Origin of the sequence: Lentzea nigeriaca (assembly GCF_016907955.1) — a bacterium.
GTDB lineage: Bacteria > Actinomycetota > Actinomycetes > Mycobacteriales > Pseudonocardiaceae > Lentzea > Lentzea nigeriaca.
This window is the reverse complement of sequence record NZ_JAFBCX010000003.1, coordinates 681,526-739,196: the sequence shown is the minus strand read 5'-3', so window position 1 is coordinate 739,196 and position 57,671 is coordinate 681,526. Positions and strand designations below refer to the sequence as shown.

Below are 57,671 nucleotides of genomic sequence, written 5' to 3'. Positions count from 1 at the left end.
TGACGGCCTTGGCACCGCTGACGACGGGCCGTGCGCCCGCGGCGGCCTGCCACAGCACGCGATAACCGTTGGTGCCGGAGTCCTCCGCGGTGAACCGCAGCGGCTGCGAGAGCCGGTACACCCCGCCGGCGAGCTCGACGACGATGTCGCCGGACATCGTGCCGGTGCGGGAACGCACAGCGGCCTGTGCGGCCGCCAGCGAACACGGTTCGGTGGTGGTGCAGGAGGTTCCGGTTCCGGTGGGGGAGGCGTACAGGGTCGTGGTGGCGGCGGACGCCGGGGGAGCCGTGGCGATCGCGGCGGTCACCACCACCGCGGCGGCCGCGAGTGCCACTCGCCGCCGCACAGCAGGGAATGAGGACGTGGACAAGGGACCTCCTGAGGGGTGCTGGATCGGCCTCCCGTGGCGGCGGAGGGGGCAGCTCGTGTCCTTTGTGGACTCGCAGGAAAGATGGGGTGGCGGGGATCAACCGACGGCGATCGCGCTCGCACCCGGCAGTGCGGACCACTGCGAACCTAACTCGTATGACGTGTGACGTCAATGTTACATATAGTGTGAGGCCAGATCAGCAGGCCGCGGCGCAACGGAGTCGAAGATGACAGCGACAGGTCGGCAGCCGGAACCGAGCCAGGGCTGGACCCGGAGACCGGCCAGCCTCGCGTCGGCGGTGACCGCTGAGCTGGTGCAGCGCATCGTCCGCGGCACCTATCCCGCCGGCGACACGCTGCCTGCGGAACCGGTGCTCTGCCAGACCTTCTCGGTGAGCAGGACGGTGATCCGCGAGGCGGTGAAAGTCCTGCAGGAGAAGGGTTTGGTCCGGGTACGCCAGGGTTCCGGCACGATGGTCAGCCCGCGGGTGCAGTGGAACATGCTCGACGAGCTGGTGCTCGCCGCCACGATCGCGGAGGACGAGAGCCTCTCGATCCTCGACGACCTGGTCGTGACGCGGCGGCTGCTGGAGTCCGACATGGCTCAGGTGGCGGCACGCACCGCCGACCGGGAGGTCGTCGAGCGGCTGCGCGCGTTGGTCGACCTGATGGACGAGCTCGTCGACGACGTCGCCACCTACGAGGAGCACGACCGGATCTTCCACGACACGATCATGCAGGCGTCGGGCAACCGCATCGCCCGCGGTGTCGTGCGCTCCCTGGAGGCGCAGGCCATCACCACGGCCGGCTATCTCGGCAGGAGCAGCCGTGACCTGTGCAAGGCCTCCAACGCGGGGCACCGGCGCATCTGTGAACGCATCGCCGCCCAGGACGCGGCCGGTGCGGCGGACGCCATGTTCACCCACATCACCGAGGCGTGGCTCGTGCGGCGCGGTGAGGCCGGTGATCCTGGTCGTCTGAAGCGGTGAGCGCGCGCCGGACGTTCCCTCCGCCCAGGACCGTCCGGCCTCGCAGGCATCTCGTGGAACCCCGGCCGGAACACGCGGCCGGAACTGCACGGCAACAGGAGGCGGATCGGCAGTGGGACGCACACGAGTGACACTGGCCGACGTCGCGGCGGCGAGCGGAGTCTCGGTCACGACGGCATCACTCGTCCTGACCGGACGAGCGCGGGAGCTGCGCATCTCGGCGGACGCCGAGCGTCGGGTGCGATCGACGGCCCAGGAGCTGGGCTACCGGCGCAACACCCTGACAGCGGGACCGCGCGCCGGCCGGTCGCAGACGATCGGGTTCGTGTCGGACACGGTGGCGTCGTCCGGCTGGGCGGGCGACATGGTGAAAGGCGCCGTGGACGCCGCGTACCGGCACGGGTTCATGCTGTTCGTCGGCGAGTCCGGCGGAGACCCGGTGGTCGAACGAACGCTGGTCGACGCGATGGGCGACCGGCGAGCGGACGGCGTGGTCCTCGCGTCCATGCACACCAGAACCGTCGCCGTGCCGGACGGCCTGTACGACGGACCGGCCGTGCTGCTCAACGCCACACCGGCATCCCGCACGACCGCACCCTCGGTGCTGCCCGACGAGGTGCAGGCAGGCCGCTCGGCCGCCCGCGTCCTGGTGGAGGCGGGTCACGACCGCGGCATCCACCTGATCGGCGCGGGACCGGGTATGTGCGACACCCCGCCGCACAGCATCGCGGCCGAGGAACGACTCCTCGGCCTGCGCGAGGTCTTCTCCTCGGCGGGAGCCGAGGTGGCCGGCGCGCAGTGGTGTCCTAAGTGGACACCCGAGCACGGCTTCGCCGCCACGGCCCAACTGCTGCGCACGCACCGGCCCAAGGCGTTGGTGTGCCTGAACGACCGGCTCGCGTTCGGGGCGTACCAGGCGCTCACGGAAGCCGGGCTCTCGGTGCCGGAAGACGTGTCGGTGATCGGTTTTGAGGACCATCCCATCGCCTCGTGCATGCGACCGCGGCTGACCACCGTGGCGCTGCCGCACTACGAGCTGGGTGCGTGGGCGGTCAAGGTGCTGGTGGAGATGGTTCTGCGGCGTGGGCGTGGTGCGCGCGGGCCGATGGTTCATCGGGTGCCGATGCCGGTGCGTGAAGGTGGTTCGGTGGCGGCGCCGCGAGGTTGAACGCGCCTGGGGACGGCTGTTCGGCGTGCGGGAGCCGGTGGTTCATCGCGTGCCGACACCGGTGTGCGAAGCCGGTTCGGTGGCGTCGCCGCGCGGCTGAACGTCCTGACGGCGGTACGTGACGGCGGACCGGTGCCGCGCCGTGCGGGCGAACCCGATGTTCACGCTAACAGCGCAAGACTTACGAGCCGCAGCGACGTGCCGTGGCCGGAAGAGCCTCTCCCTGGTGTCGAATGGGAATTCGACATCGTCGATCGCTCGCCAGCTAAAGTGAACGCTCACATTTTAGCTTTGACCGTGTGTGACGGCGTCATTACATTGCTGGACGTCGACCCTGTCGCTGACCTCCCGTCAACGAAGACGCAGGGAGGCCCTGGTCCTGCAACCTCAGGTCTCCCGGGAAGGCTCACCATGTCGAGCCCGCTGAAGGCTTTGTGTGCAGCGCTGATCGCCATCCTGCTGACGGCGCCGCCCGCCGGAGCTGACGAGTCCACTGTGGACGCCAACGCCGATCCGGTGCGGGTGATGCCGCTCGGCGACTCGATCACCCAGGGCGGCTCGATCGGCGGCTACCGCCTCGACCTCGGGACGAAGCTCCGGGCCGCCGGGCGCAACGTCGACTTCGTGGGTTCGTTGTCGGACGGACCTTCCTCCATGCCCGACCGCAACCACGAGGGCCATCCCGGCTGGACGATCGCGCAGATCGACGCGAACGTCGTGAACTGGCTGCGCACCTACAACCCGCGCACGATCCTGCTGCACATCGGCACCAACGACATGTACGGCAGCGATCCGGCCGGTGCGCCGAGGCGGCTCTCCGCCCTGGTCGACAAGATCACGAGCCAGGCGCCGTCGGCCGAGGTGTTCGTCTCGACCATCATCCCGATCCGGTTCGCCGACTCGACCGTGCGCAACTACAACGCCGCGATCGTGCCGCTCCTGCGGGCCAAGGCCGCTGCGGGCAAGCGGGTGCACGTCGTGGACATGTACCCGGCGGTACCGATCTCCGACCTTCCCGACGGCATCCACCCGAACGCCGCCGGCTACAGCAAGATGGCCTCGGTCTGGTACGCCGCGTTGTCGTCGGTGCCCGGCAGCATCGGCGACCCGCAGCAGCCAGGCGATCCGCAGCAGCCAGGCGACACGTGCACGGCGACGCCGCGGGTGGCGAGCACGTGGAACGGCGGCTTCCAGGCGGAGGTCACCGTCGCCAACCCCACGGCGTCGGCGATCTCCGGCTGGACGGTCCGGTTCACCCTGCCCGGCGGCCACACCGTCACGCAGATCTGGGGTGGCACCGCCAGCGGTTCGGTCACGGTCACCAACGTCAACTACAACGGCGCGATCGCCCCCAACGGTTCCGTCACCTTCGGCTTCATCGCTTCCGGCGCAGGTGAGGCGGCCATCGGCGCCGCCACGTGCTCCAGCTCGTGACCGATCCCTCCGACGACGAAGGGTGATCATGTTCTTCGCACGACTGTTCAACTCCCGGAGAGCCCGGCTCACGGCCATGGCCGCGGTACCGCTCGTCGCGTTGTCCGCCATGACCGCCGCGACGCTGCCTCCCGCGGCGGCCGCGCCGGGGTGTTCCGTCACCTACTCCTCACCGTCGCAATGGGACGGTGGCTTCACCGCCAACGTCAGCATCACCAACCTCGGTGACGCGATCGACGGCTGGACGCTCACCTGGAGCTTCGGTGCCGGACAGCAGGTGAAGCAGGCCTGGAACGCCGAGGCGACCCAGTCCGGCGCCGACGTGACCGCGCGCAACGTCTCCTACAACGCGACCATCCCCACCGGCGGCAAGGTCGAGTTCGGGTTCAACGGCTCCGCCACGGGAACGGACAACCCGAACCCCACGGCGTTCACGCTGAACGGCACACTGTGCACCGGCGACGTCGGCCCCACCACGACCACCACCACCACCACCACGACAACGACGACGACCACGGGCAACCCGCCCGCAGGCAACCTGCCGTCGAGCTTCCGGTGGTCCTCCAGCAACGTGCTGATCAGCCCCAAGCCGGACTCCGCGCACCCGAACGTGTACTCGGTCAAGGACCCGAGCGTCGTGTACTACAACGGCAAGTACCACGTGTTCGCGTCGGTGTACACGACCGGCTACAACATCATGTACACGAGCTTCACCGACTGGTCGCAGGCCGCCTCGGCACCGCACCACTACCTCGACCGCACGGCGGTCGGCAGCGGTTACAAGGCCGCGCCGCACGTGTTCTACTTCGCGCCGCAACGCTTGTGGTACCTCGTCTACCAGACGGGATCGAACGCGTCCTACTCGACGACGACCGACATCTCGAACCCGTCGTCGTGGTCGGCGCCGAAGAACTTCTACGCCAACGGAATGCCGCAGATCATCCGTGACAACATCGGCAACGGCTACTGGGTCGACTTCTGGATGGTGTGCGACAACGCCAAGTGCTACCTGTTCTCGTCCGACGACAACGGCCACCTCTACCGGTCCGAGACGACCCTGGGCCAGTTCCCCAACGGGTTCACCAACACCGTGATCGCGATGCAGGACTCGAACCGCAACCGGTTGTTCGAGGCCTCCAACGTCTACAAGGTCGCGGGCAAGAACCAGTGGCTCCTGGTGCACGAGGCGATCGGGTCGGACGGCAGGCGCTGGTTCCGCACGTGGACCGCTCCGGCGATCACCGGACCGTGGACCCCGCTGGCGGCCGAGGAGTCGAACCCGTTCGCCCGCTCGAACAACGTGACGTTCCCGAGTGGATCGTGGACGCGCGACTTCAGCCACGGCGAGATGATCCGCGCCGGCGTCGACCAGACCATGGAGATCAACCCCTGCCAGCTCCGCTTCCTCTACCAGGGCATGAACCCCAACTCCGGTGGTGACTACAACAAGCTGCCCTGGCGGCTCGGCCTGCTGACCCAGACCAACTCGACCTGCTGACCCACCCCACAGGACCGACGCCGCCGGGAACCCGGATCCCCGGCGGCGTCACCCTGCCAGAAAGGAATCGGCGATGTTCACCAGGCCGAAGAAACTTCCGCACGTCGCCGCCGCCGTGCTGGCCGTGATCGCGACCATCACCGCGGGCCCCACCACGGCCACCGCCGCTCCCGGCAGTCCCGCGCTGACCCCGCCGATGGGCTGGAACAGCTGGAACAGCTTCGGTTGCGGCATCACCGAAGCCCAGGTGCGCCAGGCCGCCGACGCGATGGCGTCCTCCGGCATGCGTGATGCCGGCTACCAGTACGTGGTCGTCGACGACTGCTGGTTCGACCCGCAGCGCGACTCCTCCGGCAACCTGCGCTCGCACCCGACGAAGTTCCCGAGCGGCATGAAGGCGCTGGGCGACTACATCCACTCGCGCGGCCTGAAGTTCGGCATCTACCAGGTGCCGAACGAGAAGACGTGCGCGCAGGGCACCGGCGCCTTCCCCGGCGCGACCGGGAGCAAGGGCCACGAGGTGCAGGACGCGCGCGCGTTCGCGTCCTGGGGCGTCGACTACCTCAAGTACGACTGGTGTTCCGGCGCGGGCACCAGGGACGAGCAGGTCGCGCGGTTCACGATCATGCGGGACGCCCTGCGCGCCACCGGCCGCCCGATCGTCTACAGCATCAACCCCAACAGCTTCCACGCCATCACCGGCGACAAGTACAACTGGGGCGAGGTCGCCGACCTGTGGCGCACGACCGAGGACCTGCTGGACATCTGGCAGAACAACAACGTCAACAGCTATCCGATGGGCGTGGGCAACGTCGTCGACGTCACCGCCCCGCTCGCCGTCCAGTCCGGCCCGGGTCACTGGAACGACCCGGACATGCTCGTGGTCGGACGACCGGGACTCTCCCTCACCGAGGCCCGCTCGCACTTCGCGCTGTGGTCGTTGATGGCGGCACCGCTCATGGCCGGCAACGACATCCGCACGATGTCGTCCGACGTGAGCGCGATCCTGCGCAACCCGCGCCTGATCGCGGTGAACCAGGACAGGCTCGGCGCCGGTGGACGTCGGGTACGCGATGACGGCGCCACCGAGGTGTTCGCCAAACCGCTCGCGGACGGCTCGGTCGCCGTCGGCCTGTTCAACCGGGGCAGCGGCACCACGACCGTTTCCACCACGGCAGCCGAGATCGGCCTGTCCGGCACGAGTTTCACGCTGACCGACCTGTGGACCGGTGGCACCTCCACCACCTCGGGCGCGATCTCGGCTTCCGTTCCCGCCCACGGCGTGGCCGCCTACCGGGTGAGCGGCGGCAGCCCGCTCGCCGCCACCACCGCACGGCTGCGTGGCACGGCGTCCAACCGGTGCCTCGACATCGAGAACGCCTCCACGGCCTCCGGCGCCAACACGGTGATCTGGGACTGCCACACCGCGGCGAGCCAGCAGTGGACCACGTGGCCGAACGGCGAGATCCGCGTCTTCGGCGACAAGTGCCTCGACGCCTACAACCAGGGCACCGCCACCGGCACCCGCGTGATCAGCTGGCAGTGCAACGGCCAGGCGAACCAGCGCTGGACCGTCGGCTCCGACGGCTCGATCCGCAACGCCAACGCCGGGCTGTGCCTGGACGTGGAACGGTCGGGCACCGCCAACGGCTCGCGGATCGTGCTGTGGACCTGCAACGGCCAGACCAACCAGAAGTGGGCACGGTCATGAGGCGCGCACCGATCGCGGCGGCGCTGTCCGCCCTCACGCTCGTGGCGGGAGGACTCGCCGCGAGCACGGGCGCGCAGGCCGCTCCCGGCTGTTCGGTCACCTACACCAAGACCTCCGAGTGGCAGGGCGGTTTCGGCGCGTCCGTGTCCATCACGAACACCGGTGACGCGATCACCGGCTGGACGCTCGAGTGGACGTACGCCTCCGGCCAGCAGGTCGGCCAGCACTGGAACTCGGTGATCACCCAGAGCGGCAACGAGGTCAGCGCGCGCAACGCCTCCTACAACGGCTCCGTGCCGTCCGGCGGGAAGGTCGAGTTCGGGTTCAACGCCACGTACACCTCGACGAACCCCGACCCCGTGTCGTTCCGCCTGAACGGCACCACGTGCAACGACCCCGGTACCCCCACGAGCACGACGACGACCACGACGACCACGACAACTGCGACGCCGCAACCCTCGTCGTTCAAGAACCCAGTGATGTGGCAGGACTTCGCGGACGGCGACATCATCCGCGTGGACGACACGTACTACTACTCGGCGTCGACCATGCACTACTCGCCGGGCGCGCCGGTCCTTCGTTCCTATGACCTGGTGAACTGGGAGTACGCCGGGCATTCCGTACCGCGGCTGGAGTTCGGCGCCAAGTACGACCTCAACGGCGGCCGGGGTTACGTCCGCGGCATCTGGGCGTCGTTCCTGAACTACCGCAAGAGCAACAAGACGTACTACTGGGGCGGCTGCGTCGACTTCGCCCAGACCCACATCTACAGCGCCACGGCGGTGGACGGGCAGTGGTCGAAGCTGTCCACCATCAACAAGTGCTACTACGACGCGGGAATGCTGGTCGACGACAACGACACGATGTACGTCGCGTACGGCAACACCCAGATCAGCGTCGCGCAGCTCTCGCCGGACGGGAAGTCCGAAGTGCGCTCCCAGCAGGTGTTCCAGACCCCGTCGAACATCGGCACCCTCGAGGGCGCGCGGTTCTACAAGCGCAACGGCAGCTACTACATCTGGCTGACCAGGCCCGCGAACGGTCAGTACGTGCTCAAGTCGTCCAGCCCGTTCGGTCCCTACACGATCCAGCAGGTGCTGCTGAACATGCCGTCACCGGTGCAGGGTGCGGGAGTGCCGCACCAGGGCGGTCTCGTGCAGACGCAGAACGGCGACTGGTACTACATGGCGTTCATCGACGCCTATCCCGGCGGCCGCATGCCGGTGCTCGCACCGATCACCTGGACCTCCGACGGCTGGCCGCGCATCACCACCGTCAACGGCGGCTGGGGCGCGAGCTACCCGATGCCGAACCTGCCGGCCCCACCACGTCAGGTCAAACCGATGACCGGTGTGGACACCTTCGAGGGCACGACACTCGGCCCGCAGTGGGAGTGGAACCACAACCCGGACACCACGAAGTACAGCGTCAACAACGGTTTGCGGCTCTCCACCGCGACCGTGACCAACGACCTGTACAACGCCCGCAACACACTGACGCACCGCATCCAGGGCCCGTCGTCCACGGCCACCGTCGCGCTCGACGTGGCGTCGATGCGCGACGGCGACCGCAGCGGTCTCGCGATGCTGCGGGACTCCTCGGCGTGGATCGGGATCAAACGCGACAACGGCCGCAACCGCGTCGTGATGGTCAACGGTCTGACCATGGACGGCAACTGGAACACCACCGGCACCGGCACGGAGATCGCGAGCACGAACCTCACCGGCAACCGGATCTGGTTGCGCGCCAACGCCGACATCCGGCCCGGCAGCGGGCGGCAGGCGCGGTTCTCCTACAGCACGGACGGTGTCAGCTTCACACCGCTCGGCACGGCGTTCACGCTCAAGAACGAATGGCAGTTCTTCATGGGCTACCGCTTCGGCATCTTCAACCACGCCACGCAGGCGCTCGGCGGCGCGGTCACGGTGTCGCGGTTCGAGCTCTCCACTCCCTGAGCGGTTACCCGAAGTCGTGTTCGCGGGGCGGGGCGGGATGATGGGTTCCTTCCTCCACCTGGCGTGCGGGGCCCCGGCAAGTCCTCCGAGTGCGGCCGATATGCCGATGAGAGCGCGCCCACGCGTCAAGTGTCGTGGATGAACGGAACCTTCATCGCCCTGTGGTGGATGAGGTTCCGTTCATCCACCACAGGGCTGCACACAGGCGGTTCATGGTTGGGTGCAGGTAGACGCCGGTTGATCTTGAGTTGGTGGTACTTGCACACGCCATGAGCCCAGCGCGGTGTCACGGACACGACTTCTGGTCAGGTGCTCAGGTGAGCTTCTCGAAGAAGAACTCGTGCTTGAGGAACGAGGTGCCGTACTCGGCTCCCGCCTGGGGCGGGAGCAGCTGCGAGGCCTGGATGAGACGCCAGCCGTCGCGCAGCGCGGCGACGCCGTCGGGGTAGGGAGGTTCGTCGGAGTCGCCGGTGGTGGGCTGGGAGGTCCCCGTGCCGTCGTAGCGGGACCAGCCCACCACGGGGGAGTCGAGTGCGGACGTGGACAGGTAGAGGACGAGGACCTGTTGCCGGAGAGTCACGAGTGGCTCCTGTCTGCGGGACGGTTGGTGACACGCGTGACCCAGTGCTCGACGTCGAACGACGGATCACCGGTCAGCGCGCGCCACAGCAGCACGCGGTTGTAGATCTCCAGCCGGGCGGTGGCCTGCTCGTACCACGGGAAGTACCGCCCCAGCTCGGCGGCGACCTCCGGGTCGGCCATGTCGGAGGTGTCCCACAGGCGCACTTGCGGGGTCGTCGGGTTGAAGCGGATCTTGAACATGTACCGGCGGAGGTCGCTGTCGTTGCGGCGCCCGCCGTGCCAGATCCCGTGGTGCAGCAGCAGAACCGTGCCGGCCGGGCAGACCAGCCTGGTCTGGCCGCGCAGGTTCTGGTAGCGGCCGGTGTCGCTCTCGTTGGTGCGGCGCAGGTGGCTGCCCGGCACGACGAGCGTGCCGCCCATGTCGGGGCTGACCCGCTGCGGGTAGTACATGAGCTGGACGTCGAACGCGTCGGGCCGCACGTCGATGATCGCGTCCCCGTGCAACGGCTGGGCGTGGCCCTCGTGAGGTTCGCGCACGTGCACCGCGTGGTGGTCCACGTGCGGGTCGGGGCCCACCAGAGCCAGCAGGGCCTCGGCGACGGCGGGGAGTTCGAGAAGGCGCCGCGGGAACGAGCCTTCCGGGTAGGCGTCGGCGACCGGGATGCCGTACGGCACGTCCGGTATGCCTTTCGGGAGCAGTTCCAGCGCCTCCTGGTTCATCTCTTCCGGCACGACGGCGTCCATCCGCATATAGCCGTGCGAGACGAAACGCGCCAGCTGCACGGACGTGATGGTGGTTCGCATGGGACGAACGTAGGTGGGTCCGCCGTGCTTGGCGTGGGCTGAAATCACCCACTGCTGGTAGTTTTTCACCGTGCAGGAGGTCGTGGTTCCGTTGAGCGAACCGCCTTTCGTGGCGGACATCGGTGTGGCGGTGCACGGGGTCACGACGCTGGAGGACGTCTTCCTGCTGCCCGACCTCTGGCAGTTGCACCTCTACGGCTACGAAGGCGCGGTCGAGGTGGGTGGCGTGGTCCACCGCATCGCTCCCGGCCGCGCGAGCCTCATCCCGCCGGGAACCGTCGTGCGCTACCGGTACCGCGGCAGGTCCGAGCATCTCTACGCCCATCTGCGCCTCGACGGCACCGCGGAACGCCGTGTCGCACAGGTGATGCAGGACGCCGGTCCGAACAGGCCGCTGATCACCAGGCTGATGCGGGGCGCCCTCGCCGCCGCGCCGGCGAGGGCCGCGGCTCACCTGTGGACCGTGCTGTGGCAGCTGACGGACGCGGGTCCGGCAGGCCAGGAGATCAACGCCGACCCGGTCGCGGTGGCCGCCGCGCACATCGAGGCGAACCTGGCGACGTCGTTGCCGGTCGCGGAGGTGGCGAAGGCGGCAGGGGTGTCGCACAACCACCTGACGCGGTTGTTCCGCGTCCGCACCGGAACCACGGTGGTGGCCTACATCCGGCGCCGCCGGATGGAACGAGCCCGGCACCTGCTCACGGCCTCGACGCTGTCGGTGAGCGCCGTGGCGGCGGCTGTCGGGATTCCGGACCTGCAGGCGTTCAACAAGGTGTGCCGGCGCGAACTGGGGGAGTCACCTCGTGCCGTGCGGCGGTCGTTCACGGCACCGTGACGCCGTTCTCCTGCAGCGCCCGGCGAAACGCGTCGGCGAGCTCGGCGACGGTCATCGTCCACAGTGGTCTCCTCCCGAGCTGCCGGACGCCGCTGCCGCACAGGCCGGGGCGCGTCGGACCTGTGCGGCAGCGGTCAGGCTGAACCAGGAGTGAGCCTGCTCAGCCGGTCTTGCAGGTCTTGCCGTTCACCGTGAAGGCGGTCGGATCGGACCCGGTGCCGGAGGCGTTGAATCCGATGTAGACGGACTTGCCCGGTTCGACCTGGCCGTTCCACGACAGGTTCGTCGCGGTCACGTCGCGGCCGGTCTGACTCCAGTTCGCCGACCACCCGGTGGTGATCTTCTGCGTGCCGGGGAAGGAGAACGCGAGCTTCCACCCGTTCCACGCCGTGGTGCCGGTGTTGGTGAGCGACACGTGCGCGGACAGGCCGGTCGACCACTTGTTGGCGTCGTAGCGGACCTCGCAGTCCGGCTTCGTCACCGGCGTCCCGGACTTCTCGGCCGCCCAGCCAGACACCCAGGCGAGCGCTGAGTTCCAGTTGACCGCCACCTCGTTCACCGAGTAGGCGCCGATGTCGTCCACCCAGCACTTCTGCTGCGGGCAGCCGGCCAGCAACCGCTGGACCACCGGGTCCTGCAGCGCGCTGTTCGGGCCGCCGGACAACGATCCGGGCGGCGCGATCGGCAGCGTCGCGTCGTTCTGGTGTGCCCAGAACCGGTGGTGGACGTTGTGCACGGCCTGGTCGCCGTAGCCCGCCACGTACGAGGTGCTGAGCGGGTTGCGGCCGAGGAGGTAGTGCAGCGCCTCGAACACGCCGTCGCGGTACTTGGCGGCACCGGTGAAGTCGTGTGCCAGCGCGAGCACCTGGGCGTTGTTCAGGACAGCGGAGTTCGAGCCCCAGACGTAGCCGTCGGTGCTGTTGTCGTACGGCGTCGCGTAGCCCATCCCGGCCATGGCGGTCAGGTGCTGGTCCGCCACGGAGGCGAACGCGGACTTGATCGCCGCCACATCCGCTGCGGGCAAACCGTTCGGGACCAGGGCGAGCGTGATGTCACCCAGCGGAGCCGTTCCGCCCCAGAAGAAACCGGCCCTGGTCAGGCTGGCCGCCTTGTAGTGCGGTGAGGAGGTCACGTCGGCGCGGTACGCGGCGTCGCCGGTGGTCGCGTACAGCTCCGCGGCGGCCCAGTAGAACTCGTCGCTCACGGTCTTGTCGTCGTACGCGCCGCCGCCGACGTTGTCGTTGGGGTCGGCGAGCTTGGCGGGATTGGCCTTGGCCGCCGTGTAGGCCTTGCGCGCCGCCGCGAGCAGCTTCGCGGAGTACGTCGCGTCGATCCCGCGCCAGAGCCTCGCGGCCTGCGCGGCCACCGCGGCCAGGTTCAGCGTCGCCGCGGTGCTGGTGGCGGACAGCCTGCGCGCCTGGTCGTCCAGCTCCGGCCGGGTCGGCAGCGCCGTCCAGGCCGCGTCGTGGATCTTGTGGTGCGCCATGCCGTCCGGTGCCTGCATCTTCAGCAGGAAGTCGACCTCCCAGCGCGCCTCGTCGAGCAGGTCCGGCACGCCGTTGGCCTTCTCCGGGATGGCCATCGAGCCGTCGCGGAACGCCGACGCGTCACCGATCCTGGCGGCCCGCTCGTAGGAGTTGAGCAGCTGCCACGCCGCGATGCCGCCGTTGACCACGTACTTGCCGTGGTCGCCCGCGTCGTACCAGCCACCGCGCACGTCGAGCGTGTAGCCACAGGCGAGATCGGCGCGGCACGGCACGTTGTTGTCGCCCTGGTTGGGCGCGACGTTGACGTGGCCCGCCGGACGCGCGTACTCCGTGCCGACGTACTGCGCGTCGATCGGGGTGCCGCTGCGCTGGTGGTAGAAGAACGCGAGCGAGTCGTAGCGCAGCTTCTTGATCCCGTCGGCGGAGATGTCGAACGGGAAGCTGCTGTCGGCACCGACGGACAGCGTGTACCCGGTGCCCGGTGTGTCGAACGACGAGAAGTCGATCAGGTGCACCGAGTCGCCGGACGTCGCGTCCGCACCCTTCGGCGTCGTCTGGCCCGTGGCCACGGCCGCACCGGCGGAGTTCTTCAGCGTCCACGTCTGCGGTGCGGTGGCGGTGGAGACGAGCGTGGCGCGCTTGGGCAGGCCCGGCACGTAGCCGACCAGGTCGACCTGAACCTTCTTGGTGGGGTTGGGGGTCACGCCGCCGGGTGGCTTCACGCCGCCGACCAGCGAGACGTTGTCGACGCAGATCGTGTTGGCGAACGACTGGCCGCCCAGCTGGAAGGCGAGCTGGCCGTTGCCGGCGTCCGGGAAGTCCAATGTGGACGTGAAGGTGAAGGTGAAACGCTGCTTCGCGGGAGTGAGCGCGAACTCCTGCCGGGCGATTCCCCGGTACGGGCTCACGCTCTCGCCCGCCGCGGCGGCCACGGTCTGCGCGGTGGTGGCGTGCGCGTCGAACGACAGGGTGTAGGACTGCCCGCTCTCGAACGGGACGCCGTTCTGGCCCACCAGAGCGTCCCAGGGGTTGGTGGTGCCGCCGGTGACCGCGGCGCACAGTTCGCCACCGGTCACCCGGTTGGTCACGCCGGCGCTGCTCCACCAGGGATCGGCGGAGCCGTTCTCGAAGGTGCCATTGAGCACTCGCTGGTACTCCGCGGCCAAGGCCGTGCCCACGGCGGGGAACGTGCTCGCGGCCAGTGCTGTCACCAGGGCGGCAGCGAGCAGGCGTGGGGGTTGCGTTCTCATGGTCGTGAGGTTCTCCGTCCTCGTCGACGGGATTTCTGGGAGCGCTCCCACATGACCGTAGGGTGCGCTGAACGGCGCCGACAAGCGCCGTTCAGCCGCTACCCGGCAACGGCACCCGGTCCAGACCGCTGGTCCGGGCGCGGCAGTACCGGCTACGTCACCCGAACGAGCTCCACAGTCGCCAGGTCTGGTTGAGCTCGTTGCCTTGATCGGCGGACTTGCAGGTCCACTGGATGATCGGCGCTCGGGCGGCGGTGGAGATCCCGTTGACGTCAACGCACTTGCCGCTGTGCCGTGCGACCAACTGGTAGTCGTGCGGATCGTTGCCGCTGTAGGTGACCTTGCGCAGCGTGAACTGCTGGCTGGTCGAATTGGCAGAGCAGGTGTTCTGCGTGACGGCGGCACCGTCGGCGGTCGAGGCGCCGCTGACGTCGAGGCACTTGCCGGACTGCTGGTTCACCACGGTGTAGGCGCCGGACACCGGCGTGAAGTTCCACAGCTGCTGGTCGCCGCCCTCGCAGGGGAACTGCTGCTGCGGGTTGCCGTCGGCGTCGCTCAGGTTCGTGTTGTCCAGGCACTGCTGGGAGTGCTGGGCGGCGGCGACGGTCTGGAAGCCATTCGCCGTCGGCGGCAGAAGCGTGATGGTGTACGTGTCGTTGATGTTGTTGTGCGGCACGTTGACGGTCGTTGCGTTGCCGTTCAACGTCACCACGGAGTTCTGCACGGTGACAGGCCCTTGCACCGCACCGCCGTTGTTGTACGGGATGCGCTGGACGAGAACGCGTACCTGGTTGTTCTGCACGATGCCGCTCGTGGTGTCCAGGCGCTGCAACGAGACCGCGACGTTGCCGGCCGTGCCGCCGCCACCGACGAGGACCTTCGCCACGCCGTTCGCCTTCGTGGCGAACGGGTCGTACGCCTGGCTTGGTGTCGAGGCGACGATCTGGCCGGTTTGCGAGGCGTAGAAGCGGTAGACCCACCACTCGCCCTTGGGCTGGTGCTGACCGGCCGAGTCGCGGACGAGCAGGTTGCCGAGATCGTTGTGCAGGTTCCCGGCGCTGGCCCAGTTGGCGCGCAGGCCGTCGGCACCGGCCCGTTCCAGTCGAGCGACGTACCACGCGCCGTCACCGGGATTCTGCTCGTCGCCCGCGCCGTACTCGTTGATCTGGTAGGGCCGCGGGTGCGGGATGCCGCGCGAGTCGAGCGTCTGGTTCGCGACGGCCACGTTGGACACGGGATCGCCGGGCAGCGAGTGCCAGCTGATGATGTCCGGCACGACGTTGTTGGCGCGCACGAAGTCCAGGTACTGGGGCCACCAGCCGCCGGTCGACGGAGTGCACGCGCAGCTCGGGCCGACGATCGGCTGACCGGGGAAGGCCGCGCGGACGCGCTGGTAGGTGCGCCGCCACAGCTCGAAGTACTGCGACTGCGAGCGGTTCCAGAACGCCGTGATGTTGGGCTCGTTCCACAGGTCCCACTGCACCGGCGCGCCCGTCGCCCGCACGTCGTTGATCAGACGGGTGAGGAAGGCGTCGTAGTCGGTCCAGTCGCCGTTGTCGCCGGGGAAACGCGAGATCGGATACCCGTCGGCACCCCACAGGTCGTGCACCAGCAACACGAACTCGCCGCCGAGCGACCGCGTGCGCAGCAGTTGCGCGCGCGTCGAGTTCCAGCGGCGGTCGTACTTCCCGGACACCCAGCCACCGGGACTGTCGAGCTGGGCGCCGCCCGCGCGCATGTACCGGAACTTGACGTCGCGGTAGAAGTGGTCGGCGGGACCCGAGGCGTTCTCCGTCATGCCGTAGATCCAGCCGGAGGCGCGGTAGGTGGGTGTGCCGTTCGTGACGGAGAAGTTGACGCTGACGGACTCGTCCACGGCGTTGGCCGGTGCCGCCGCCGTGAACGCGAGTGCCGATGCCAGGACGGCCAGAACAGCCGTGCTGGTTCGTCGCTGAACCATGAGGACTCCGAAACAGGTCAGGGGAGACGGAGACTCGAACCGGTTCGATCGAGAACTGAACGTACGCGCAGTACTGTCGACACGGCAAGAGCCGCATCGAGTCGAATCGGTTCGACCCACTCAGGTCGGCACCGTCAGAGCCAGACGATCTGCCACTGCTGGTTCGCCGCACCGTTGGCGGGCCACTGGATCACCTTCGCGCCGTCGGCCTGCGAGCCGCCGTCGACGTCCGCGTACCACCCGGTGCGAACGTTGACGAGGTGCATGTGACCGCCGCCCGCGTCGACGACCTTCCACCACTGGTTGTCGCCGCCGGTGTCGGTCCGCTGTTCGAGCTGGGCGCCCTGGGCGGATCCGCTCGTGCTGGTGAGGGCGCGGCCGCTGTGCCGGGCGACGAGCCGGAAGGAGCCGTCCGCGTTGGAAGCGAGCTGCCACTGCTGGTTCGTGCTGCCCGACCACGTCCACTGGATGACCTTGGCGCCATCAGCGGTGCCCGCGCCGGTGATGTCGAGAACCTTGCCGCTGCGCCGGTTCACCAACCGGAACCAGCCGCTCTGCAAGGACACCGTGACGTCCGTGCGCTGGCCGGCGACGAGCGTGAGCTGCCTGGCGTGCGGGCCGACCGCTGACGGGGCGATCGGCGCCGTGGTGGTCACGGATGTCATGCCGCGCCTGCTGATGAGGGTGACGGTCTGATCGATGGCGGAGGTGATCGACACGCTGGCCGTGCGCGCGGACAGGTCCCAGCTGAGACTGTGCACGCGGATGCGGCCGCGGGCGCGCATGCCGGTGATCGTGCCCTTGGTGAGCTGTCCTGGCAGGGCGGGCAGGAGTTCCAGCACACCGGGCCGGGAGTAGAGCAGGGCCTCGCCGAGCACACCGGGGATCGCGTTGGCCGCGTCCGCGTTGTAGATGTCCAGGTTCGGGTTGTGCGACGTCATCAGCGACCTGAAGACCATGTTGTTGCCGATGATCTTGCGCAGGTTGTCGTAGACCTTGCCGCCGTCCTTGAGCCGCGCGCCCGCCAGCGCGCGGTGCAGGCTGCCGTGGGCGGAGACGTTCTGGTCGCCGCGGACCTCCAGCGCCCGCAACCCGGTGCGGACGAGGTCGGGGGTCTCCTCGGGGTTGATCTCGTGCAACGGCCAGGCGCCGTAGAGCTGCTGGACGTGCCGGTGGTTGTACTGGTCGTTCAGCCCCGGCCACGACCACTCGGCGAGCGCGCCGTCGCTGTTGGTCCGATAGGCGGGCATCTTGGCCAGCAACGCTTTCCAGCGCTGAACGCCTGCCTGCTCGACGCCGAGGGTGGTGGCGGCGAAGATCGCGGCCTGCAGGGCGTGCTTGCCCGCCATGATCTCGCCGGTGGCGTTGACGGTGAACGCCACTCCGGTGTTGCTCGGCGCGTTCTCCATCGAGAAGGACGGCACGAACACGACCTTGCCGTTGGCGTCCGTGCGGGTCAGGAAGTCCTCGTAGAACAGGGCGAGCTCCATGAGCGCGGGTCCGAGCTCGTCGCGCAGGAACGCCTGGTCGCCGGTCACCTCGTAGTACTCGAGCAGCGGGTAGAGCAGCCAGTCGGCGCCACCGGTCCAGGTGTGGCCGGGGAAGTCGCTGTTGTTGAAGTGCAGCATGTGGCCGTACTCGCCGTCGGTGCGGGACGGGGCGAGGAAACCTCGTGCGCCGTAAAGGTTTCGCGCGTTGGTGCGCCAATGGTTCAACTGACCGAGGATCAGGCTGAAATAGCCCCGCATCGCCTCGGGCAGGTCGAGAATGTTGCCGCCTGCGACCTGGAGGTTGACGTTGGCGTCGGTGGTGAAGTCGTCCGCCCAGGCACCCGACCACGTGCCCGTCCAGATCCCGGTCAGGCGCGGCGGGAGAACACCGCTGGAGCTGATGAAGAGGTAGCGGCCCGAGTCGTAGAGCCGTTCGAGCAGCGCGAGGTCGATGACGCTCTTGTTGTTGTTCTGCCGTGCGATCAGCTCGCTGGTGGACAGTTTGCGGTCGGCGTCGGACACGTTCAGGTCCAGCCGCGAGCGGTCGTACATCTCGGTGTGGATCGCGGTGTGCCTGGCGAGCAGTGCCGCGTAGTCCGCGCTGATCGACGCCAACGCCGCGTGCAGCGGTCTGGCGTCCCAGGCGGCCGACTCGTAGCGGTCGAGTTTGGTGAGCAGCACCAGCTTGCTCGCTCCGGTCACGACGATCGTGGCGCCGTTCGCGGTGACCGTGCCACCGGTGGGCACGACCCTGGTGACGCCCTCGTAGCCGAACGCGCCCTGCCCGGCCGGGTAGGTGCCGCGCAGGTTCAGGTAGCCGGACCCGTTCGAGACCGTGGCCAGCGTGGCGTAGCCGACGCTCGACGGCGCTCCGTCCAGCGCGGTGCTGACGCTCAGCGTCACGTCGACCGTGCGGCCGGACGCGGGCAGCAGTTCGTGGACGATCACCTTGTCGGCACGGGAAACGAACGCCCTCCGCGTCCAGGTGCCGTTGTTGTCCGTCCAGCTGGAGGTGACCTCGCCGCTGCGGAAGTCGGTGACCCGGCTGTAGTTCACGAAGGTGGTGCTCGCCGTCGCGATCCGCAGCTCGTACGCCGGGTGGTAGGTCTGCGTCCAGCGCAACGACCAGCCTGCGGCGAAGTCCCTGTTCGCACCGGCGTAGTCACCGGCGAGTGCCTTGTCCCGCACGGCGTTCAGGCGTCCCGCGAGCACCGGCGGCGTAACCGAACGTGTGCCGTTCGGCAACACGAGCCGGTGGTAGTTGAAGATCACCTTCTCGCTCGCGGGAGCGCCGTGCAGCACCGCGCCGTACTCGCCGTTGCCGGTGAGGAAACCGTCCATCCAGGACGATGCCGGGCTCGTGTCGTGGATGCCGCGGTCGGGCAGTGCCGCTGCTTTCGCCGTGTTGCCGGACAACGCCGCTCCGGCCGTGAGCGCGGTGGCGGCCAGAAAACGCCTGCGGTTGAGGTGCGTCACGCGAACTCCTACTCCTGGGCCTTGCCTCCGGTGACGCGGGACAAGGCCAGCGCGATGAGGATGATCGTGCCGTTGAGCGCGCCGATCCACTGGGCGGGAACGCCCGCGAGCGTCAGCACGTTCTGGATCAGGAACAGCAGCAGGATGCCGGTGAAGGCACCGAACATCGTTCCCTTTCCGCCGTTGAGACTGATGCCACCGATGACCGCGGCGGCGAACACGGTGAAGATGTAACCGTTGCCCTGCGCCGAGGCGACCGAGGCGAGCCGCCCGGACAGCAGCAGACCGCTGAGCGCCGCGAGCAGGCTCGCCGTCACGATCACGATCCACAGCACCCGATCGGTGCGGATGCCCGCGGCCTTCGCCGCGTCGACGTTCCCGCCGATCGCGTAGAGGGACCGGCCGAAACTCGTGAACCCGAGCACCACGATGCCCGCGGCGAACAGGATCAGGCACAGCCAGACCGACGCCGGCATGCCGAGCCACTGCGTCGTGCCGAGGTAGAGCATGGACGCGGGCAGCCGGAAGAACGTCTGGCCGCCCGAGATGCCGGTGAGGATGCCGCGCAACACGATCAGCATGCCGAGCGTGACGATGAACCCGTTGAGCCCGAACCGGATGATGAACAACGCGTTGATCACGCCGATGACCACGCCGACCGCCAGTGTGATCGGCACCGACCAGCCACCGGGCAGCAGGCCGAGCCCGTGCCCGGCGCCGACCGGCACGGTGAGCCAGGCGGCGACACCGGGCGCGAGGCCGACCGTGGACTCCAGTGACAGGTCCATCTTCTTGACGATCAGCACCAGGGTCTGCGCCAGGACCAGGATCGCGATCTCGGACATGGTCTGCAGGACGTTGACGAGGTTGTCGCCGCGCAGGAAGACCGGGCTGACCAGCTGGCCGACGATCGCGATCACGATGATCGCGGGGATCAGGGCGAGGTCGCGCAGCCGGGCGATGGCGATCTTCCGGCTGGTGGGGGCCGGGGAGGCAGTGGTGACTGCGGTCTGGGTGTCAGTCATCGAGCTCGACTCCTTCCATCGCGGCCACCAGCCGGTGGTCGTGCCACCCGCGCGGCATCTCGGCTACCACGCGTCCCCCGAACACCACGAGGACCCGGTCGCACAGACGCAGGTCGTCGAGCTCGTCGGACGCGATGACGACCCCGGCACCGGACTCGGCGACCTCCTCCACCTTGCCGAGGAGGAACTCCTTCGACCGCACGTCGACGCCGGCGGTCGGGTTGATCAGCACCAGCAGCTTCGGGTTGTTCGCCAGTGCGCGGGCCATCACGACCTTCTGCTGGTTGCCGCCGGAGAGTCCGGACACCGGCAGCTCCGGTCCCGGTGTCTTGATCGCGAGCTTGCCGATCATGTCGCGGGCGAAGCCGTCCCGGCGGCGTCCGTCGATGAAACCGGCTGGGCCCAGGCGGTCCGGGATCGTCAGGGTTCCGTTGTCCGCAATCGACATCTGCGCGACGTAACCCTGGTGATGGCGGTCCTGCGGGACGAAGCCGACACCCGCCCGCAGTGCCGCGGGCACGCTGCCGGGCCGCGGGCGGGTGCCCGCGATCTCCAGCGAGCCTTCGGTCGGGGCGCGCAGGCCCGCGATCGTCTCGGCGATCTCGACCCGGCCGCTGCTCGCCGCACCGGCCAGGCCGACGATCTCGCCCGCGCGGACGTGGAACGACACGTCCTCGTACGTGCCTGGCAACGTCGCGTCCGTCATCTCCAGCACCGGGGCGGCGTGCTCGGCCGGAGTACGGCGGCCGGCGCCGGTTTCCGTTGCCGCCTCACCCGTCATCGCCGCCACCAGGTCGGCGCGGGGGAGCGAGTCGACCGTGGTGGTCAGCACGTGCCGGGCGTCGCGGAACACGGTGACGACGTCGCAGATCTCGTAGACCTCCTGCAGGTGGTGGCTGATGAACAGGAACGTGACGCCCTGCCGCTGGAGTTCGGCGATGCGGCCGAAGAGCCTCGCGATGGCGGCGGCGTCGAGCTGGGCGGTCGGTTCGTCGAGGATGATGAAGCGGGCGCCGAACGAGAGCGCTCTCGCGATCTCCACGAACTGACGCTGCTCGACGTCCAGCTCGCCGGCGGGCAGCCGCACGTCCACGTCGACCGACCAGGTGTCGAGCAGCTCGCGTGCCTTGGTGCGCACCGTCTTCCAGCTGATCAGGCCGCTGCGGCCGTGGTCGTGCCGGTTGAGGAACAGGTTCTCGGCGACCGTCAGCTCCGGCAGGATGGTGGACTTCTGGTAGACGCACGCCACACGCTGCCGCCACGCGTCGCGGTCGGTGAGCCGGGGAGCGGGCTCACCGCCGAACGTGATGGTGCCCTCGTCCGGCGCCTGGAGTCCGGTGAGGACGGACACCAGGGTGGACTTGCCCGCTCCGTTCCGTCCGACCAGCGCATGGGTCTGGCCCTGCTCGATGGTGATGGCGGCGTCGCGCAGGGCCACCGTCGACCCGTACCGCTTCGTCACTCCCGTCGCCTCGACGACGGGCGGCGCTGCGACCATGTCGCCTCCTGCTCACTGGAGTTTGTTGCCCCACAAGGACTTGTCGTCGTGCTTGAGGCTCGGCACGCCGTCGAACGTGCCGCCGTCCGCGGTCACCAGGGGAGCGGAGAGCTGGTCCTCCAGCAGCCCGTCGCGGACCTGGACGATCGTGCTGTCGTGGTCGGTCTTGCCCGGCTTGAACGACTCGCCGTTGATCGCGGCCTTCAGGTACTGCAGGGCGTACTTGGCGTAGAGGTCGGCCGGCTGCGAGACGGTGGCGTCGACGTGACCGTCCGCGATGTTCTTGAGCTCCTCGGGGATCCCGTCGTTGGAGACGATGAAGACGTGCTTGGGGTCCGAGGGGCCGACCAGCAGGTCCTTCTGCTTGAGCACCTGCAGCGTTCCGGAGAGGGCGAAGCTCGACTGCATGTAGACGCCCTTGATGTCGGGGTTGGCGGTGAGGTCGGTCTGCAGCTTCTGCGCCGCGACCGCACCGTCCCAGTTCGTGGCCTCGCCGAGAACCGTGATGCCGGGGTAGTTGGCCTTCATGCAGTCGTTGAACGCCTCGGTCCGGTCCCTGCCGTTGATCGACGCGAGGTCTCCCTGCAGCATCACGACCTTGCCCTTGCCTGCGAGCTTCGCGCCGAGGAACCGGCACGCCTTCTCGCCGTAGGCCCGGTTGTCCGCGCGGACGACCATGAACACGTCACCGCTGTCCGGCCGGGTGTCGACCGTGACGACCGGGATCTTCTTGGCGGCCAGCTGTTCCAGCGCGGGTGCGATGGCCGCGGTGTCCTGGGGTGCCATCGCGACACCCTTGACGCCCTGGCTGATGAACGTCTGGACGTTGGCAGCGAGCTTGGCGACGTCGTTCTGCGAGTTGGTGGTTTTGAGCTCCAGCCCCAGCTCCTTGGCGGACTCCGGGGTGTACTTGATGTAGGAGTTCCAGAAGTCGGTGTCGGACCGCGGGTAGTCGACACCGACCACCGGCCCGCCGCCGCCGGAACCCGAAGTGCCGCAAGCGCTGAGGACGACGGCGAGAACGATGCCCAGACAGGTGCGAGAACTGGTGTTCACAGCGGATCTCCTAACGGGTGGCGGGATCGGGTGTGAGGTTCCAGACGGGCCCGTCGGGGAAGCGGTGGGCGGCGACGGACGTGGGGTGCAGCTCGGCGCTGATGCCGGGAGCCGTCGGTGCGAGGTAGTGGCCGTCGTGGACGTGCACCGGATCGGTGAAGTGCTCGTGCAGGTGGTCGACGTACTCGATGAAGCGGTTCTCGGTGGTGCCGCTGACGGCGACGTAGTCGAACATCGCGAGGTGCTGGACCATCTCGCACAGCCCGACCCCGCCCGCGTGCGGGCAGACCGGGACGCCGAACTTGGCTGCCAGCAACAGGATGGCGACGTTCTCGGTGACGCCCGCGGTGCGGCACGCGTCGAGCTGCAGGACGTCGATCGCCTCCAGCTGCAGCAGTTGCTTGAACATCACCTGGTTGTGGGTGTGTTCGCCGGTGGCGACCTTCACCGGCGCCACGGCCCTGCGGATCGCGGCGTGGCCGAGGAGGTCGTCGGGTGACGTCGGCTCCTCGATCCAGTACGGGTCGTACGGCGCGAGTTTCGCCATCCAGTCGATGGCCTGCCGCACACCCCACGCCTGGTTGGCGTCGACGGCGATCCTGATGCCGGGCCCGACCGTCTCGCGGGCCAGCCGCAGGCGACGCATGTCGTCGAGGGCGTCCGCGCCGACCTTCAGCTTGATCAGCGTGAACCCGTCGTCGACGGCCTGCCGCGACAGCCGCACGAGCTTCTCGTCGTCGTAACCGAGCCAGCCGGGAGTGGTCGTGTACGCGGGATAACCGTTGTGCAGCAGGTGGTTGGCGCGCGCGGCGCGACCGGGCTCCGCGCGGCGGAGGATGGCGAGCGCCTCGTCACGGGTGAGGGCGTCGCTCAGGTAGCGGAAGTCGACGAGGTCGACCAGCTGCTCCGGCGTCATCTCGGACAGCAGCTGCCAGACCGGTTTTCCTTCCCTGCGCCCGTAGAGGTCCCAGATCGCGTTGACGATCGCGGCCGCCGCCATGTGGACGGCACCCTTCTCCGGGCCGAGCCACCGCAGCTGGCTGTCACCGGTGAGCCGGCGCGAGAAGGCACCGAGGTCGTCCAGGACGTCGTTCACGGCCAGACCGGTTACCAGCGGAGCCAGCGCGCGCACGGCGGCGACCTGGACGTCGTTGCCCCGCCCCACGGTGAACGCGAGTCCGTGGCCTTCCGCGCCATCGCTCGTGCGGATGGTCACGTACGCGGCCGAGTAGTCCGGCTCGGGATTCAACGCGTCGGAGCCGTCCAGCTCGCGGGAGGTCGGAAACCGCACGTCCACCGCGTCCACCGCAGTGATCAGCTCGGTCCGTGGCATCGCAGACTCCCTCGTCGCGTGTCAGCTGCGTGTCCGTCGTGCAATGATCAGTGAGCGGACATGGGATGGATTTATAGGCCACGAACGGTGGAGTGTCCAGGGTTGAAGTGGGCGGGGCACCTGAAAAGTCCAGCTAGAACTGGGAAATGCGTCACGTGACGAAGCAGGGCGACATCCCATGTCTTGGGGGTAGAGGTGGGATGTATTGCTATCCTCCTGCGGTGTCACTGACCGACAAGGCGATCGACCGCATCAGGGACCTGATCGGGTCGGGTGAGCTGCCGCCGGGATCCAAGCTCCCGCCGGAGCAGCAGCTGGCCGCCGAACTGGGCCTGTCCCGCAACCTCATGCGCGAGGCGGTCAAGGCTTTGGTCGTGGCCCGTGTCCTGGAGATCCGGCGCGGCGACGGCACGTACGTGACGAGCCTCGAACCGGAGGTGCTGCTCGGCGGCATCTCCTCCGCGGTGGAGCTGCTGCGCGGCGACACGCTGCTCGAGCTCACGGAGGTCCGCAGGCTGTTCGAGCCGATCGCGACCGGACTCGCCGCCACCCGCATCTCCGCACGCGAGCTGCAGGAGGTCGAACGGCACCTCGACGCGATGCGCGCGGCCCGCGACGACGTCGAGCTGCTCAATGCCCACGACGCCGCCTTCCACCGCGCGGTCGTCGCGGCCACCGGCAACGCCACGCTCACCACGTTGCTGGAGGGCATCTCCAGCCGCACGGTCCGGGGCAGGGTGTGGCGCGGGCTGGTCGACGACAACGCCGCGAGCCGCACCCTCGCCGAGCACGAGGCGATCTACCAGGCGCTGGTGGACAGGGACGCCGCGCTGGCGCAGGCCGCGGCCCTCGTGCACGTCAACACCACGGAACGGTGGTTGCGCGAGCACGTGGGCCGCGACGAAACCCGCTGACGGCGCAGGGTGCTCGTCGTCAGGAAGTCAGGTTCCACTGCTGGTTGGCGCCGCCCCAGCAGTCCCACAGCTGCAGCTTCGTCCCGTTGCCGGTGCCCTGGCCACTCGCCTCCAGGCACCGCCCGGCCTGCACGCCGGTGATAGTGCCGTTGGCGTTGACGTTCCACTGCTGGTTCGTGCCGCCGTTGCAGTCCCAGATCACGACCGCCGTGCCGTTCGCCGTCCCGGCGCCGAACGCGTCGAGGCACTTGTTCCCGTACACCACCAGCTGCTTGCCCGAGGTGTAGGTCCAGCGCTGGTTCGTGGCACCGGAGCAGTCCCACAGCTGGACCTGCACACCGCTCGTCTTGGACGCGCCGTTGATGTCGGCACAGCGGCCCGACTGCCAGCCCACGAGCTTCACGTTCTGGGTCGGCTGGACACCGGCGGCCGCCATCACGTTCTGCGCGCCGCCCGGCCAGGACCCGTTGCTGACGAAGACGGTGCCCGTGACGGTGTTGCCCCGCGTGCCGTTCGTGATGTCGGCGCCGTTGTGGTCGGACCAGTTGTCGGTCAGCGTGAGGTCGCCGGTGTGGTTGTTGGCGTTGGCGTTCGCGTGGGCCCAGTTCCAGCCGCCCTGGTAGACGTTGTTCGTCACCGAGACGTAGCGCGAGCCTTCGTCGAAGTACATGTCGAAGCCGCGGTTCATGGTCCTGAAGTAGTTCTGCTTGAGCACCGTGCCGGGGCTCGCGGACAACATGTAGAACCCGCCGCCGTCGGACATGGTCGTCATCGTGTCGTGGAGGTAGTTGCCGATGACCAGGTTGTTCTTCGCGGTCGTCGCCGTGGTGTAGAGCGGCTGGTAGTTGTAGGTGCCGCGGTTCTGGTACTCCTGGCTGCCACCGGGATCGTTGATGCCCCAGCCGTAACCCAGGTTGAGGCCCGAGTACGGCAGGTTGTAGATCTCGTTGTGCGAGATCGTCGCGTTCGTGGCGTAGGTGACCAGGATTCCGACGTGGCTGCGGTACTCGAGAGCGACGTCGTGGACCTTGTTGTTGCTGAGGACGATGTTCTGGACCGTCATCCGGCTGTCGCTCGGGTGGTGCGCGTCGGCCCGCATGCCGCCGACGACGATGCCGCCGGCCGAGATCTGTTCGAAGGTGCTGCCGGTGACCGTGATGTTGTTCGCGCCGAGCCCGACACCGGTGGTGTGGCCGTTGGCGTCGTTGCCGATGCCGATGCCCACCTGGCCGAGGTTCGTGAACTTGCTGCCGCTGAAGGTGATGGCGTTGGCGGCCGAGACCTGGACCGCCGCGGGCATCTGGCTGAAGCCGGGGCGGGTCGACTCGAACTGGCTGCAGCCGGAGCCGCAGCTGCTGAACGCGTTGGACGGCCTGGTGTTCCACGTGCCCTTGATGTAGCCGCCGGTTTGCTGGTCCGCGTAGCCCTCGCTCGTGCTCGGCAGCAGCCAGCTCGTGTACGAGAACTGCAGCCCGGTGAAGGAGATGTTGTGGGCCGGCGCGTCATACGTGCCGCCGACGTTCACCAGCGACTGCAACCGTGGGAGCTCCACGTCGGCGTTCGCGATGTTCTGCCCAGCCAACGGCTTGTAGTAGAGCGTGCCGGTGGCGGTGTCGAGGTACCACTCGCCCTCGGAGTCGAGGAACTCCCTGGCGTTCTCCAGCCAGAAACCCGCCTGGTTGAACGGGTTCTGGACGGTGTCCCAGCCCCAGGTGTTGTTGTCCCAGGCCGGCTGCTGCATCGTGATCGCGTTGCCGGAGATCGACTGCACCGGCGTGTAGCGGTCGGTGAACGAGTTGGCCGACTCGAGCTCGACCCTGCTCTTGTTGCCGAGGTTGTTCAGGTACGACAGCGCGCTGCTGGTGAAGGTCATGCCCGTGGACGTGAGCGTGAAGTCGGACCGGTTGATCGCGGTGCGGGCCCTCGTCGCGATCTTGCCGTCGACGTGGAGCTGCCGGGCGTCGAAACCGGTGCCGACACTGGCCTTCCAGATGTTCTTCGCGCTGTCCGCCTGGGTCCAGCCGGTGACCTTCTGTCCTCCCGAGATCACGGAGCCCGGTGCGCCCTGCCAGGTCACGGTGAAGCCGTTGGTGCCGGAGTCGGCGGCCGTGAAGGTCAACGGCGAGGTCAACGTGTAAGTGCCGCCCGCGAGCTGAACGACGATGTCACCGGTCATCGACGGCGCGATCGCGCGCACCGACGTCTGGGCCTGGGTGATCGAGCACGGCTGGGCCGACGAGCAGGCGGTGCCGGAGCCGGTTGCTGAGGCGTACACGGTCGACATGACGGCGGCCGAGGCCGGTGCGTGGACCACCGAGACGCCTGCAGCCGCAAGCAGAACGGCTGTCGCGGCACCGGTGAACCGGTTTGCTGTACGTGGGGAGAACGGAGAGGGACCACCTGGCACGTTGTGCTCCTAAGGGGTGGGCTTCGCGGATTCCGATCGGGGCGGTGCTGCCGAGTGGGCCGCGCGGCGGACACAGGTGCGCCGAAGTACCGGCCGAGAGGCTCGGCCGGGATGCGGATCGGGGTGTGCCTTCGGACATGAGATCCAATGTCTGGGCAGAACATAAGACGTATCACGTATGACGTCAACTGTGACGTGGCGGTAACATCGATCAACGATCGAATGGCTGTCGAACGGCGTTGCGCGTGTGCGAAGTTCGTTGCGGGACAAGGACTCCCGGTTGTCGAAATGTTTGTCGAAGGCGCTGCGGATCACTACGGTCTCCAGGTCGAAGCGCTTCGACACCGGAGGGTCACCATGCCTCTTCTTCTCCACCAGACGCCGCAGGAGGTCCTGCGCGTCGAGCCCTGGGGCCCGCACGCGATGCGCGTCCGCAGCGCCGTGACGGCGATCGAGAGCGGTCTGCCCGGCGCCCTCGACGCGACGGCTCCACCGTCACCGGGTGTCGAACAGGCCGTCCTGGACGACGGATCGGCCCGCCTCGTCAACGGCAGGCTCACCGTCGAACTGGCGCCCACCGGCACGCTGCGGTTCCTGCACACGGCAACCGGACGCGAACTCCTCGCCGAGAAGCGGCCGCATCTCGGCCACAGCGGACCGCGGATCTTCACGCCGCGCGGTGACGGCAGCTACCACGTCCAGCAGCACTTCGCCGCGTACGAGGACGAGCGGATCTTCGGCCTCGGCCAGAACCCGAACGGCCGGTTCGACCAGAAGGGCGTGGTCGTCGACCTGATCCAGGCGAACGTCGTCGCAGCCATCCCGTTCCTGCACTCGTCGCGCGGCTACGGCCTGCTGTGGCACAACCCCGCGCTCGGCCGGGTGGAACTGGGCGCGGACGGCACGCGCTGGGTCGCCGAGTCCACCGGCCAGATCGACTACTGGATCACCGCGGGCGACACCCCCGCCGAGATCATGGCGAGCTATGCGGACGCCACCGGCCGTCCGCCGCTGCTGCCGGAGTGGGCGAGCGGGTTCTGGCAGTCGAAGCTGCGCTACCGCGACCAGGAGGAACTCCTCGCCGTCGCCCGTGAGTACGCCCGGCGCGACCTGCCGCTGGCTGTGATCGTCTGCGACTTCTTCCACTGGCCGAACATGGGTGACTGGCGCTTCGAACCCGCGGAGTGGCCCGACCCCGCGGCGATGGTGAAGGAGCTGGCGCAGCTCGGCGTCAAGCTCGCCGTGTCGGTGTGGCCCACCGTGGAACCGAGCAGCGACAATCACGAAGCGTTGCGCACCAACGGGTTGCTGGTCCGTGACGTCCACGGCGGCCTGCTCACGAGCCACTGGCCGTCCCGCGAACCAGGACCCGCCTACCAGCCGATGGCCTGGTACGACGCAACCCATCCGGACGCCCGGAAGTTGTTGTGGCAACAGCTGAACGAGCACTACCACGCCAACGGGATCACCCTGTTCTGGCTCGACGCCTGTGAACCGGACGTGTCGCAGCACCTCGCCGCCCGCGCCGTCTACGCCGCCGGACCGGGCCCCCAGGTCGCCAATCTCTATCCGCTGCTGCACGCCCAGGGCGTCGCCGACGGCCTGCGGTCGGCCGGCGAGGACCGCCCGCTCAGCCTGATCCGCAGCGCGTGGGCGGGTAGCCAGCGCCACGGCGCCGCGCTGTGGTCCGGCGACATCCCCACGACGTTCGAGTCGCTCGCGACCCAGCTCCGGGCCGGCCTGAACGTCGCACTGAGCGGCATCCCGTGGTGGAACACGGACATCGGAGGTTTCCACGGCGGTGACCCGGACGACCCCGCCTACCGCGAGGTCCTCGTCCGCTGGTTCCAGTACGGCACGTTCAGCCCGATCATGCGGCTGCACGGCGACCGGGCGCCGAACCAGGCCTTCAGCACCTCGATGTCCGGTGGGCCGAACGAGGTGTGGTCCTACGGCGACGAGGTCTTCGAGATCCTCAAAGCACACCTGCGGCTGCGTGAACGCCTCCGGCCTTACCTCGCCGAACTGTCCGAGGCCGCCCACCGCACCGGCGCTCCGCCGATGCGTCCGCTGTTCTTCGACTTCCCCGGCGACGAGCACGCGTGGACGGTCGACGACGAGTTCCTGCTCGGCCCCGACGTCCTGGTCGCACCGGTCACCGAGGCCGGGACGCGGGCCCGGCCGGTGTACCTGCCGGCGGGAACCCGGTGGCAGGACACGGCGACCGGCACTGTCCACGATGGAGGGACGACCGTCGACGCCGCGGCACCGCTCGACCGCATCCCGGTCTTCGTCCGCGCAGGCGCCGCGGTGGGAGCAGCGTTCTGAGCGAAGGCAGGTCGGCGCAAGCCCCGGCGTTCACGCCGGGGACAACCGCACCAGGTTCGTGTGGCCCGTGCGACGGGTCGTCATGCCGGACGGCCCTGGTTCTCCGACGTACTGCCGGACCTCCCTCCGGGGAGGCCGCGGGTGATGAAGCAGGAACCACCCCAGACGCGGCCTGGCTACGCGGGAATCCGAGCGTTCACGCTGGGGAGGACGTCGATCAGTCCATGTGCCAGACCTCCTGCATCGGCGCCCACCACTGCCCGGACCCGGCCGGCATCAGCGACTCCTGGCACGGATCGGTGAACGTCCACCACCGCTGCGTCTCCGGATCGGCGGCGATGCGGGCCTGGTCGGCTTCGTGGTCGTCACCGATGTACTCGTAGTAGCCGAACAACAGATCCTCGTGCAGGAAGATCGTGAAGTTCCGCATGTTCGCGTCGAGCATCGTCTGCTCGACGGCCGGCCAGACGGCAGAGTGCAGCCGCAGGTACTCCTCGCGTCGTTCCGGGCGGAGCCGGATCACCATGCCGTAGCGCTGCGGGCGGTTCATCGTTCTCCTTCAGGGCTGGGCGTTGAGCACGGCGGTTCCGTCGACCCTGGCCGGGAGCAGGCGATGGCCCGCGCGTTCCGGCCGGATGTGCGAGCCACCGGAGGCCGGGTGGGGGATCAGGTGACCCGCGGCGGCGATCGCCTCCTCGTCGAGGCGCACTCCCAGGCCGGGGCTGTCGCCGAGGACGTAGGCCCCGTCCTCGACGTGCAGATCGACGGAGATGCCCACCGGTGGCTGGAGGTCCTGCAGTTCGCTCACGAGGTGGTTGGGGATCGACGTCGCGGCGTGCAGCAGCCCGACCGGCGTGGTGCCGATCGGGCTGACGGGCAGGTCGTGCGCGTGCGCGAGGGTGGCGACGCGCAGGAAGTGCGTGATGCCCCAGACCGCGGCCGTCTGCGCGATGTCGACCGCTCCGGCCGCGATGAGCGACCGGTGTTGTTCGAGGCCGGTGAGGTTCTCGCCGGTGGCGACCGAGGCACGCACGCCGCGGCTGACCGCCGCGTGTCCTTCCGCGTCCCAGCGCCGCACCGGTTCCTCGATCCAGGTCAGGTCGAGGGTTCGTTCGATCTCACCGACGTGGCGCACGGCCTGTTTGCGCGTCAGGGCCTCGTTGACGTCGAGCATCAGGCTCGGCCGCACGCCGTGCCCCGCGTCGACGAACAGGTCGCGCAGCAGGGTGAGGCGGTGGCGGTCGCGGTCGACGTCGAGACCGCCCTTGAGCTTCGCCGCGCGCAGGCCGTGCTCCGCGTAGGTCCGGTACACGGCAAGGAGTTCTTCGTCGTTCAGCGCGATGCACAGAGCCGAGGCGTAGGCGGGGACGCGGCGGTCGCGTCCGCCGAGCAGCCGCCACAGGGGTTCGCCCGCCGCCTGGGCCTTGATGTCCCACAACGCGGTGTCGAGGGCTCCGATGGTGCCGAACACCGCTCCGGCGTGGCCGGCCTTGAACGTCCGGCGCAACATCCGGTCGTAGAGCGCCGTGACCGAACGCGGGTCCTCGCCCTCGATGGCGGCGAAGACGTTCTCGATCTCCACGTGGGGGCCGAGCCCGACACCGGTGATGCCCTCGTCGGTCTCGACGACGACGAGCGGGACCCTGACGATGCCGTCGGCGTACACGCCGTTGGCGTCACCGACCGGCCGGCCCCAGTCCTGGACCGTGGTGAGAGTCCGGTATGCCGTGATGCGCATGTCAGCCCTTCGTGGACCCGGCGGTGACACCGTCGGCGATCTGGCGTTGCAGGAACAGGTAGACGACGAGGACCGGTACGGCGGCGATCAGCACACCCGAGGCGAACGTCGGGATGTCGTCGGAATACTGGCCGCGCAACGACGTGACGCCGACCATGAGCGTGCGGTGCTCGGCGGACGGCATCATCAGCAACGAGATGAGGACGTCGTTCCAGCAGAACAAGGCGTTGAGCACGCCGACGGACAACAACGCGGGTGCGCCGATCGGCAGCATGATCCGCCAGTACACGCCGTACACGGTGTTCCCGTCGATGCGCGCGGCGTCGACGATGTCCGCGGGCACCGTCGAGTAGTAGCTCGTCAGCAGGAAGATCGTGAACGGCAGGAACTGCGCCACGTACGCGAGCACCAGCCCGGGGTAGGTGTCGACGAGGCCGGTGTCCGCCATGATCCGGGCCAGGGGAACCATGATCACCTGGAACGGGATGAACAACGCGGCGAGCACGCCCAGGAAGAGCGTGGACGAACCGCGGAAGCGCAACCTGGCGAGCGCGAACCCCGCCATCGACCCGATCAGCAGCAACAGTGCGACCGAGCACGCCACGACGATCACCGAGTTCAGGAAGTAGCGGGACATCCCGACGCTCGTCCATGCCTTGACGATGTTGTTCCAGCTCAGTGAGTCGGCCAGGGAGAACCGGTCGAGGACGTACTCGCGGCGGGTCTTCATGGCGACGTTGGTGGTGAACACGATGGGGTAGATCGTGGCCAGCGCGAGCACGGCCATCGGGATCGCGACGACCCATCTGGTCAACCGGGTGCGGGGCATCAGTCCTCCTTTCCCGCGCGGCGCAGGATGCTGATCTGGGCCAGCCCCACCACGAGCATGATCAGGAACAGCGCGGTGGACGCCGCGGACGCGAGTGCGGGCTGGTTCATCTGCCCCTGCTGGATCCACACGTAGTACTCGGGCAGGTACGTCGACCCCTCCGGCCCGCCGCTCGTCATCACGTACACCAGGCCGAACATCGACGTCAGCATGCCGATCATCGTGGTGACGAAGACGAACTGGATGGTGCGCGACAGGCTCGGGACGATGACGTGCCAGATGGTCTGAGGCAGCGATGCACCGTCCACTTTGGCCGCGTCCAGCAACGAGGAGTCCAGTGTGGCGAACCCGGCCAGGAAGACGACCAGTGCCATGCCGAACGTCGCCCAGACGTGGACGCCCACGACCGCGAAGATCGCCACGTCCGGATCGCCGAGCCAGTCCACCGGCCCGATGCCCAGGCCGCCGAGCAGCGCGTTGAGCGGACCGTCGAAGGCCAGCAGCAGGTTGAAGATCGCGCCGACGATCACGGGGGAGAGCACGGCGGGGAAGAAGTAGACGCCGCGGTAGAAGCGGTGCCCCGGCACCTTCAGGTAGATGAACGTCGCGAGCAGACCGGGAATCGCCACCGCCACCGGCAGCAACAGCACGAGCAGGCCCACGTTGCGCAACGCCGTGCGGAAGAGCGGATCGCCGAGCAGCGTCAGGTAGTTGTCGAACCCGACCGCCAGGCCGTTGCGGTCGCCGTCACCGGTGAACGAGAAGTTGATCCCCAGTACCAGCGGCCACAGCCGCAGCCCGGCGATGACGAGGACGGCCGGTGCGAGCAGGACCAGCGGTGCCAGGCGTTCCGCCCGCGAGCCCCTGCGGTTGCGTCGCGACGACGCGGCCCCCGCTGTGGACGCCGGCACGGCGGCGTCCACAGCGGACAGTGATTGAGCTGCCACGGTCGGTCAGCCCGTCTTGTCCGAGGCGGCCAGCTGCTGCAGCACCTCGTCCACCGTGATCGAGCCGCTGAGCAGCTGCTGGGAGAGACGGCCCATCAGGTCGACCGTCTTGGATCCCAGCGCGACGTGCAGGGCCGGCTTGCCGTTCTTCACGTCGGACACGATCGTCTTGACTGCCGGGCCGCCCGTGGAGGTGTCGATGGTGGTGTCGGAGGCGATCGCGCCACCGTCCACGAAGAACGCCTTGAGCGCGTCGGTCGAGGTCAGCGACCGCACCAGGTCCGCGGCGAGCTTCGGGTCCTTCGTCCACTTCGCGACGGCGTAACCGATGCCGCCGTCGTAGGGCAGGCTCGGCTTCGCGGCCGGGTTGACCTGCGGCGCGACCATGACGCCTACCTTCTCCGGGGTGAGGAACTCGGCGAAGTCCTTCCAGTGCCCGACGTCCGACATGAGGCCGATGATGTTGGCGGCCTTGCCGGAGTTGAAGGACGCGAACGCGTCGTTGAACATCGCGGTGGAGTTGGCGCCGTCGGTGTTCAGCCCGGTGTCACCGGCCTGCTTCCACAGTTCGAAGATCTTCTTGACGTCCGGTGAGGACCAGTTGCGCTTGCCTGCGACCCAGTCATCGTACTCCTGCGGCGTCAGCACCGCGGAACCCAAGGAGGACAACCAGAACTGGATGCCGACGCCTTCCTTGTTGCCCAGCGAGAAGCACTTCGCCCCGGTCTTCTGGGTGATGGCACCGCAGCTGCGGATGAACTCGTCCAGCGTCTTGGCCGGAGCGTCGGGGTTGAGGCCGGCCTTGGAGTAGAGATCCTTGTTGTAGTAGATCGGGTGGCCCTGCAGCGTCACCGGTTCCGCGTAGATCTTGCCGCCCTTGGTGAACGCGTCCCAGCCGGCCAGCCGCTGCTTGTCGTCGGCGACGTAGGAGTCGAGCGGGGCGAGCGCGTCGGAGCGGTCGCGGATCTGCCCGCCGCCGTTGAACAGGATGACGTCGGGTCCCTTGCCGGACTGGATGGCCGCGCCGAGCAGGGTGTAGTACTGGTCGAAGGGCTGGGCCACGAACTCGACGTTCACGCCGGGGTGCTTCTTGGCGAAGTCCGCCTTCGCCTTCTGGACGTAGCCGGCCGCCTTCGCGTCGCCCGACTTCCAGTCCCAGACCACGAGTTTGTCGCTCGAACCGCCGGACGAGTTGCCGGGCCCTGACGCGCTTCCGCATCCGGCGGCGGTCAACGCCAGCCCCACCACGAGGGCGGCAGTCCATGGTGTGCGCTGCTTCATCGCTGCTCACTTCCCGAGAGACGGTGGCCGGGCGTGCAAGCGGCCCGACGAGGTGCGCCTGAACGTAATTCGTATGACGTATTACGTCAATGCCCGTTTGGCGGTACACTCCCCGGCATGACTGCACCAGGCCAGCGGCCCAGCGCACCGGAAGCGCCGAGCTGGGCCCGTCGGCCGATGAACCTGACCGGAGCGATCACGACCGAGCTCGTGGGCCGCATCGTGCGCGGTGAGCACGCTCCCGGAACGTCGCTGCCGCCGGAGCCCGCGTTGTGCGAGTCCTTCTCGGTGAGCAGGACCGTCATCCGCGAGGCGATGAAGGTGCTGCAGGAGAAGGGTTTGGTCCAGGTGCGGCAGGGTGCCGGCACGATGGTCAACCCGCCGTCGACGTGGAACATGCTCGACGAGCTCGTCCTGGGCGCGGTGGTCGCCGAGGACGAGACGCTGGGTGTGCTGGACGACCTGGTGGTCACGCGCCGGCTGCTCGAGTCGGACATGGCGCAGGTCGCCGCGCGCAGCGCCGATCCGGAAACCGTTGCGGCGCTTCGTGATCTCGTCGAGCGCATGGAGCAGGTGCTGCACGATCCGGTCGCCTACCGCGAGCTCGACCACGCGTTCCACGACACGATCATGCGGGCTTCCGGCAACCGCATCGCCAGAGGTGTCGTGCGGGCGCTGGAAAGCCAGGTCTTCAACACCGCCCGCTACACGGGCCGCACCGATCGCGACCTGTGCGCGGCGTCGAACCGCGGGCACCGCCTCATCTGCGAGCGCATCGCGGCAGGCGATGCGACCGGTGCGGCCGAGGCCATGTTCACCCACATCACCGAGGCCTGGCTCGTGCGCCGCAGCGACGCGGGTGAGCCCGGCCGCCTCGACCGTTAGTTCCATCGGCGCGCATCCTCAGGCGGACACGGATTCCGCCTGTGCGGCGTGCTCTCACCCCGGCAAGCAACCGACGAACGGAGCGACTGATCATGGCTGACTTCGACGGGCTGGTGGCGCTGGTCACCGGTGGCGGCTCGGGCATCGGCCGGAGCACGGCCGAGCTGTTGTCCGGCCGCGGCGCGCGGGTCGCCGTGCTCGACCTGGCAGCGAACGACCTGCCGGACGGCATGTTCTTCGTGCGGGCCGACGTCACCGACGACCAGAGCGTGCGCGAGGCGGTGGACGCGGTGGTCGCGCACTTCGGCGGGCTCGACATCGTGATCAACAACGCGGGCATCGGCGCGCAGGGCGACGTGAGTGCCGCGACCGACGACGAGTGGCTGAAAGTGCTGAACGTCAACGTGGTCGGGATGGCCAGGGTGGCCCGCGCGGCGTTGCCGCACCTGCGGAACTCCCACGCCGCCGCCATCGTGAACACCGGTTCCATCGCGGCCACCGCGGGTCTGCCGCAACGGGCCGTGTACTCGGCCAGCAAGGGTGCGGTGCACGCGCTGACCCGTGCTCTGGCCGCCGACCACGTGCGCGAGGGCATCAGGGTGAACGCGGTCGCGCCCGGCACCGCCGACACGCCCTGGGTGCAGCGGTTGCTCGACTCGGCACCGGATCCGGCTGCCGAGCGCGCGGCACTGGAGGCCAGGCAACCGCACGGCCGGCTGGTCAGCGCCGACGAGATCGCCGGGGCGATCGCGTACCTCGCGAGCCCGTTGTCCGGCTCCACCACCGGAACCGTGCTCGCCGTCGACGGTGGCATGGACGGGCTGAGGTTGCGTCCCCGTGGCTGACGTCCTGAGCAGGCTCGGACTCGGCACCTCGCCGCTGGGCAACCTCTACGCCGAGGTCGCGGACCACGAGGCCCGTGCCGTGATCGACGCAGCGTGGGAGGCCGGAATCCGGACCTTCGACACCGCACCGCACTACGGGCTCGGGCTTGCGGAGAAGCGGCTCGGCTCGGCGCTGAAGGACCGCCCGCGCGACGAGTTCGTGTTGTCCACCAAGGTGGGCAGGCTGCTCGTGCCCGACCCGTCCGGAGCGGATCGGCTCGACGACGACGGCTTCGTGGTTCCGGCGCGGTGGCGCCGCGTGTGGGACTTCAGCGCTGACGGCGTGCGGAGGAGCCTGGAGTCGTCACTGGAACGGCTCGGGCTCGACCGGGTGGACGTGGTCTACCTGCACGACCCCGACGACCACTGGGACCAGGCCTTCGGTGAGGCGTTGCCCGCGTTGGCGGAGCTGCGCGAGCAGGGCGTCGTCGGTGCGATCGGGGCCGGGATGAACCAGTGGCGGATGCTCGCCCGGTTCGTGCGGGAGTCCTCTGTGGACTGCGTCCTGCTCGCCGGGCGTTACACGTTGCTGGAACAACCGGCGCTGGACGAGCTCCTCCCGTTGTGCGCCGAGCGCGGGGTCGACGTGCTCGCCGCCGGGTTGTTCAACTCCGGTCTGCTGGCGCGTCACGACGTGCCGGACGACGCCACCTACGACTACCGGACCGCACCGGCGGACGTGCTCGGCCGCGCCAGGCGGATCGCCGCGGTGTGCGCACGGCACGGCACGACGCTGCCTGCCGCTGCGCTGTGGTTCCCGTTCGGGCACCCGGCGGTGACCGGCGCGCTGATCGGGGCCCGCAGCGAGGAGGAGCTCACCGCGAACGTGGCGGCCTTCGCCACTCCTCCGCCACCGGAGCTGTGGGCGGACCTGCGTGCCGAAGGACTGCTCGCGGCCGGCGTGCCGACTCCGTGACCCCCGCTTACGAGAACAGAGTGAGGTAGGGCAATGCGACTGCTGCGTGTGGGCGACCCCGGCGCCGAGATTCCCGCGGTGCTGGACGACGCCGGCCGCGTGCGTGATCTGCGTGCGGTGACCAGTGAGATCAACGGTGACTTCCTGGCGAACGGTGGTGTCGCGCGGGTACGCGACGCCCTGAGCGGTCTGCCGGAGCTGGACGCCGCGGGGATGCGGATCGGCGCGCCCGTCGCGCGTCCCGGTGCCCTGGTGTGCATCGGGCTCAACTACTCCGACCACGCGGCCGAGACGTCGGCGGAACCGCCCAGCGAACCCGTGGTGTTCATGAAGAACACCAACACCGTCATCGGCCCGAACGACACGGTCCTGGTGCCCAGGAAGAGTGTCAAGACCGACTACGAGGTGGAGCTGGCCGTCGTGCTCGGGGACACCGCGCGGTACCTGGAGAGCCCGCAGCACGCGGCGGCGGTGATCGCCGGCTACGCGATCTCCAACGACGTCAGCGAACGCGAGTTCCAGATCGAGCGCGGCGGCCAGTGGACGAAGGGCAAGTCCTGCGAGACGTTCAACCCGCTGGGGCCGTGGCTCGTCACCGCGGACGAGGTGGGCGACCCGCAGGCGCTCGGCCTGAAGCTGAGCGTCAACGGCGAGCTCCGCCAGGACGGCAACACCAAGAACATGCTCTTCGGCGTGCACCACATCATCTGGTACCTCAGCCAGTTCATGGTTCTCGAGCCCGGTGACGTGGTGAACACGGGCACGCCGGCCGGGGTGGCGCTCGGCGTCAACGACTTCGGGTACCTGCGCGCGGGCGACACCGTCGAGCTCAGCATCGACCGCCTGGGCGCGCAGCGGCAGCGGATCGGGCAGGCGTGATGCGCCGGATCGACGCCCACCACCACCTGTGGGACCTTTCCTCCCGGCCGCAGGACTGGCTGTCCGGGCCGATCCGCCGTTCCTTCTCGCCTGCGGATCTGCGTGCGGTGACCGAACCGGCGGGCGTGGACGCCACCGTGCTGGTCCAGGTGCTGAACGACCTCGACGAGACGGCGGAGTTCCTCGCCGTCGAATCAGACCTCGTGGCGGGCGTTGTCGGGTGGGTCGACCTGACCGCGCCCGACGTCGCCGAGCAGCTCGACCGGTTGCGGTCGGGGCCGGGCGGCGACCGGCTGGTGGGCATCCGCCACCTGGTGCAGTCCGAACCCGACCCGGACTGGCTCATGCGTCCGGACGTGATCGCCGGGCTGCGTGCGGTACGCGACGCCGGGCTCGTGTACGACGTGCTGACCCGTCCCCATCAGCTTCCCGCGGCGCTGGTGGCGGTGCGGGCGGTGCCGGACATGATGTTCGTGGTGGACCATCTGTCCAAACCGGACATTGCCGGTGGGCTGGTCGAGCCCTGGGCCACGCACCTCGCGGCGCTGGCGGCGGAACCGAACGTGACCGCCAAGCTGTCCGGTCTGGTCACCGAGGCCGGTCCACAGTGGACCGTCGAGGCGTTGAAGCCCTACGCGGACGTCGCGCTGACGGTGTTCGGGCCCGACCGGCTGATGGTCGGCTCGGACTGGCCCGTCTGCCTGCTCGCCGCCTCCTACTCCGAGGTCTTCGACGCGGCTGCGGACCTGTGCTCGGGTCTGTCCGCAGCCGAGCGCTCCGAGCTCTTCGGTGGCACGGCGGCCCGCGTCTACGGGTTGGGAACTCGCTGATGGAAAAGGTTCGACTTGCTTACGGCGAGACTGGCTTGGACCTGCTGTGCGATCCGGCGGTGACCACGGTCGTGACTCCTCGCCATCACCAGGTTTCCGCACCACCGCAGGAGATTCTCCGCAGCGCGTTACGCGCTCCAGTGGCAGGCCCACCGTTGCGCGAGCGCGTGCGTCGCGGCCAGACCGTGGCCATCTCGGCTTGCGACGGCACGCGCCCGCAGCCGCGGCACCTGATGATCCCGGCGATCCTGGAGGAGCTCGACGGCCTGGTCGACCTCGACGACGTAGTCGTGCTGGTCGCGACCGGCACACACCGGGGCAACTCCCCGGCCGAGCTGCGCGAGATGTTCGGTGACGCGGTGGTCGACTCGGTCCGGATCGTCAACCACGACGCGCGCGACCGGGGCAGCCTGACGTGGATGGGTGAGCTCGGCGCGTCCGTGCCGGTGTGGCTGAACAGCGAATGGGTCGATGCGGACGTCCGCATCACCACCGGTTTCGTCGAACCGCACTTCTTCGCCGGCTTCTCCGGCGGCCCGAAGCTCGTCGCACCCGGTCTCGCGGCGCTGGAAACCGTGCTGGTGCTGCACGACGCCCGCCGGATCGGTCACCCGCGGGCGGCGTGGGGGATCATCGAGGGCAATCCGGTGCACGACGACGTGCGTGCCATCGCGGCCGCCACCGGCGTGACGTTCGGGTTCGACGTGGTCCTGAACCAGGACAAGGAGGTCGTGGCGGCGTTCGGCGGCGACCTGCTGGAGATGCACGCCGCGGCCGTGCGCACCGCCCGCGGCGTGGCGATGCAGCCGGTGCCGCACCTCTTCGACGTGGTGGTGACGACCAACTCCGGCTATCCGCTGGACCAGAACCTGTACCAGTCGGTGAAGGGCATGTCGGCCGCCTTCCAGGTGGTGAAGCCGGGCGGCACGATCGTGTGCGCGGCGGAGTGCCGTGACGGCTTCCCGGATCACGGCTCGTACCGCGCGGTTCTGGCGTCCGCCGACTCGCCCGCCGCGCTGTTCGAGTCGATCTCCGCGCGCACGGTCACCGAACCCGATCAGTGGCAGGTGCAGATCCAGGCCCGCATCCAGTCCGCGTGCCGGGTCGTCATGCACACCTCGCACCTCAGCGACGCCGACCTGGCTACTGCTCACCTCTCCCAGACCTCGGACATCTCTTCTTTCGTGGCCGAGGCGTTGGCGTCGGCGGGCCCGAACGCGCGTTTGTGCGTGCTGCCCGAGGGGCCGCAGACGATTCCGTACGTCGCCGGGACTGCGCGATGATCGCCCCGGTGCTGATCTGCCTGGACAAGTTCCGCGGCTGCCTCACCGCGGCCGAGGCCAGCGCCGCCGTGGCGGTGGGAGTGACCGCCGCGGGCGGTCGCGCGATGACGATGCCGGTGGCGGACGGCGGCGAAGGCACCCTCGCCGCGCTGGCAGGCGCCGGCTACCGGTTGGTGCACGCCGACGTGAGCGGACCCACCGGTCGTCCGCTGCGCGCCGCGTTCGCCGTGCGAGGCACCCGCGCGGTGATCGAAATGGCCCAGGCGAGCGGCCTGGACGTGCTGCCGGGCCGCCCGGCACCTCTCGTGGCCGACAGTCACGGCACCGGCGAACTGATCCGTGCCGCCCTCGACCACGGCTGCCTGGACATCGTGCTGGCCGTGGGCGGCAGCGCCACCACCGACGGGGGAGCGGGCCTGCTGCGAGCCCTGGGCGCCGTCATCACCGACGCGCGCGGCGTCCCGGTGGGCCCGGGAGGCGCCGCTCTGACGACCGCCGCCCACCTCGATCTGTCCACCTTGGACTTCCGCTTGCGCTTGGCGCGCGTGACCCTGGTGTCCGATGTGGACAATCCGTTGTGCGGGCCTTCCGGTGCCGCCGCGGTGTTCGGTCCGCAGAAGGGAGCCTCCCCGCGCGATGTGGAGGTGCTGGAGCGCGGGCTGCGTCAGTTCGCCTCGGTGGTGACCGCCGCGACCGGACGTGATGTGAGTTCCGCGCCCGGTGCGGGTGCCGCCGGTGGCACCGGCTTCGCGGCTCTGGCTGCTCTCGGGGCCCGGCGTGTTTCGGGTGCGTCCTTCGTCCTCGGTGAGCTCGGCGTCGCGGAGGCGATGCGGGACGCGTCGCTGGTCGTGGTCGGAGAGGGGAGGTTCGACGAACAGAGCCTGCACGGCAAGGCTCCGGTCGGTGTGGCCTCGCTGGCGCGGCGGTATGGGGTGCCGGTTGCCGTGGTCGCCGGTGATGTCCGCCTTTCCGCCGAACGGCTGCGTGAGATCGGGGTCGTCGGCGCGTGGTCGCTGCTGGACCGGGCCGGGAGTCTCGATGTCGCGATCGGCCGGGCGCCGGCGTTGCTCGCGGAGATCGGGCGGGAGCTGGCAGGCGTCGTGGCCAGGGGTGGAGCGGCATGACCGGATCCGACGCGGTCGACCTCGGTTTCGCCAGGGTGGACATCGCCCGCGAAGCCCGCCAGGGCCTGCCCGAGGTCATCTACGGCACCGGCAAAACCCCAGCCGAGATCGCCTCGATCGCGCAAACGTTGTTGCGGCACAACAATGGTCCGGTGCTCGCCACCCGCATAGACGCCGAGACAGCGGCCTCCGTCCTCGGCACAGTGGGCGACGGCACCTACGACGCCCCGGCTCGCCTGCTCGTCTGGCGCCCAGCCGAACCGGTCGGGTTCACCGTGGTCGTCGCCGCCGCCGGCACCGCCGACCAACCCGTGGCGCGCGAAGCCGCCGCCGTTGCCACCGCCGCGGGTCTCACGGTCACCACCGTCACCGACGTGGGAGTGGCCGGCCTGCACCGGCTCCTCGCCGAGCAGGAACGGCTGCGCGCCGCGGACACCGTCATCGTCGTGGCGGGGATGGAAGGCGCCTTGGCCAGTGCGATCGGTGGTCTGGTCGCTTGCCCGGTGGTCGCGGTTCCCACCTCCACCGGCTACGGCGCGGGGCTGGAGGGCATCACCGCGTTGCTCGCCATGCACGCGTCCTGCGCGGCCGGGATCACCGTGGTGAACATCGACTCCGGGTTCGGCGCGGCCATGGCCGCGTTCCGGCTGTCACGGGTGGCGCGATGAGCCGGGTCTGCGTCATCTCGCCGTTCACCGGTCTGGCCGGGGACATGCTGCTCGCCGCCCTCGTCGACGCCGGCGCGCCGCTGGACGCGATCCGCGCCGCCGTCGCCGACACCGGACTGACCGGCTGGGACCTCACCGTCACGCAGGTGCTCACCCACGGGATCACGGCCAGGAGAGCGGCCGTCTCGGTGTCGGACGACGCCACCAGTCGCAAGGCGAAGGAACTGATCGCCATGGCCGGCAGGGTTCGCGACCGTGCGGTGGCGGACGTCGCCACGAAGGCGTTGCGCGTGATCGCCGAGGTCGAGGGACGCCTGCACGGTGAGGAGCCCGACGAGGTGCACCTGCACGAGCTCGGCGGCCACGACACCCTCGTCGACGTCGTCGGGGTGGCGGCTGCCCTGCGTGCGCTGGGTGTCAGCACTGTCCACTGTGAACCGTTGCCGCTCGGTACCGGCGAGGTCCGCACGGCCCACGGCATCCTGCCCTGCCCGGCCCCCGCGACGGCGGCGCTGCTCGAAGGCGCGGTCGTCACCGGGACGTCGGTGCGAGGCGAGACCGTGACGCCGACCGCGGCCGCTCTCCTGCGCGCGCTGGACGTCGACTACGGTCCGCCGCCCCCGATGCGGCTGGCCGCCACCGGCTACGGGGCGGGCACCCGGACGCTCGCCGACCGGCCCAACGTCGCGGTCGTGCGGCTTGGCGAGGTGGAGACGGCACGGGTGCGTGATCTGGTGTTGCTGGAGACCAACCTCGACGACGTCAGCGGCGAGGTGCTCGGCTACGTCGTCGGCCACCTGCTCGACCGGGGCGCGCTCGACAGCTGGATCACGCCCGCCGTGATGAAGAAGGGGCGACCGGCGCACGTCCTGCACGCCCTGGTGACTCCAGAGACGGCCGACGAGATCGAAGGCCTGATGTTCGCCGAGACCGGAACGCTCGGGGTGCGGCGAAGCGAGGTGCGTCGAACGGCCGCGGCCAGGACCACGGATGTCGTCCACGTCCACGGCATGCCCGTGCGGCGCAAACACGGTCCGCACCACGGCAAGCCCGAGTTCGACGACGCCGTCGCGGTGGCCAGGCAGACGGGATTGCCGTTGCGTACCGTGCTGGCCTTGGCGGCGCAGGAGGAGCGTTGATGCACACACGGCTGGTTGCCCGCCTGGCCGAGATCGGCCCGGTAGCTGTCGCGTTCTCCGGTGGTGCGGACTCCGCCCTGGTCCTCGCCGCCGCCGTCAAGGCGAACGGACCCGACGCGGTCCTCGCGGTCACCGCCAACTCCGACAGCCTGGCCGCCGCGGAACTGGAGCACGCCAAGGCCTTCGCCGAAGCCCAAGGCGTGCGGCACCTCGCGCCGAACACCACCGAGCTGGACAATCCCAGGTACGCCGCGAACGGCCGCGATCGTTGCTACTTCTGCAAGTCCACGGTTCTGGACGCCATCATGACCGAGGCGCGGAAGCACGGGCTGACGGCGGTCGCGACCGGCACGAACGCCGACGACGCCGTCGACCCGTTCCGGCCGGGAATCCGCGCGGGTGACGAGATCGGGGTGCACACCCCGTTGCGAGACCTGGGAATGAGCAAGGCCGACGTCCGCGCCCTGAGCCGCCACTGGGGTCTGTCCACGTGGGACAAGCCCGCGATGCCGTGCCTGGCGAGCCGGGTGCGGTACGGGCTGACGATCACGCCGGCGCGGCTGGCCAGGGTCGAACGTGCCGAGGTGGCCGTGCGGGCGTGGCTCGCCGCGCGCGGGACGCCCAGCAGGGATCTGCGGGTGCGCGATCTCGGGAACGTCGGACGGGTCGAGCTCGACCGGGATCTGGTCACAGACGAGATCCGGGCCGCGCTGGAAGACATCGTCCGTGCGGCCGGGTTCGACGGCGCCGAGCTGACCGAGTTCCGGTCAGGTGCGCTCAACCATCAGGCCGACCAGCTCGTGCCACCCCGCCTCGATCCGCTTCAGCGGCATGCCGCGGTTGCGGATGAGGTGATCCACCAGCACGACGTCCACTGAGGACAGCAGCGTGTGGGCGAGCAGCTCGACGTCGGTGTCCGGGAGGACCGCGCGCACCAGCGCCGCGACGTGGGTGTGGCGCACCCGCTGCGCCGGAACCGAGAACCGTCGCTCGGCGACGGGCTCGGCGGCCAGGTAGAGGCCCAGGTGGGTGCGTTCGTGGCGCAGCAGGGCCGGTCCGAACGCCCGCAGCCGCGCACGTGCGTCGGCGCCGGGGCCCAACGGTGGCTGGCCGCTGATGAACGCCTCCTGGAACTGTTGCTCCGAGTGGTCCAGCAGGGCCTGGAGCAGGCCGTTGCGGTCGCCGAAGCGGCGGGACACCGTGCCCTTGCCGACTCCTGCCGCGGCGGCGACGGACTCCATCGTGATGGCCGCCGCGCCGTGTTCGGCCGCCAGTCTGGCCGCGGCTTCCAGCAGGCGCGCGCGGTTGCGCACCGCGTCCGCGCGCAGCTGTGTGTCCGAGCCGAGGAGGGGCAGAGGTGTGCCGTCGATCACGTCATCAGCCTACTGGGAAGATAAACGGGCCGCTTCCCGTTTATGGTGAGGACCGTTCCACACAGCCTGCACCCCGGGAGTAAGTAATGGCCGTCCGCATCCTCACCCTCGTCGGCAGCCTCCGCGCCGGATCGCACAACCGCAGGCTCGCCGAAGCCGCGGCGCAGATCGCCCCGGAGCACGTCGAGGTCAGCCTGTTCGACGGCCTGGACACCGTGCCGTTCTACAACGAGGACATCGACGCCGAGGGCACCGTTCCGGCCGCCGCCGTCAAGCTGCGCGAGGCCGCCGTCGAGGCGGACGCGCTGCTCCTGGTCTCGCCCGAGTACAACGGCACCATCCCTGCCGTGCTGAAGAACGCCATCGACTGGCTGTCGCGCCCCTACGGCGCGGGTGCCCTGTCCGGCAAGCCGGTCGCCGTCGTCGGCACCGCGTTCGGGCAGTACGGCGGCGTCTGGGCGCAGGACGAGGCCCGCAAGGCCGTCAAGATCGCCGGCGCCGAGGTCGCCGAGGACCTGACGCTGTCGATCCCAGGCTCGGTGGTCCGCTTCGCCGAGCTGCACCCGGTCGACGACCCCGAGGTCACCGAGAAGCTGGGCGCCGTCATCGACGGTCTGGCTGCCCGCACCACCGCCAGCGTCTGATCCGGCTTTCCGGCCGCGGTGCGAAGAGCACCGCGGCCGGAGTCGTGTCATGAGGTGCAGGCCGCCTGGTTGAGCGTCACGGCAGAAGGTGCGGCCGTCGTGCCATTGGCCGTGAAGCCGAGCGACACGGCCGCTCCCGCGCTCAGCGACGGGCTGTGCGACGGCGCGGTCACGGTGACCGTGGTGCCGGACTGGCTGAAGGTGCCGTTCCAGCCGTTGGAAACGGTGACTCCGCTGGGCAGCGTGAACGCGACGGTCCACGGGTTGGCGGCGTTCGTCCCGGTGTTCGTGACGGTCAGCGCGCCCTGGAAACCGCCCTGCCAGGAGTTGTCCAGCTTCCACGCCGTCTTGCACGCACCCGTGCCACCGCCGCCGCCCGAAGTGGTCGTCGTCGGACCGGGCCCGCCACCGGTGGGCGGGATAAGGTACGGCTGCAGGATGTTCTGCTTGGCCTGGTTCACCGTCGTCCAGTCGTCGCCGACGATGCCACCGGTGTCGCCGGAATTGGGATTCCACGACCAGTAGGTGAACGAGATGCCGTTCACGCCGGTCCCGGTGTAGGCCATCAGCTTCTCGAGCCACACCTTGTCGACCGGGTTCGCGAGCGTGGTGCCGAACTCGCCCATCATCAGCGGTGCGATGTTCTGCTTGTACAGGTAACCCCAGTACTTGTCCCAGATTCCCGGCATGTTCGCCGGGTAGTCCGGTGCGCTGAACCACGGCTGGTTGTAGACCGAGGTCGCGTACTCGTGCGGCGAGTACACCAGCCGGTTCGCCACGGACAGGCGCACCGGGAACTGGCCCGCCTTCGACAGGTTCCCGCCCCACCAGCCGCAGTCCTCGTCGTTGGACGGGTCGCCGTCCCACACGTTCGACAGCCCGCCGCTCGGGCAGCTCACGCCCTCCACGAAGATCAGCCAGTTCGGCTGCACGCCAAGAATCGCGTTGCCGGCCCGTTCGGCCGCGAGCCGCCAGTCGCGGCTGGTGTCACCGCAACCCCAGCACGACCCGGTCGCCGCCGGGTTGGTGCCCTCGGCGTGCGGCTCGTTGTGCAGGTCGGCGCCGATGACAGTGGTGTTGCCCGCATAGCGTTGCGCGAGCATCTTCCAGTCGTTGATCCACGTGCTCTCCGGAACACCGGCCGTGTACCAGAGGGCGGTCTGGCCCGCGCTGGTCGGCCGGTGCCGGTCGAGGATGACGCGCATCCCCTTCTGGCCCGCGTAACCGATCACCTTGTCGAGGATCTGCAAGGGTGACAGGCCCACCAGGTCGGGATTGGTGTAGTCGTTGATGCCGGTGGCCCTGGCGTCGGGTTTCAACGCGTCGTTGGAGAACGGGACGCGCAGGGTGTTGTAGCCCAGCTGCGCCATGTGATCGAGCTGCTGGCGCCACGTGACGCTGGCCCACAGACCGTGGAACGTCTTGTTGTCGGTCTCCATCCCGAACCAGTTGATGCCGGTCAGCCTGACCGTCGCGCCGGTGCTGTCCAGGATCTTGCTGCCGCTGGTGTGCAGGTATCCCGTGCCGGTGCCGCCGGCCGCCACCACCGTCGCGACCTGACCGGCCGTGGCGATGGAGACCATTCCGCCCGCGGCCACCACAGCCGCGATCAGCGCGCCGAAAACCTTGTGCCGCCGCTTCATCCGCTCTCCTTTGAGCACAGCGTTCCGTTCAACGTGAAGGCCGCCGGCGGGATGTTCGGCCCGGTGTAGCTGCCGACGAAGCCGGTGCCGACGGTCGAGTTCGGTTCGATGCGGGTGGAGCCGGTGACCGTGACCGTGCGTCCGGTCTGGGCCCACGTCGCGTTCCAGCCGGACGACACCTGCTGCAGACCGGTGGGCCAGCTGAAGGTCAGCGTCCAGTCGGCGATCGGCTGGGAGCCGGTGTTGGTGATGTCGACGGCACCGATGAACCCGCTGCTCCAGTCGGTCGTGTTGGTCAGGCGCACCCGGCAGGCGCTCTGCGCGGGGGTGCCGGTGGTGACGGTGAGCGGGGGAGACGACCACGACAGCGCCCCCGCGGCATCGCGCGCCAGCACGTTGACCGTGTACCTGCTGCCGGGGTTGAGGTTCCCCGCGGTGAACGACGTTCCCGGCGTCTCACCCCACTGCTCGCTGGTCGTGCCGAGCTGGCGGTGGACCTCGTACTTCACGGCACCCGGCACGGACGGCCAGGTGATCGTCGCGGTCCGGTCGGTCGTCGAGCCCGTCGGCTGTCCTGGTGCGGCGGGAAGCTTGGCGTGGCCGGACGGGTGCAGCACGATCGTCGTGAGCGAGAACGGCGGCAGCGTCTGGCTGACAGCGCTCCCGTCCGTCGACGTCACGACCCCGCTCGCCCCGTTGGTGAACGTGTGCACCGTCGGCGCGGCAGAAGAAGGTGTGTAGCCGGCGTATTCGATGCTGACCGTGCGCGAGTTGCTCTCGTCGGAGTTGACCAGCAGCACGGCGAGATCACCGTTCGGCCGGCGTGCCGCGTGCGCTCGGACCGACGGGTCACCGGAGCCCGCCCGGATGAGCTGGTCGCCGGGGCGGGCGAACAGGCTCAGCATCTTCAACGCGTGGTACGGAGCGAACGGCGTGTTCAACGTCGGCTCGCACGGGCCTTCCTGCGTGCACCCACCGCTGGAGAGCAGGCCGAAGTCGTCGAAGTCGGGCTGACCGCCCACAGTGGACGCCTTGCCGGGTCCGTTGTGGACGTTCCACCAGTCGACGTTGAAGACCCCGTTCTCCAGCAACGACGTGTACGCCTCCGCGGCGAACAGCGCGCCGGGCTGGGTGTTGCGTCCGTAGTTGGTGTTCACCTCGGTCATCGCGACGCCGAGGCGGTCCGCGTCCGCCCCCGCGTACCGGCTGATCTGCTGACGCAGCAGGTACATCATGTCGGGGACCTGGTCCGCGCTCGCCAGCACCTGCGCCGTCGTGGAGCCGCTGGGATACCAGTGCACGATCACGAAGTCCACGTACGGGCCCGCGATGGACAGCACCGTCTGGTTCCAGCTCGCGGCATCACCGGTTCCGACGACCGCGTCCGGCCAGTTCGCCGGGGTCGTGAGCACGGCACCGACCTTGATGGTCGGGTCGACCGCCTTCATGGCCTGGGCGAAGGCGACGGTCTCCCTGGCGTACCCGGCGGGGCTCTTGTCGGGGTGGTTGTCGGCTTCCCAGTTGGCGCCGTAGTGGCCGTTGCCGTACAGCTCGTTGCCGATCTCCCAGTACTTCACGCCGTAGCCCTTGGTGAGGTTGGCGTGCCGGACCCAGTCGGCGGCTTCCTGCGGCGTTCCGGTGCCGTAGTTCGCGATGACGATCGGCTGTGCCTGCGCTCTGCGCACACCGGCCATGAACGTGTCGAAGTCGGTGTTCGGTGCCACGTACCCACCGGGCGCCGTGTGGTCCTTCCAGTGGTAGATGTCGCCGTACGAACCGCCGGGGTAGCGCATCATCCGCACTCCCGCGTCGCCGAGCAGGTCGTTCACGGCGTTCGTGCCGAGCTGGCTGTCCCAGATCGCGTGGTTCGCGCCGATCGCGGTGTCCGGCACGGTGGCCAGTCCTGCCTTCGCGTTGACCACGACGGTGGCGTCGGCCGCGCCGGCCGCGGTGCTCGCCACCGCGGGTAGACAGGCCGCGACGAGCGCGATCACCAGGAGAAGCCTGCGGGCTGCCATGCGCACCACGTCCTCGTCGACGGTTCTGGGAGCGCTCCCAGAGTCCAGACTCGGCCATCGGCGGTCAAGACGGCGTTCGGAGTAGGCGCGATGCCCAACTCCGTCGGCACGCGGCCGTCGAGTCCGGTGTGGACAGTCGTGGCGCCGGTGTGACAACTCGCCCGAAAAGAGATTCACCTGTCGGTTTCGGGGTTCACGTGGCGAACGACTGGAGAGGCGAGCACGCCGTGGCCATGGCTCCCGTCGAACTCACGGACCCGTTGGACGGCGACATCGTCAAGGCGGGGCCACCCGTCACCCTGGGCGCGCGGGACGTGCGGGTGTTCACGGCGTCAGGCGCTGGCCCTGCGCACGAGTGACGTCGGCAGCAGGATCGACAGCGGCAGCTTCTCCTCGCCCGCGAGCTCGGCGAGCAGCCGCCACGTCATGGTGCGGCCGAACTGCTCCACGTCCTGGCGCACGGTGGTGAGCGGCGGCACCGCCGTCGCCGCCACCACCGAGTCGTCGAACCCGACCACCGCCACGTCGTCGGGAATGTGGTAGCCGCGCGCCTGCAGCACCATCATCGCGCCCAGTGCCATGATGTCCGCGGCCACGAAGACGGCGTCGAGGTCGGGTGCCATGTGCAGCAGCTGCTCCATCGCGAGCGCGCCGGCTTCCGGCGTGAAGTCGCTGTGCACCACCAGCTTCACGGCCAGTCCGTGTTCCGCGAGACCGCACCGCCACCCGCTGAGCCGGTCCATGCCGACCGCCATGTCGGCGGGACCCGCGATCGTGGCGATCTTCTCGCGGCCCAGGGAGATCAGGTGGCGCACCGCTTCCAGCGCGCCGTTGAAGTTGTCCGAGTCGACGAACGGCAGGGAGCCGCCCGCGAGCGGGCGGCCTCCCACCACGATCGGCAAACCGGTCTCGTGCAACGTCCTCGGCAGCGGGTCCTCGCCGTGCAGGCTCACGACGAGCGCGCCGTCGACGTGACCGCCGGTGAGGTAGGCGATCTGGCCCGCGCCGTCCGACGGCTGGTTCATCATCAGCAGGAGCTGCACGTGGCGCCCGGCCAGCTCGGCGTGGACTCCGCGCAGGACACCGGCGAAGAACGGGTCGGCGAGCACCCGGCTGCCCTGCTCGGAGATCACGAGCGCGATCGCGTTGGCCTTGCTGCCGGCGAGCGTCCGCGCGGCGTGGTTCGGGCTGTATCCGAGCAGCGCGATCGCGCGGTGCACCGCCTGCCGGGACCGCTCGCTCACGTACTTCTCGCCGTTGATCACCCGGGAGACGGTGGACTTCGACACCCCGGCCACGCGCGCGACTTCCTCGATGCGCGGGCCGGGGCGCCGACTCCTGCCTTCCGTCATGACACGGCGACCAACGCGTTGTCGCGGGCCACTCTGGCGAACCACCTCGCACTCATCTTCGGCGTGCGGATCTGGGTGTCGTAGTCGACGTGGACGATGCCGAACCGCTTCGCGTACCCCTCGGCCCACTCGAAGTTGTCCAGCAACGACCAGCAGAAGTAACCACGCAGGTCGACTCCGGCCTTGATCGCCGTGTGCGCGGCGCGCAGGTGCGCCGCGATGTAACCGGTCCTGTCGACGTCGTCGATCGCGCCGGCACCGGAGATGTCGTCGCGGAACGCGGCGCCGTTCTCCGTGATGTAGAGCGGAAGCCTCGGGTAGTCGTGGTGCAGCCGCAGCAACACGGCGGTGAGGCCGTCCGGCCTGACCTCCCAGTCCATGTCGGTCCTGGGGGCGTCGCGGCGGGGGAACGACGCACTCTTGACGCCCACCCAGGGTGAAGCCTCGTCGACGCTGCCGTTCGGCGAGGAGCTGACGTAGTGCTCGGTGTAGTAGTTCACGCCGAGCATGTCCATCGGCGCCGAGATCACGTCGAGGTCGCCCTCGCGCACGTTCTCGCCGAACCCGAACGGCTCGAGGTCCGCCAGGACGTCCGCGGGATACTCGCCGCGCAGCAACGGGTCGAGGAAGATCCGCTGCTGCAGTCCGTCGAGCCTGCGCGCCACGTCCAGGTCCGCAGGGTTCCGGGGATCGACCGGGATGATCGGGTACATGTTGAGGGTGATGCCCACCTGCGCTCCCGCGGTGGCGGAGCGGATGGCGTCGGTGGCGAGCCCGTGCCCGAGCAGCAGGTGGTGCACAGCCGCGACGGCCGCGCGCGGATCCGTGCGGCCGGGCGCGTGGACACCGGACGCGTAGCCGAGGAACGCAGAGCACCACGGCTCGTTCAACGTCGTCCAGGTGCCGAGCCGGTCGCCGAGAGCGTCCACTGTGGACGCCGCGTAGTCGGCGAACCGGAACGCGGTGTCACGGGCGGCCCAGCCGCCGGCGTCCTCCAGCTTCTGCGGCAGGTCCCAGTGGTACAGGGTCGGCCACGGCACGATGTCGTGCGCCAGCAACGTGTCCACGAGCCGCTTGTAGAAGTCGAGGCCCGCCTGGTTCACCTCGCCGCCGTCCGGCCGCACCCGCGGCCAGGCGATGGAGAACCGGTACGCCTTCAGGCCGAGCTCGGCCATCAGCGCCACGTCCTGCTCGAACCGCCGGTAGTGGTCGGCGGCGGGTTCGCCGCAGTCGCCGCCCACCACGTTGCCGGGAACGCGGCAGAAGACGTCCCAGATGGAGTCGGTGCGACCGTCGACGTCGGTCGCACCTTCCACCTGGAACGCCGCGGTCGCGGCGCCCCACAGAAAACCCTGTGGGAAAACAATGTTCTCCATTTTCACCCCTTGACGGCGCCCTGCATGACACCGGCGACGATCTGCCGCCCGAGCACGAGGAAGATGATCAGGACCGGAACCGTGGCCAGCGTGGTCCCGGCGAGGACGAGCGAGTAGTCGACGTAGTAGCCGCTCTGCAGTTTCTCCAGTGCGACCTGGAGAGTGGGGTTGTCGGCGTTGAGCACGACCAGCGGCCAGAGGAAGTCGTTCCAGGACTGCATGAACGTGAACACGCCGAGCATCGCGGCGGCGGGGCGCGCGGCGGGCATACCGACGTGCCAGAACGTCCGCCACAGGCTGCAGCCGTCCATTCTGGCGGCCTCGACGAGTTCGTCGGGCACGGCGTCGACGAGGTACTGCCGCATCCAGAAGACTCCGAACGCGGTGACGAGGTTGGGCACGATGACGGCTTCGAGCTCACCGGCCCAGCCGAACTCGGCCATCGCCATGTACAGCGGGATGATGCCGAGCTGCGTCGGCACGGCGAGCGTCGTGACGACGAAGAGGAAGAGGACGCCCCGGCCGCGGAACCGGAGCTTGGCGAACGCGAACCCGGCGAGCGCCGACAGCAGCACGACGGACACGGTCACGGTGCCGGACACGATGAAGCTGTTGCCGAGCGCCTTCCAGAACGGGATCGTGTCGAACACCCGCGTGGCGTTCGCCCAGAAGTTCCCGCCGGGGACGAGCGTGAAGTCGCCGGTCAGCACCGAGTTGTCGCGGCTCGCGACCAGGTACGACCAGTAGAACGGGAAGGCGGAGCCGAGCACGAAGGCGCCGAGCAACCCGTACACCAGGAACGACGGCCTGCGGTTGATCATCGCACCGCCCTCCTCGTGATGAGGAAGTTGAGTCCGGCGACGGCGATGACGATCAAGAACAGCACCCACGCGATCGAGGAGGCGTAACCGAGGTCGAGGCCCTGGAACGCGGTCTGGTAGAGGTAGAGCACGACGGTCTGGTACTGGTGTTCCGCGCCGCCGCCGCTCCCGCCGGACGGCTCGTACAGCTTCGGCTCGGTGAAGATCTGCAGGCCACCGATCGTCGACGTGACGATCACGAAGATCAGTGTCGGCTTGAGCATCGGCAACGTGATGCTGAAGAACCGCCGCAGCGATCCCGCGCCGTCGACGAGCGCGGCCTCGTGCACCTCGCGCGGGATCGCCTGCATGGCGGCGAGCACGATCAGCGCGTTGTAGCCGGTCCACCGCCAGTTGACCATCGAGGCGATGGCGACGTGGCTGCCGAACGTGCTGGCCTGCCAGTCGACCGGGCTGATGCCCACCGCCGACAGCACGGTGTTGACCAGCCCGTACTGCGGCCCGAACAGGTTTCCGAAGATGATGGTCAGCGCGACGAGCGAGGCGACGTAGGGGAGCAGCACACCCATCCGCCAGCCGGTGCGAGCGCGGAGGTTCTCGTTGAGCAGCGCCGCGATCGCCACGGCGACGACGATCTGCGGGGCGCTGGAGAGCACGAAGATGCTGAAGGTGTTGAACAACGCCTTCCAGAACTGCGCGTCCTGGAACAGCGTGCGGTAGTTGTCCAGGCCGATGAACGCCGGGTCGTCGGCGCCCACCTCCCAGTCGAAGAGCGAGACGTAGGCGGTGTACAGCAAGGGGAAGAGTCCGATCGCGCCGAACAACACGAAGAACGGCGCGACGAACAGGTACGGCGACACCTTGTTGTCCAGTTTGGACAACCGGTACCGCCGGGCCGGCTGCGGGAGGGGCTCCTGCTCCCTCCCGCGGCCGACCTCAGGAAGCACGGCGGTCACTTGGCCGCCTTCTCAGCGCCCTGCACCGCGGTGCGCCACGCCTCGTCGGCGTTCTTGCCCTGTTCCACCGACTGCAGCGCCGGGCTGAAGACGGTCTCCTGGATCTCGCCGTCCTTCGGGCCCTTGTACTGCGCGGCCGTGACCTTCTTGGCCTGCACCGCGAACAGCGCACCGGCCTTGACGTCACCGAAGTAGGCGTTCGTCTGCTCCAGCAGCGCGGGCGCGTCCAGCGCCTTGACCTGGCTGGGGAAGGTGCCCTTGGCCTTGAACGCCTTGATCTGCTGGTCAGGCGCGGTCAGCCAGGCGGCGAGCTCGGCGGCCTTCTTGGCGTTCTTGCTCTGCTTCGGCACGCTCAGGTACGAGCCACCCCAGTTGCCGCCACCGTTCGGGAACGCGTCGGTGACCGCCCACTTGCCCTTGTTCTCCGGTCCGGCCTGCGACTCGACCACGCCGAGCATCCACGACGGGCAGGTCTTGGTGGCGAACTTGCCGAGCTTGAACCCGGTGTTCCACTCGTTGCTGAACGCCGCGAGCCGCGCCGACTGCCCCTTCGTGACAGCACCGGTCACCGCGGTCCAGTCCGCCTTGATGTCGGAGTTGGTCTCCACGACCAGCTTGTCGTCGCGGTCGTAGTAACCGACCTTGTGCTGGTTGTGCATGGCGTTGAAGACCTGCGCCGCGCTGTCGAACCAGGCGACACCGGGCACCTTGGCGATGAACTGGTCACCGGCGGCGAAGTAGCTGTCCCACGTCGAGAACAGCGCCTTGACGCCCTCGGGGTCCGACGGCAGACCGGCCTGCTGGAACAGGTCCTTGCGGTAGCACATGGCGAGCGGGCCGATGTCCGTGCCGTAGCCGATCAGCTTGCCGTCCTTGGTGGTGACCGCGTCGGTCTTCCACTGGAGCCACCGGCCGTCCTCGATCTTCGGCCCGATCTCCTTGAGGTCGTTGAACTGCCCGGCCTTCGCCATGACCTGGCTCAGGTAGCCCTCTTCGATGGCCTCGATGTCGGCGAGACCGGATCCGGCGCCCAGCTTGGTGAACAGGTTCTGGTGGTGCGGCTGGCCCTGGCCTGTTTTCCGCTGTGTGATCTTCACGTCCGGGTGCGCGGCCTCGTACTCCTTGAACAGGTCCTCGTACCCGAACTCGTTGAACGTCGCGATCGTCAGTTCGGTCTTGCCGTCCGGGGTCTGACTTGCCCCTCCCGAGCCGCATGCGGTGGTGGCGGCGGCGGACACGGCGGCACAGATCAGCACGCTGACCCAACGCTGTCGCACGGGAGAACTCCTCTGGTCTCGGCGGTTTCTGGGAGCGCTCCCAGATGCGGAGGAGTTTCGCGCCGTGTCACAGGTGTGTCAAGGCTCACTCTTGGGTAGCAGTAGTGGTTGTCGCCTACTGTGCGCGTGTGACCTCGCGGTTTCCGGCGTGGGTCACGTTTTGAAAACCTGGGAGCGCTCCCAAATTCTGGCCCCGTCAGGCGCTGGCGCGGCGAACCAGAGTCGTCGGCAACAACAGCGAGGGCGGCAGTCCCGTTTCCCCGGCGAGCTCGCCCAGCAACCGCCACGTCATCGTGCGGCCGAGCTGTTCGACGTCCTGCCGGACCGTGGTGAGCGGCGGCGTCGCGGTGGAGGCGAGCAACGAGTCGTCGAACCCGACGACGGCCACGTCCTCCGGCACGCGCCGGCCCCGGGAGTGCAGCACCTGGAGCGCTCCCACGGCGATGATGTCGGCCGCGACGAACACGGCGTCGAGGTCCGGTGCCCGGTCCAGCAGCTCGGTCATCGCACGGGCACCGCTCTCCGGCGTGAAGTCGGCCTCCGCCACGAGATCGGCGGACATCTTCGCCTCGCCGAGCCCTCGCCGCCATCCGCTCAGCCGGTCGAGCCCGGCGGCCATGTCACGCGGTCCTGTCACCGTCGCGATCCGGTCGCGGCCCAGCGACACCAGGTGACGTGCGGCCTCGAGCCCGCCGGTGAAGTTGTCGGAGTCCACGAACGGGACGGAGGTGGAGCCGAGCGGGCGGCCGCCGACGACGACCGGGAGACCGATCTCGCGCAGCCGTCCGGGAAGCGGGTCGTCACCGTGCAGGCTCACCAGCAGCACGCCGTCGACGTGCCCGCCCGCCAGGTAGCTGACCAGGTCGTCATGGCCTTCCGGCTGGCTGAGCATCAACAGCAGCTGGATGTGCCGCCCGGTGAGCTCGGCGTGCACGCCGCGCAGCACGCCGGCGAAGAACGGGTCGCCGAGCACGCGGCTGCCCTGTTCGGAGACGATCAGCGCGATGGCGCTGGCCTTGCTGCCCGCCAGCGTTCGCGCGGCCTGGTTCGGGCTGTACTTGAGCCGGGCGATCGCCGCGTGCACGGCTTCACGGGACTTGGCGCTCACGTACTGCTCGTCGTTGATCACCCGGGAGACGGTCGACTTGGACACTCCGGCCAGCCGCGCGACCTCCTCGATCCGCGAGCCTGGCCGCCGGTGCCGGTCGATTTCCGTCATGTCGTTCATCGTAGGAGTCAGCGGCCGTCAATTCGAATGTGTACGAACTTCGCGTGTCGCCCACAGTTTCGCGTGTCGCCGACAGCTTCAGTCAGCTATGAAGCGTCCCAGGCATGGAGGCGCCCCCGGCACGACGCTGTGCCGGGGGCGCGGAGGGGACCCGGTCACGAGACCGGGGGTGGGATCGGCGCGGGACGCCTGGGCGCGCAGAACGTCCAGCGCCGAGATCTGGTCAGGGTTCCGCGCCCCACGCGAGCGTGCCCGCGGAGTAGGCGGTGACCCGGTCGAAGTCGGTCAGCGCGGCGCTGACCCGGTAGCTGTGGTCGTCGGCCTGGTCGAACGCGGACCAGTCGGACTTCGCCACCCGGAGCTGGATCTCGCCCGTGGTGGCGTTCGCGGCGAGGCTGCCGGTGGTGAAGGACACCTCCAGGTACGCGTCGGCTCCCGGCCGCGGGGTGGCGAGCTTGACGACCTGGACGCGAACGCCCGCACAGCCGATCTGCGCCCAGTCGCACCAGACCTGGTAGCCGGGCGCCGACTCCCCGGTGAACCAGTACCTGACGGTCGTCGTCGTGAGGCTGACCGGAGTGGTGCCGTTGTTGGTCACCTGGAGCGTCGCGCCGATCTGGTTCGTCCTGGCCGCGCTCGTTCCCTTGTGCTGTACGGAAAGTGTGCTCCTGACACCGGGCAGCGTGCGCACGCTCACCGGTGTGCTCGCGCCAGAGACGTTGCCCGCGGCGTCTCGCGCACGCACCGAGAACGTGTACTGCGTGTCAGGAACCAGGCCGGTGACGAGCAGGCTGGTCGTGGTCGCCGAACCGACGACGTTCGTGCCGTTCGACACCTCGTACCCGGTGACGCCGACGTTGTCCGTGGAGGCGGTCCAGTTCAGCGTCACGCTGGAGCTGCCCGCGTTCGACGCGATCAGTCCTGTCGGGACGGTCGGCGCCTCACCGTCGTCGACGATGCCGCCGGGCTCCTTGCCCCACAACGTCTTCCCGTCCTGCCGCAACACGATCCGGTCGGTCTGGGCGACCGTGTTGCCGCTGCCGAGCCCTGCGTACGACCAGTCGTTGGAAGGGTCCCACGTGCCGGTGCTGGTGATGCGGAACTGGACTTCCTTGCGGTACGCGGACTGCCCGGCCGGGGCGATGCCGGAGCACGGGATCTCCACGTAGTACACCGCGCCGCGGTACTGCATCGGCGCGCTCGCCGGGCCGCACTGGTTGTAGTTGGTGGTCACGGAGATCTGACTGGGCGTGGTGGCACCGTCGAGCGTGAAGAAGTAGCGCAGCGTGCCGTTGAACGTCCGCGCGGGCCACGCGCTCTTGTTGAGCACGAACGCCTTGATCTCGGTGAACTGGGCCGCGCTCTGGTTCACCGACGCCTGGACCGTCAGCTCGGGACCGTCCGGGGTCTCGGCGACCGGGAAGCTCGCGAGCGGGGTACCGCCGAACTCCTGGTACAGCCGGGCGAGGGCGCCGGTGAAGCCCGCGTTGTAGTCGAGCGCGACCTCGTTCATCACGTAGTCGTTGCGGCTGTCGGTGTAGGCGTCGTTGTTCGTGCTCGGGCCGCCGACCAACGCGCCGTAGAGCACGTGCCGGCTGGTGACGGGTTCCTGGATGCTGTCGGCCCAGGACCCGTGCGCGGTGCGGTGGTGCGGGTTGCGAGGCGAGCCGGCGCCGAAGCCGACGACGTAGCTCGCGTTGCGCGGGTTGTCGCCGAGGGCGTAGTTCACCTGCCGCACGCCGAAGTCGTGGTAGGTCCTGGCACGTGCACTGTCGCGAGTGGACAGCCAGTCCGAGTACACCAGCGCCGTGAACGCGGTGTTGGCGGCGTAGCGCAGGGAACCCCAGCTGTCGAGCACCGCCTGGCCGCCGGGGGAGTAGCGCACCCGGTTGCCGTTGTAGCCGGTGGTCCAGAAGTCGAGCCAGCGGTTGGCGTCGGTGATGTAGGTCTGCTCGCCGGTGAGCTTGGCCATCAACACGTAGGCTCCGTAGGACTTGTCGTCCCACGCGAT

At 69.0% G+C, this 57,671-nt stretch carries 48 protein-coding genes (2 of these 48 only partly in view); 21 read left to right on the top strand and 27 right to left on the bottom strand.

Features of this window, described 5'->3' with window-relative positions; translation table 11 throughout:
• Positions 1 to 370, bottom strand: partial view of an RICIN domain-containing protein gene (locus JOD27_RS44920; RefSeq protein ID WP_239566980.1) — the start only. It extends 2,012 nt beyond the left edge of the window; only the first 370 of its 2,382 coding nucleotides appear in the window; it begins with the start codon at positions 368 to 370; its stop codon lies off the left edge, out of view.
• Between the two features lie 226 nt (positions 371 to 596).
• On the opposite strand from JOD27_RS44920, the gene JOD27_RS14415 reads away from it, so the two are divergent.
• Together JOD27_RS14415 and JOD27_RS14410 are read left to right on the top strand one after the other, a co-directional pair.
• On the top strand, positions 597 to 1,358 hold the full coding sequence (locus JOD27_RS14415; protein WP_204762700.1) for a FadR/GntR family transcriptional regulator: 762 nt from the start codon (positions 597 to 599) through the stop codon (positions 1,356 to 1,358).
• Positions 1,359 to 1,470: 112 nt separating this feature from the next.
• Positions 1,471 to 2,526, top strand: a complete 1,056-nt coding sequence (locus JOD27_RS14410) for a LacI family DNA-binding transcriptional regulator (RefSeq protein ID WP_204762699.1) — start codon at positions 1,471 to 1,473, stop codon at positions 2,524 to 2,526.
• Positions 2,527 to 2,568: 42 nt separating this feature from the next.
• Here the strand turns inward: JOD27_RS14410 and JOD27_RS46010 are convergent, their stop codons facing one another.
• The gene (locus tag JOD27_RS46010) at positions 2,569 to 2,691 is read right to left on the bottom strand and encodes a hypothetical protein (protein WP_275591651.1); all 123 of its coding nucleotides are present in this window, start codon (positions 2,689 to 2,691) and stop codon (positions 2,569 to 2,571) included.
• Between the two features lie 246 nt (positions 2,692 to 2,937).
• On the opposite strand from JOD27_RS46010, the gene JOD27_RS14405 reads away from it, so the two are divergent.
• The 4 genes from JOD27_RS14405 to JOD27_RS14390 all read left to right on the top strand — a co-directional run bounded on the left by JOD27_RS14405 (position 2,938) and on the right by JOD27_RS14390 (position 9,124).
• Complete coding sequence (locus JOD27_RS14405; protein ID WP_204762698.1) at positions 2,938 to 3,960, top strand: cellulose binding domain-containing protein; 1,023 nt, start codon at positions 2,938 to 2,940, stop codon at positions 3,958 to 3,960.
• A 28-nt stretch (positions 3,961 to 3,988) separates the two neighbouring features.
• Positions 3,989 to 5,458, top strand: a complete 1,470-nt coding sequence (locus tag JOD27_RS14400) for a glycoside hydrolase family 62 protein (RefSeq protein ID WP_204762697.1) — start codon at positions 3,989 to 3,991, stop codon at positions 5,456 to 5,458.
• A 73-nt stretch (positions 5,459 to 5,531) separates the two neighbouring features.
• Positions 5,532 to 7,169, top strand: coding sequence for a glycoside hydrolase family 27 protein (locus tag JOD27_RS14395; protein WP_204762696.1), 1,638 nt, complete (start codon positions 5,532 to 5,534; stop codon positions 7,167 to 7,169).
• Complete coding sequence (locus JOD27_RS14390) at positions 7,166 to 9,124, top strand: family 43 glycosylhydrolase (RefSeq protein WP_204762695.1); 1,959 nt, start codon at positions 7,166 to 7,168, stop codon at positions 9,122 to 9,124. The genes JOD27_RS14395 and JOD27_RS14390 overlap by 4 nt, the downstream gene beginning before the upstream one ends.
• Positions 9,125 to 9,437: 313 nt before the next feature.
• On the opposite strand, the gene JOD27_RS14385 is transcribed toward JOD27_RS14390, so the two are convergent.
• Together JOD27_RS14385 and JOD27_RS14380 are read right to left on the bottom strand one after the other, a co-directional pair.
• Positions 9,438 to 9,704, bottom strand: coding sequence for a hypothetical protein (locus tag JOD27_RS14385; protein WP_204762694.1), 267 nt, complete (start codon positions 9,702 to 9,704; stop codon positions 9,438 to 9,440).
• Entirely contained in the window at positions 9,701 to 10,510 is an 810-nt protein-coding gene (locus tag JOD27_RS14380) for a phytanoyl-CoA dioxygenase family protein (RefSeq protein ID WP_204762693.1), read from the bottom strand. Before JOD27_RS14380 ends, JOD27_RS14385 begins: the two co-directional genes overlap by 4 nt.
• 70 nt (positions 10,511 to 10,580) lie before the next feature.
• Here JOD27_RS14380 and JOD27_RS46615 point away from each other — a divergent pair, with 70 nt between their 5' ends.
• Complete coding sequence (locus JOD27_RS46615) at positions 10,581 to 11,345, top strand: helix-turn-helix domain-containing protein (RefSeq protein WP_204762692.1); 765 nt, start codon at positions 10,581 to 10,583, stop codon at positions 11,343 to 11,345.
• Positions 11,346 to 11,505: 160 nt separating this feature from the next.
• On the opposite strand, the gene JOD27_RS14370 is transcribed toward JOD27_RS46615, so the two are convergent.
• The 7 genes from JOD27_RS14370 to JOD27_RS14340 form a co-directional block, all read right to left on the bottom strand.
• Complete coding sequence (locus tag JOD27_RS14370) at positions 11,506 to 14,082, bottom strand: glycoside hydrolase family 9 protein (protein WP_204762691.1); 2,577 nt, start codon at positions 14,080 to 14,082, stop codon at positions 11,506 to 11,508.
• A 157-nt stretch (positions 14,083 to 14,239) separates the two neighbouring features.
• Positions 14,240 to 16,042 (bottom strand): RICIN domain-containing protein, encoded by a 1,803-nt coding sequence (locus tag JOD27_RS14365; RefSeq protein WP_204762690.1) that lies wholly within the window; start codon positions 16,040 to 16,042, stop codon positions 14,240 to 14,242.
• Between the two features lie 134 nt (positions 16,043 to 16,176).
• Positions 16,177 to 19,008, bottom strand: coding sequence for a glycosyl hydrolase family 95 catalytic domain-containing protein (locus JOD27_RS14360; protein ID WP_204762689.1), 2,832 nt, complete (start codon positions 19,006 to 19,008; stop codon positions 16,177 to 16,179).
• A gap of 8 nt (positions 19,009 to 19,016) precedes the next feature.
• Entirely contained in the window at positions 19,017 to 20,033 is a 1,017-nt protein-coding gene (locus tag JOD27_RS14355) for an ABC transporter permease (protein WP_204762688.1), read from the bottom strand.
• Complete coding sequence (locus JOD27_RS14350) at positions 20,026 to 21,531, bottom strand: sugar ABC transporter ATP-binding protein (protein ID WP_204762687.1); 1,506 nt, start codon at positions 21,529 to 21,531, stop codon at positions 20,026 to 20,028. The genes JOD27_RS14355 and JOD27_RS14350 overlap by 8 nt, the downstream gene beginning before the upstream one ends.
• Positions 21,532 to 21,543: 12 nt before the next feature.
• Positions 21,544 to 22,563 carry a sugar ABC transporter substrate-binding protein gene (locus JOD27_RS14345; protein ID WP_239567148.1) on the bottom strand — a complete coding sequence of 340 codons (1,020 nt, stop codon included), beginning with the start codon at positions 22,561 to 22,563 and terminating at the stop codon, positions 21,544 to 21,546.
• Positions 22,564 to 22,597: 34 nt separating this feature from the next.
• Positions 22,598 to 23,920 carry an enolase C-terminal domain-like protein gene (locus JOD27_RS14340; protein ID WP_204762685.1) on the bottom strand — a complete coding sequence of 441 codons (1,323 nt, stop codon included), beginning with the start codon at positions 23,918 to 23,920 and terminating at the stop codon, positions 22,598 to 22,600.
• A gap of 221 nt (positions 23,921 to 24,141) precedes the next feature.
• Between JOD27_RS14340 and JOD27_RS14335 the strand changes: the two genes are divergently transcribed.
• Complete coding sequence (locus JOD27_RS14335) at positions 24,142 to 24,834, top strand: FadR/GntR family transcriptional regulator (RefSeq protein WP_204762684.1); 693 nt, start codon at positions 24,142 to 24,144, stop codon at positions 24,832 to 24,834.
• Between the two features lie 19 nt (positions 24,835 to 24,853).
• On the opposite strand, the gene JOD27_RS46610 is transcribed toward JOD27_RS14335, so the two are convergent.
• Positions 24,854 to 27,118 carry a ricin-type beta-trefoil lectin domain protein gene (locus JOD27_RS46610; RefSeq protein ID WP_372441695.1) on the bottom strand — a complete coding sequence of 755 codons (2,265 nt, stop codon included), beginning with the start codon at positions 27,116 to 27,118 and terminating at the stop codon, positions 24,854 to 24,856.
• Between the two features lie 480 nt (positions 27,119 to 27,598).
• On the opposite strand from JOD27_RS46610, the gene JOD27_RS14325 reads away from it, so the two are divergent.
• Complete coding sequence (locus tag JOD27_RS14325) at positions 27,599 to 29,569, top strand: glycoside hydrolase family 31 protein (RefSeq protein ID WP_204762683.1); 1,971 nt, start codon at positions 27,599 to 27,601, stop codon at positions 29,567 to 29,569.
• A gap of 217 nt (positions 29,570 to 29,786) precedes the next feature.
• On the opposite strand, the gene JOD27_RS14320 is transcribed toward JOD27_RS14325, so the two are convergent.
• Genes JOD27_RS14320 through JOD27_RS14300 form a run of 5 tightly spaced genes read right to left on the bottom strand, consistent with a single transcriptional unit; the run spans position 29,787 to position 34,364 of the window.
• Entirely contained in the window at positions 29,787 to 30,119 is a 333-nt protein-coding gene (locus JOD27_RS14320) for an L-rhamnose mutarotase (RefSeq protein ID WP_204762682.1), read from the bottom strand.
• Positions 30,120 to 30,128: 9 nt separating this feature from the next.
• Positions 30,129 to 31,307 (bottom strand): mandelate racemase/muconate lactonizing enzyme family protein, encoded by a 1,179-nt coding sequence (locus JOD27_RS14315; protein WP_204762681.1) that lies wholly within the window; start codon positions 31,305 to 31,307, stop codon positions 30,129 to 30,131.
• A 1-nt stretch (position 31,308) separates the two neighbouring features.
• Positions 31,309 to 32,136, bottom strand: coding sequence for a carbohydrate ABC transporter permease (locus JOD27_RS14310; protein WP_204762680.1), 828 nt, complete (start codon positions 32,134 to 32,136; stop codon positions 31,309 to 31,311).
• On the bottom strand, positions 32,136 to 33,083 hold the full coding sequence (locus JOD27_RS14305) for a carbohydrate ABC transporter permease (protein ID WP_307830125.1): 948 nt from the start codon (positions 33,081 to 33,083) through the stop codon (positions 32,136 to 32,138). The genes JOD27_RS14310 and JOD27_RS14305 overlap by 1 nt, the downstream gene beginning before the upstream one ends.
• A gap of 6 nt (positions 33,084 to 33,089) precedes the next feature.
• On the bottom strand, positions 33,090 to 34,364 hold the full coding sequence (locus JOD27_RS14300) for an ABC transporter substrate-binding protein (RefSeq protein WP_204762679.1): 1,275 nt from the start codon (positions 34,362 to 34,364) through the stop codon (positions 33,090 to 33,092).
• A 117-nt stretch (positions 34,365 to 34,481) separates the two neighbouring features.
• Here JOD27_RS14300 and JOD27_RS14295 point away from each other — a divergent pair, with 117 nt between their 5' ends.
• From JOD27_RS14295 to larE, 10 genes are all read left to right on the top strand, one after another.
• Entirely contained in the window at positions 34,482 to 35,249 is a 768-nt protein-coding gene (locus JOD27_RS14295) for a FadR/GntR family transcriptional regulator (protein WP_204762678.1), read from the top strand.
• Positions 35,250 to 35,341: 92 nt separating this feature from the next.
• Positions 35,342 to 36,094 (top strand): SDR family NAD(P)-dependent oxidoreductase, encoded by a 753-nt coding sequence (locus JOD27_RS14290; protein ID WP_204762677.1) that lies wholly within the window; start codon positions 35,342 to 35,344, stop codon positions 36,092 to 36,094.
• Positions 36,087 to 37,049, top strand: a complete 963-nt coding sequence (locus JOD27_RS14285; protein WP_204762676.1) for an aldo/keto reductase — start codon at positions 36,087 to 36,089, stop codon at positions 37,047 to 37,049. Before JOD27_RS14290 ends, JOD27_RS14285 begins: the two co-directional genes overlap by 8 nt.
• Positions 37,050 to 37,082: 33 nt before the next feature.
• Positions 37,083 to 37,928: a fumarylacetoacetate hydrolase family protein gene (locus tag JOD27_RS14280; protein WP_204762675.1), complete on the top strand. Its 846-nt coding sequence runs from the start codon at positions 37,083 to 37,085 to the stop codon at positions 37,926 to 37,928.
• Positions 37,928 to 38,758 carry an amidohydrolase family protein gene (locus tag JOD27_RS14275; protein WP_204762674.1) on the top strand — a complete coding sequence of 277 codons (831 nt, stop codon included), beginning with the start codon at positions 37,928 to 37,930 and terminating at the stop codon, positions 38,756 to 38,758. Before JOD27_RS14280 ends, JOD27_RS14275 begins: the two co-directional genes overlap by 1 nt.
• Positions 38,758 to 40,041 carry a nickel-dependent lactate racemase gene (gene larA / locus JOD27_RS14270; protein WP_204762673.1) on the top strand — a complete coding sequence of 428 codons (1,284 nt, stop codon included), beginning with the start codon at positions 38,758 to 38,760 and terminating at the stop codon, positions 40,039 to 40,041. The genes JOD27_RS14275 and larA overlap by 1 nt, the downstream gene beginning before the upstream one ends.
• A complete protein-coding gene (locus tag JOD27_RS14265) occupies positions 40,038 to 41,165 on the top strand; it encodes a glycerate kinase (RefSeq protein ID WP_204762672.1) in 1,128 nt (375 codons plus the stop codon). Before larA ends, JOD27_RS14265 begins: the two co-directional genes overlap by 4 nt.
• On the top strand, positions 41,162 to 41,833 hold the full coding sequence (gene larB / locus JOD27_RS14260; RefSeq protein WP_204762671.1) for a nickel pincer cofactor biosynthesis protein LarB: 672 nt from the start codon (positions 41,162 to 41,164) through the stop codon (positions 41,831 to 41,833). The genes JOD27_RS14265 and larB overlap by 4 nt, the downstream gene beginning before the upstream one ends.
• Complete coding sequence (gene larC / locus JOD27_RS14255; protein WP_204762670.1) at positions 41,830 to 42,972, top strand: nickel pincer cofactor biosynthesis protein LarC; 1,143 nt, start codon at positions 41,830 to 41,832, stop codon at positions 42,970 to 42,972. The genes larB and larC overlap by 4 nt, the downstream gene beginning before the upstream one ends.
• Positions 42,972 to 43,850 carry an ATP-dependent sacrificial sulfur transferase LarE gene (larE, locus tag JOD27_RS14250; RefSeq protein ID WP_204762669.1) on the top strand — a complete coding sequence of 293 codons (879 nt, stop codon included), beginning with the start codon at positions 42,972 to 42,974 and terminating at the stop codon, positions 43,848 to 43,850. The genes larC and larE overlap by 1 nt, the downstream gene beginning before the upstream one ends.
• On the opposite strand, the gene JOD27_RS14245 is transcribed toward larE, so the two are convergent.
• Positions 43,740 to 44,345, bottom strand: coding sequence for a TetR/AcrR family transcriptional regulator (locus tag JOD27_RS14245; RefSeq protein WP_204762668.1), 606 nt, complete (start codon positions 44,343 to 44,345; stop codon positions 43,740 to 43,742). The two genes, larE and JOD27_RS14245, sit on opposite strands and share 111 nt — an antisense overlap.
• Positions 44,346 to 44,431: 86 nt before the next feature.
• Here JOD27_RS14245 and JOD27_RS14240 point away from each other — a divergent pair, with 86 nt between their 5' ends.
• Positions 44,432 to 44,989: an NADPH-dependent FMN reductase gene (locus tag JOD27_RS14240; protein ID WP_204762667.1), complete on the top strand. Its 558-nt coding sequence runs from the start codon at positions 44,432 to 44,434 to the stop codon at positions 44,987 to 44,989.
• A gap of 47 nt (positions 44,990 to 45,036) precedes the next feature.
• Here the strand turns inward: JOD27_RS14240 and JOD27_RS14235 are convergent, their stop codons facing one another.
• Both JOD27_RS14235 and JOD27_RS14230 read right to left on the bottom strand, forming a co-directional pair.
• On the bottom strand, positions 45,037 to 46,632 hold the full coding sequence (locus JOD27_RS14235) for a cellulase family glycosylhydrolase (protein ID WP_239566978.1): 1,596 nt from the start codon (positions 46,630 to 46,632) through the stop codon (positions 45,037 to 45,039).
• Complete coding sequence (locus JOD27_RS14230) at positions 46,629 to 48,650, bottom strand: cellulose binding domain-containing protein (protein WP_204762666.1); 2,022 nt, start codon at positions 48,648 to 48,650, stop codon at positions 46,629 to 46,631. The genes JOD27_RS14235 and JOD27_RS14230 overlap by 4 nt, the downstream gene beginning before the upstream one ends.
• 197 nt (positions 48,651 to 48,847) lie before the next feature.
• On the opposite strand from JOD27_RS14230, the gene JOD27_RS14225 reads away from it, so the two are divergent.
• Positions 48,848 to 49,009, top strand: a complete 162-nt coding sequence (locus JOD27_RS14225) for a hypothetical protein (RefSeq protein ID WP_204762665.1) — start codon at positions 48,848 to 48,850, stop codon at positions 49,007 to 49,009.
• Here JOD27_RS14225 and JOD27_RS14220 read toward each other — a convergent pair.
• The 7 genes from JOD27_RS14220 to JOD27_RS14190 all read right to left on the bottom strand — a co-directional run.
• On the bottom strand, positions 48,983 to 50,002 hold the full coding sequence (locus tag JOD27_RS14220) for a LacI family DNA-binding transcriptional regulator (RefSeq protein ID WP_204762664.1): 1,020 nt from the start codon (positions 50,000 to 50,002) through the stop codon (positions 48,983 to 48,985). The genes JOD27_RS14225 and JOD27_RS14220 overlap by 27 nt on opposite strands.
• Positions 49,999 to 51,378: a GH1 family beta-glucosidase gene (locus JOD27_RS14215; RefSeq protein ID WP_204762663.1), complete on the bottom strand. Its 1,380-nt coding sequence runs from the start codon at positions 51,376 to 51,378 to the stop codon at positions 49,999 to 50,001. The genes JOD27_RS14220 and JOD27_RS14215 overlap by 4 nt, the downstream gene beginning before the upstream one ends.
• A gap of 2 nt (positions 51,379 to 51,380) precedes the next feature.
• A complete protein-coding gene (locus JOD27_RS14210) occupies positions 51,381 to 52,199 on the bottom strand; it encodes a carbohydrate ABC transporter permease (protein ID WP_204762662.1) in 819 nt (272 codons plus the stop codon).
• Complete coding sequence (locus JOD27_RS14205; RefSeq protein ID WP_307830132.1) at positions 52,196 to 53,146, bottom strand: carbohydrate ABC transporter permease; 951 nt, start codon at positions 53,144 to 53,146, stop codon at positions 52,196 to 52,198. Before JOD27_RS14205 ends, JOD27_RS14210 begins: the two co-directional genes overlap by 4 nt.
• A 5-nt stretch (positions 53,147 to 53,151) precedes the next feature.
• Complete coding sequence (locus JOD27_RS14200) at positions 53,152 to 54,432, bottom strand: ABC transporter substrate-binding protein (RefSeq protein ID WP_204762660.1); 1,281 nt, start codon at positions 54,430 to 54,432, stop codon at positions 53,152 to 53,154.
• Positions 54,433 to 54,628: 196 nt separating this feature from the next.
• A complete protein-coding gene (locus tag JOD27_RS14195) occupies positions 54,629 to 55,651 on the bottom strand; it encodes a LacI family DNA-binding transcriptional regulator (RefSeq protein WP_239566977.1) in 1,023 nt (340 codons plus the stop codon).
• 232 nt (positions 55,652 to 55,883) lie between these two features.
• Positions 55,884 to 57,671 carry the 3' portion of a glycoside hydrolase family 9 protein gene (locus JOD27_RS14190; protein ID WP_204762658.1) on the bottom strand. 855 nt of this gene lie beyond the right edge of the window, so the window shows 1,788 of its 2,643 coding nt (coding positions 856–2,643); its start codon lies off the right edge, out of view; its stop codon occupies positions 55,884 to 55,886.

Excerpts from the sequence above, each read along its gene's own strand:
- JOD27_RS14415 (WP_204762700.1), top strand. The coding sequence starts at position 597 with ATGACAGCGACAGGTCGGCAGCCGGAACCGAGCCAGGGCTGGACCCGG.
- JOD27_RS14405 (WP_204762698.1), top strand. The coding sequence starts at position 2,938 with ATGTCGAGCCCGCTGAAGGCTTTGTGTGCAGCGCTGATCGCCATCCTG.
- JOD27_RS14400 (WP_204762697.1), top strand. The coding sequence starts at position 3,989 with ATGTTCTTCGCACGACTGTTCAACTCCCGGAGAGCCCGGCTCACGGCC.
- JOD27_RS14395 (WP_204762696.1), top strand. The coding sequence starts at position 5,532 with ATGTTCACCAGGCCGAAGAAACTTCCGCACGTCGCCGCCGCCGTGCTG.
- JOD27_RS14390 (WP_204762695.1), top strand. The coding sequence starts at position 7,166 with ATGAGGCGCGCACCGATCGCGGCGGCGCTGTCCGCCCTCACGCTCGTG.
- JOD27_RS14380 (WP_204762693.1), bottom strand. The coding sequence starts at position 10,510 with ATGCGAACCACCATCACGTCCGTGCAGCTGGCGCGTTTCGTCTCGCAC.
- JOD27_RS14370 (WP_204762691.1), bottom strand. The coding sequence starts at position 14,082 with ATGAGAACGCAACCCCCACGCCTGCTCGCTGCCGCCCTGGTGACAGCA.
- JOD27_RS14365 (WP_204762690.1), bottom strand. The coding sequence starts at position 16,042 with ATGGTTCAGCGACGAACCAGCACGGCTGTTCTGGCCGTCCTGGCATCG.
- JOD27_RS14355 (WP_204762688.1), bottom strand. The coding sequence starts at position 20,033 with ATGACTGACACCCAGACCGCAGTCACCACTGCCTCCCCGGCCCCCACC.
- JOD27_RS14350 (WP_204762687.1), bottom strand. The coding sequence starts at position 21,531 with ATGGTCGCAGCGCCGCCCGTCGTCGAGGCGACGGGAGTGACGAAGCGG.
- JOD27_RS14340 (WP_204762685.1), bottom strand. The coding sequence starts at position 23,920 with ATGCCACGGACCGAGCTGATCACTGCGGTGGACGCGGTGGACGTGCGG.
- JOD27_RS46610 (WP_372441695.1), bottom strand. The coding sequence starts at position 27,118 with ATGTCGACCGTGTACGCCTCAGCAACCGGCTCCGGCACCGCCTGCTCG.
- JOD27_RS14325 (WP_204762683.1), top strand. The coding sequence starts at position 27,599 with ATGCCTCTTCTTCTCCACCAGACGCCGCAGGAGGTCCTGCGCGTCGAG.
- JOD27_RS14320 (WP_204762682.1), bottom strand. The coding sequence starts at position 30,119 with ATGAACCGCCCGCAGCGCTACGGCATGGTGATCCGGCTCCGCCCGGAA.
- JOD27_RS14315 (WP_204762681.1), bottom strand. The coding sequence starts at position 31,307 with ATGCGCATCACGGCATACCGGACTCTCACCACGGTCCAGGACTGGGGC.
- JOD27_RS14310 (WP_204762680.1), bottom strand. The coding sequence starts at position 32,136 with ATGCCCCGCACCCGGTTGACCAGATGGGTCGTCGCGATCCCGATGGCC.
- JOD27_RS14300 (WP_204762679.1), bottom strand. The coding sequence starts at position 34,364 with ATGAAGCAGCGCACACCATGGACTGCCGCCCTCGTGGTGGGGCTGGCG.
- JOD27_RS14295 (WP_204762678.1), top strand. The coding sequence starts at position 34,482 with ATGACTGCACCAGGCCAGCGGCCCAGCGCACCGGAAGCGCCGAGCTGG.
- JOD27_RS14290 (WP_204762677.1), top strand. The coding sequence starts at position 35,342 with ATGGCTGACTTCGACGGGCTGGTGGCGCTGGTCACCGGTGGCGGCTCG.
- JOD27_RS14280 (WP_204762675.1), top strand. The coding sequence starts at position 37,083 with ATGCGACTGCTGCGTGTGGGCGACCCCGGCGCCGAGATTCCCGCGGTG.
- JOD27_RS14275 (WP_204762674.1), top strand. The coding sequence starts at position 37,928 with ATGCGCCGGATCGACGCCCACCACCACCTGTGGGACCTTTCCTCCCGG.
- larA (WP_204762673.1), top strand. The coding sequence starts at position 38,758 with ATGGAAAAGGTTCGACTTGCTTACGGCGAGACTGGCTTGGACCTGCTG.
- JOD27_RS14265 (WP_204762672.1), top strand. The coding sequence starts at position 40,038 with ATGATCGCCCCGGTGCTGATCTGCCTGGACAAGTTCCGCGGCTGCCTC.
- larB (WP_204762671.1), top strand. The coding sequence starts at position 41,162 with ATGACCGGATCCGACGCGGTCGACCTCGGTTTCGCCAGGGTGGACATC.
- larC (WP_204762670.1), top strand. The coding sequence starts at position 41,830 with ATGAGCCGGGTCTGCGTCATCTCGCCGTTCACCGGTCTGGCCGGGGAC.
- larE (WP_204762669.1), top strand. The coding sequence starts at position 42,972 with ATGCACACACGGCTGGTTGCCCGCCTGGCCGAGATCGGCCCGGTAGCT.
- JOD27_RS14240 (WP_204762667.1), top strand. The coding sequence starts at position 44,432 with ATGGCCGTCCGCATCCTCACCCTCGTCGGCAGCCTCCGCGCCGGATCG.
- JOD27_RS14235 (WP_239566978.1), bottom strand. The coding sequence starts at position 46,632 with ATGAAGCGGCGGCACAAGGTTTTCGGCGCGCTGATCGCGGCTGTGGTG.
- JOD27_RS14230 (WP_204762666.1), bottom strand. The coding sequence starts at position 48,650 with ATGGCAGCCCGCAGGCTTCTCCTGGTGATCGCGCTCGTCGCGGCCTGT.
- JOD27_RS14220 (WP_204762664.1), bottom strand. The coding sequence starts at position 50,002 with ATGACGGAAGGCAGGAGTCGGCGCCCCGGCCCGCGCATCGAGGAAGTC.
- JOD27_RS14215 (WP_204762663.1), bottom strand. The coding sequence starts at position 51,378 with ATGGAGAACATTGTTTTCCCACAGGGTTTTCTGTGGGGCGCCGCGACC.
- JOD27_RS14210 (WP_204762662.1), bottom strand. The coding sequence starts at position 52,199 with ATGATCAACCGCAGGCCGTCGTTCCTGGTGTACGGGTTGCTCGGCGCC.
- JOD27_RS14195 (WP_239566977.1), bottom strand. The coding sequence starts at position 55,651 with ATGACGGAAATCGACCGGCACCGGCGGCCAGGCTCGCGGATCGAGGAG.